General features: G+C 47.7%; 61 protein-coding genes (1 of these 61 cut by a window edge). 16 read left to right on the top strand and 45 right to left on the bottom strand.

The window, feature by feature from the left end; genetic code table 11:
* Positions 1 to 150 precede the first annotated feature (150 nt).
* From HNQ47_RS03175 to HNQ47_RS03160, 4 genes are all read right to left on the bottom strand, one after another.
* Positions 151 to 711, bottom strand: coding sequence for a PadR family transcriptional regulator (locus tag HNQ47_RS03175; protein ID WP_183327469.1), 561 nt, complete (start codon positions 709 to 711; stop codon positions 151 to 153).
* A complete protein-coding gene (locus HNQ47_RS03170; protein ID WP_183327467.1) occupies positions 698 to 1,183 on the bottom strand; it encodes a flavodoxin in 486 nt (161 codons plus the stop codon). The genes HNQ47_RS03175 and HNQ47_RS03170 overlap by 14 nt, the downstream gene beginning before the upstream one ends.
* Positions 1,180 to 1,821 (bottom strand): 4Fe-4S binding protein, encoded by a 642-nt coding sequence (locus tag HNQ47_RS03165; protein ID WP_221247963.1) that lies wholly within the window; start codon positions 1,819 to 1,821, stop codon positions 1,180 to 1,182. Before HNQ47_RS03165 ends, HNQ47_RS03170 begins: the two co-directional genes overlap by 4 nt.
* Positions 1,822 to 2,202: 381 nt before the next feature.
* Positions 2,203 to 2,583, bottom strand: coding sequence for a hypothetical protein (locus HNQ47_RS03160; protein ID WP_183327463.1), 381 nt, complete (start codon positions 2,581 to 2,583; stop codon positions 2,203 to 2,205).
* Between the two features lie 266 nt (positions 2,584 to 2,849).
* Between HNQ47_RS03160 and HNQ47_RS03155 the strand changes: the two genes are divergently transcribed.
* A complete protein-coding gene (locus HNQ47_RS03155; protein ID WP_183327461.1) occupies positions 2,850 to 3,005 on the top strand; it encodes a hypothetical protein in 156 nt (51 codons plus the stop codon).
* 258 nt (positions 3,006 to 3,263) lie between these two features.
* Here HNQ47_RS03155 and HNQ47_RS03150 read toward each other — a convergent pair whose 3' ends face one another.
* From HNQ47_RS03150 to HNQ47_RS10050, 9 genes are all read right to left on the bottom strand, one after another.
* A complete protein-coding gene (locus HNQ47_RS03150) occupies positions 3,264 to 3,701 on the bottom strand; it encodes a hypothetical protein (protein WP_183327459.1) in 438 nt (145 codons plus the stop codon).
* A gap of 9 nt (positions 3,702 to 3,710) precedes the next feature.
* The gene (locus HNQ47_RS03145; protein ID WP_183327457.1) at positions 3,711 to 3,911 is read right to left on the bottom strand and encodes a hypothetical protein; all 201 of its coding nucleotides are present in this window, start codon (positions 3,909 to 3,911) and stop codon (positions 3,711 to 3,713) included.
* A 673-nt stretch (positions 3,912 to 4,584) separates the two neighbouring features.
* Positions 4,585 to 5,151 (bottom strand): TetR/AcrR family transcriptional regulator, encoded by a 567-nt coding sequence (locus HNQ47_RS03140; protein ID WP_183327455.1) that lies wholly within the window; start codon positions 5,149 to 5,151, stop codon positions 4,585 to 4,587.
* Positions 5,148 to 5,708, bottom strand: coding sequence for a DapH/DapD/GlmU-related protein (locus tag HNQ47_RS03135; RefSeq protein ID WP_183327453.1), 561 nt, complete (start codon positions 5,706 to 5,708; stop codon positions 5,148 to 5,150). The genes HNQ47_RS03140 and HNQ47_RS03135 overlap by 4 nt, the downstream gene beginning before the upstream one ends.
* Positions 5,709 to 5,711: 3 nt before the next feature.
* Positions 5,712 to 6,152, bottom strand: a complete 441-nt coding sequence (locus HNQ47_RS03130) for a nuclear transport factor 2 family protein (protein WP_183327451.1) — start codon at positions 6,150 to 6,152, stop codon at positions 5,712 to 5,714.
* Positions 6,153 to 6,962: 810 nt separating this feature from the next.
* Entirely contained in the window at positions 6,963 to 7,271 is a 309-nt protein-coding gene (locus HNQ47_RS10065; protein WP_246346031.1) for a hypothetical protein, read from the bottom strand.
* The gene (locus HNQ47_RS10060; RefSeq protein ID WP_246346029.1) at positions 7,272 to 7,520 is read right to left on the bottom strand and encodes a LysR family transcriptional regulator substrate-binding protein; all 249 of its coding nucleotides are present in this window, start codon (positions 7,518 to 7,520) and stop codon (positions 7,272 to 7,274) included.
* On the bottom strand, positions 7,517 to 7,714 hold the full coding sequence (locus tag HNQ47_RS10055; protein WP_246346027.1) for a hypothetical protein: 198 nt from the start codon (positions 7,712 to 7,714) through the stop codon (positions 7,517 to 7,519). Before HNQ47_RS10055 ends, HNQ47_RS10060 begins: the two co-directional genes overlap by 4 nt.
* A 42-nt stretch (positions 7,715 to 7,756) precedes the next feature.
* Positions 7,757 to 7,900 carry a LysR family transcriptional regulator gene (locus HNQ47_RS10050; protein WP_246346026.1) on the bottom strand — a complete coding sequence of 48 codons (144 nt, stop codon included), beginning with the start codon at positions 7,898 to 7,900 and terminating at the stop codon, positions 7,757 to 7,759.
* Positions 7,901 to 8,025: 125 nt separating this feature from the next.
* Between HNQ47_RS10050 and HNQ47_RS03120 the strand changes: the two genes are divergently transcribed.
* From HNQ47_RS03120 to HNQ47_RS03095, 6 genes are read left to right on the top strand one after another with little or no spacing between them, the layout of a single operon-like run.
* Positions 8,026 to 9,009: an alpha/beta hydrolase gene (locus HNQ47_RS03120; RefSeq protein ID WP_183327449.1), complete on the top strand. Its 984-nt coding sequence runs from the start codon at positions 8,026 to 8,028 to the stop codon at positions 9,007 to 9,009.
* Positions 9,006 to 9,941 carry an alpha/beta fold hydrolase gene (locus tag HNQ47_RS03115; protein WP_183327447.1) on the top strand — a complete coding sequence of 312 codons (936 nt, stop codon included), beginning with the start codon at positions 9,006 to 9,008 and terminating at the stop codon, positions 9,939 to 9,941. Before HNQ47_RS03120 ends, HNQ47_RS03115 begins: the two co-directional genes overlap by 4 nt.
* 17 nt (positions 9,942 to 9,958) lie before the next feature.
* Positions 9,959 to 10,549, top strand: coding sequence for a cyclophilin-like fold protein (locus HNQ47_RS03110; RefSeq protein ID WP_221247961.1), 591 nt, complete (start codon positions 9,959 to 9,961; stop codon positions 10,547 to 10,549).
* Between the two features lie 17 nt (positions 10,550 to 10,566).
* On the top strand, positions 10,567 to 11,706 hold the full coding sequence (locus tag HNQ47_RS03105) for a cyclophilin-like fold protein (RefSeq protein ID WP_183327445.1): 1,140 nt from the start codon (positions 10,567 to 10,569) through the stop codon (positions 11,704 to 11,706).
* A 33-nt stretch (positions 11,707 to 11,739) separates the two neighbouring features.
* Positions 11,740 to 12,510: an SDR family NAD(P)-dependent oxidoreductase gene (locus tag HNQ47_RS03100; RefSeq protein ID WP_183327443.1), complete on the top strand. Its 771-nt coding sequence runs from the start codon at positions 11,740 to 11,742 to the stop codon at positions 12,508 to 12,510.
* A 28-nt stretch (positions 12,511 to 12,538) separates the two neighbouring features.
* On the top strand, positions 12,539 to 12,763 hold the full coding sequence (locus HNQ47_RS03095; RefSeq protein WP_183327802.1) for a hypothetical protein: 225 nt from the start codon (positions 12,539 to 12,541) through the stop codon (positions 12,761 to 12,763).
* A gap of 312 nt (positions 12,764 to 13,075) precedes the next feature.
* Here the strand turns inward: HNQ47_RS03095 and HNQ47_RS10020 are convergent, their stop codons facing one another.
* Genes HNQ47_RS10020 through HNQ47_RS10010 form a run of 3 tightly spaced genes read right to left on the bottom strand, consistent with a single transcriptional unit; the run spans position 13,076 to position 14,920 of the window.
* Positions 13,076 to 13,480 carry a primase-like DNA-binding domain-containing protein gene (locus tag HNQ47_RS10020; protein WP_221247959.1) on the bottom strand — a complete coding sequence of 135 codons (405 nt, stop codon included), beginning with the start codon at positions 13,478 to 13,480 and terminating at the stop codon, positions 13,076 to 13,078.
* Positions 13,449 to 14,036, bottom strand: coding sequence for a DUF5906 domain-containing protein (locus HNQ47_RS10015; protein ID WP_221247957.1), 588 nt, complete (start codon positions 14,034 to 14,036; stop codon positions 13,449 to 13,451). The genes HNQ47_RS10020 and HNQ47_RS10015 overlap by 32 nt, the downstream gene beginning before the upstream one ends.
* Entirely contained in the window at positions 13,988 to 14,920 is a 933-nt protein-coding gene (locus tag HNQ47_RS10010; RefSeq protein WP_221247954.1) for a hypothetical protein, read from the bottom strand. The genes HNQ47_RS10015 and HNQ47_RS10010 overlap by 49 nt, the downstream gene beginning before the upstream one ends.
* Positions 14,921 to 15,524: 604 nt before the next feature.
* Here HNQ47_RS10010 and HNQ47_RS03085 point away from each other — a divergent pair.
* The gene (locus tag HNQ47_RS03085) at positions 15,525 to 15,989 is read left to right on the top strand and encodes a helix-turn-helix domain-containing protein (protein ID WP_183327441.1); all 465 of its coding nucleotides are present in this window, start codon (positions 15,525 to 15,527) and stop codon (positions 15,987 to 15,989) included.
* A gap of 100 nt (positions 15,990 to 16,089) precedes the next feature.
* Here the strand turns inward: HNQ47_RS03085 and guaA are convergent, their stop codons facing one another.
* Complete coding sequence (guaA, locus tag HNQ47_RS03080) at positions 16,090 to 17,631, bottom strand: glutamine-hydrolyzing GMP synthase (RefSeq protein ID WP_183327439.1); 1,542 nt, start codon at positions 17,629 to 17,631, stop codon at positions 16,090 to 16,092.
* Positions 17,632 to 17,711: 80 nt separating this feature from the next.
* On the opposite strand from guaA, the gene HNQ47_RS03075 reads away from it, so the two are divergent.
* Positions 17,712 to 18,119 (top strand): phosphate-starvation-inducible PsiE family protein, encoded by a 408-nt coding sequence (locus tag HNQ47_RS03075; protein ID WP_183327437.1) that lies wholly within the window; start codon positions 17,712 to 17,714, stop codon positions 18,117 to 18,119.
* Here the strand turns inward: HNQ47_RS03075 and HNQ47_RS03070 are convergent.
* The 17 genes from HNQ47_RS03070 to HNQ47_RS02990 all read right to left on the bottom strand — a co-directional run bounded on the left by HNQ47_RS03070 (position 18,028) and on the right by HNQ47_RS02990 (position 33,748).
* Positions 18,028 to 18,795 (bottom strand): HAD family hydrolase, encoded by a 768-nt coding sequence (locus tag HNQ47_RS03070; protein WP_183327435.1) that lies wholly within the window; start codon positions 18,793 to 18,795, stop codon positions 18,028 to 18,030. The genes HNQ47_RS03075 and HNQ47_RS03070 overlap by 92 nt on opposite strands.
* Complete coding sequence (locus tag HNQ47_RS03065; RefSeq protein ID WP_183327433.1) at positions 18,792 to 19,250, bottom strand: gamma carbonic anhydrase family protein; 459 nt, start codon at positions 19,248 to 19,250, stop codon at positions 18,792 to 18,794. The genes HNQ47_RS03070 and HNQ47_RS03065 overlap by 4 nt, the downstream gene beginning before the upstream one ends.
* Positions 19,250 to 20,251: a tRNA (adenosine(37)-N6)-threonylcarbamoyltransferase complex transferase subunit TsaD gene (gene tsaD, locus HNQ47_RS03060; protein WP_183327432.1), complete on the bottom strand. Its 1,002-nt coding sequence runs from the start codon at positions 20,249 to 20,251 to the stop codon at positions 19,250 to 19,252. Before tsaD ends, HNQ47_RS03065 begins: the two co-directional genes overlap by 1 nt.
* Complete coding sequence (gene rimI, locus HNQ47_RS03055; RefSeq protein WP_183327430.1) at positions 20,248 to 20,694, bottom strand: ribosomal protein S18-alanine N-acetyltransferase; 447 nt, start codon at positions 20,692 to 20,694, stop codon at positions 20,248 to 20,250. Before rimI ends, tsaD begins: the two co-directional genes overlap by 4 nt.
* Positions 20,691 to 21,284: a tRNA (adenosine(37)-N6)-threonylcarbamoyltransferase complex dimerization subunit type 1 TsaB gene (gene tsaB, locus HNQ47_RS03050; protein ID WP_183327428.1), complete on the bottom strand. Its 594-nt coding sequence runs from the start codon at positions 21,282 to 21,284 to the stop codon at positions 20,691 to 20,693. Before tsaB ends, rimI begins: the two co-directional genes overlap by 4 nt.
* The gene (gene tsaE / locus HNQ47_RS03045) at positions 21,278 to 21,730 is read right to left on the bottom strand and encodes a tRNA (adenosine(37)-N6)-threonylcarbamoyltransferase complex ATPase subunit type 1 TsaE (protein WP_183327426.1); all 453 of its coding nucleotides are present in this window, start codon (positions 21,728 to 21,730) and stop codon (positions 21,278 to 21,280) included. Before tsaE ends, tsaB begins: the two co-directional genes overlap by 7 nt.
* Complete coding sequence (locus HNQ47_RS03040; RefSeq protein ID WP_183327424.1) at positions 21,727 to 23,070, bottom strand: replication-associated recombination protein A; 1,344 nt, start codon at positions 23,068 to 23,070, stop codon at positions 21,727 to 21,729. The genes tsaE and HNQ47_RS03040 overlap by 4 nt, the downstream gene beginning before the upstream one ends.
* Before the next feature lie 64 nt (positions 23,071 to 23,134).
* Positions 23,135 to 23,695, bottom strand: a complete 561-nt coding sequence (locus HNQ47_RS03035; protein ID WP_183327422.1) for an RNA polymerase sigma factor — start codon at positions 23,693 to 23,695, stop codon at positions 23,135 to 23,137.
* A gap of 62 nt (positions 23,696 to 23,757) precedes the next feature.
* The gene (locus tag HNQ47_RS03030; protein WP_183327420.1) at positions 23,758 to 24,288 is read right to left on the bottom strand and encodes a GntR family transcriptional regulator; all 531 of its coding nucleotides are present in this window, start codon (positions 24,286 to 24,288) and stop codon (positions 23,758 to 23,760) included.
* A gap of 15 nt (positions 24,289 to 24,303) precedes the next feature.
* Positions 24,304 to 24,969, bottom strand: a complete 666-nt coding sequence (pyrE, locus tag HNQ47_RS03025) for an orotate phosphoribosyltransferase (protein ID WP_183327418.1) — start codon at positions 24,967 to 24,969, stop codon at positions 24,304 to 24,306.
* Between the two features lie 2 nt (positions 24,970 to 24,971).
* Complete coding sequence (pyrF, locus tag HNQ47_RS03020; RefSeq protein ID WP_183327416.1) at positions 24,972 to 25,667, bottom strand: orotidine-5'-phosphate decarboxylase; 696 nt, start codon at positions 25,665 to 25,667, stop codon at positions 24,972 to 24,974.
* The gene (locus HNQ47_RS03015) at positions 25,660 to 26,574 is read right to left on the bottom strand and encodes a dihydroorotate dehydrogenase (protein ID WP_183327414.1); all 915 of its coding nucleotides are present in this window, start codon (positions 26,572 to 26,574) and stop codon (positions 25,660 to 25,662) included. The genes pyrF and HNQ47_RS03015 overlap by 8 nt, the downstream gene beginning before the upstream one ends.
* Positions 26,571 to 27,299 (bottom strand): dihydroorotate dehydrogenase electron transfer subunit, encoded by a 729-nt coding sequence (locus HNQ47_RS03010; RefSeq protein WP_246346025.1) that lies wholly within the window; start codon positions 27,297 to 27,299, stop codon positions 26,571 to 26,573. Before HNQ47_RS03010 ends, HNQ47_RS03015 begins: the two co-directional genes overlap by 4 nt.
* Positions 27,296 to 30,505, bottom strand: coding sequence for a carbamoyl-phosphate synthase large subunit (gene carB / locus HNQ47_RS03005; RefSeq protein WP_183327412.1), 3,210 nt, complete (start codon positions 30,503 to 30,505; stop codon positions 27,296 to 27,298). The genes HNQ47_RS03010 and carB overlap by 4 nt, the downstream gene beginning before the upstream one ends.
* A complete protein-coding gene (carA, locus tag HNQ47_RS03000; RefSeq protein ID WP_425486187.1) occupies positions 30,498 to 31,589 on the bottom strand; it encodes a glutamine-hydrolyzing carbamoyl-phosphate synthase small subunit in 1,092 nt (363 codons plus the stop codon). Before carA ends, carB begins: the two co-directional genes overlap by 8 nt.
* A complete protein-coding gene (locus HNQ47_RS02995) occupies positions 31,590 to 32,849 on the bottom strand; it encodes a dihydroorotase (RefSeq protein ID WP_183327408.1) in 1,260 nt (419 codons plus the stop codon).
* Positions 32,846 to 33,748 (bottom strand): aspartate carbamoyltransferase catalytic subunit, encoded by a 903-nt coding sequence (locus HNQ47_RS02990; RefSeq protein WP_183327406.1) that lies wholly within the window; start codon positions 33,746 to 33,748, stop codon positions 32,846 to 32,848. Before HNQ47_RS02990 ends, HNQ47_RS02995 begins: the two co-directional genes overlap by 4 nt.
* Before the next feature lie 156 nt (positions 33,749 to 33,904).
* Here HNQ47_RS02990 and HNQ47_RS02985 point away from each other — a divergent pair, with 156 nt between their 5' ends.
* From HNQ47_RS02985 to HNQ47_RS02970, 4 genes are all read left to right on the top strand, one after another.
* Positions 33,905 to 34,363 carry a CBS domain-containing protein gene (locus HNQ47_RS02985; RefSeq protein ID WP_183327404.1) on the top strand — a complete coding sequence of 153 codons (459 nt, stop codon included), beginning with the start codon at positions 33,905 to 33,907 and terminating at the stop codon, positions 34,361 to 34,363.
* Positions 34,364 to 34,430: 67 nt separating this feature from the next.
* Positions 34,431 to 35,576 (top strand): hemolysin family protein, encoded by a 1,146-nt coding sequence (locus tag HNQ47_RS02980; RefSeq protein ID WP_183327402.1) that lies wholly within the window; start codon positions 34,431 to 34,433, stop codon positions 35,574 to 35,576.
* Positions 35,551 to 36,120, top strand: a complete 570-nt coding sequence (locus HNQ47_RS02975; RefSeq protein WP_183327400.1) for a xanthine phosphoribosyltransferase — start codon at positions 35,551 to 35,553, stop codon at positions 36,118 to 36,120. Before HNQ47_RS02980 ends, HNQ47_RS02975 begins: the two co-directional genes overlap by 26 nt.
* Positions 36,121 to 36,145: 25 nt before the next feature.
* A complete protein-coding gene (locus HNQ47_RS02970; RefSeq protein ID WP_183327398.1) occupies positions 36,146 to 37,891 on the top strand; it encodes a DUF885 family protein in 1,746 nt (581 codons plus the stop codon).
* Positions 37,892 to 37,923: 32 nt separating this feature from the next.
* Here the strand turns inward: HNQ47_RS02970 and HNQ47_RS02965 are convergent, their stop codons facing one another.
* From HNQ47_RS02965 to HNQ47_RS02920, 10 genes are all read right to left on the bottom strand, one after another.
* A complete protein-coding gene (locus HNQ47_RS02965; protein ID WP_183327396.1) occupies positions 37,924 to 40,305 on the bottom strand; it encodes a LuxR C-terminal-related transcriptional regulator in 2,382 nt (793 codons plus the stop codon).
* A gap of 21 nt (positions 40,306 to 40,326) precedes the next feature.
* Positions 40,327 to 41,106, bottom strand: a complete 780-nt coding sequence (locus HNQ47_RS02960) for a mannose/fructose/sorbose family PTS transporter subunit IIC (RefSeq protein ID WP_183327394.1) — start codon at positions 41,104 to 41,106, stop codon at positions 40,327 to 40,329.
* A gap of 16 nt (positions 41,107 to 41,122) precedes the next feature.
* Positions 41,123 to 41,665 carry an SOS response-associated peptidase gene (locus tag HNQ47_RS02955; protein WP_183327392.1) on the bottom strand — a complete coding sequence of 181 codons (543 nt, stop codon included), beginning with the start codon at positions 41,663 to 41,665 and terminating at the stop codon, positions 41,123 to 41,125.
* Between the two features lies 1 nt (position 41,666).
* Positions 41,667 to 42,191 carry a tRNA (mnm(5)s(2)U34)-methyltransferase gene (locus HNQ47_RS02950; protein WP_183327390.1) on the bottom strand — a complete coding sequence of 175 codons (525 nt, stop codon included), beginning with the start codon at positions 42,189 to 42,191 and terminating at the stop codon, positions 41,667 to 41,669.
* Positions 42,188 to 42,718 (bottom strand): macro domain-containing protein, encoded by a 531-nt coding sequence (locus HNQ47_RS02945; protein ID WP_183327388.1) that lies wholly within the window; start codon positions 42,716 to 42,718, stop codon positions 42,188 to 42,190. The genes HNQ47_RS02950 and HNQ47_RS02945 overlap by 4 nt, the downstream gene beginning before the upstream one ends.
* Positions 42,715 to 43,614, bottom strand: a complete 900-nt coding sequence (gene rmuC, locus HNQ47_RS02940) for a DNA recombination protein RmuC (RefSeq protein ID WP_183327386.1) — start codon at positions 43,612 to 43,614, stop codon at positions 42,715 to 42,717. Before rmuC ends, HNQ47_RS02945 begins: the two co-directional genes overlap by 4 nt.
* A 54-nt stretch (positions 43,615 to 43,668) precedes the next feature.
* A complete protein-coding gene (locus HNQ47_RS02935) occupies positions 43,669 to 46,401 on the bottom strand; it encodes a DUF7601 domain-containing protein (protein WP_183327384.1) in 2,733 nt (910 codons plus the stop codon).
* A 175-nt stretch (positions 46,402 to 46,576) separates the two neighbouring features.
* On the bottom strand, positions 46,577 to 47,899 hold the full coding sequence (locus HNQ47_RS02930) for a CCA tRNA nucleotidyltransferase (RefSeq protein WP_183327382.1): 1,323 nt from the start codon (positions 47,897 to 47,899) through the stop codon (positions 46,577 to 46,579).
* A gap of 54 nt (positions 47,900 to 47,953) precedes the next feature.
* Complete coding sequence (locus tag HNQ47_RS02925; RefSeq protein WP_183327380.1) at positions 47,954 to 50,665, bottom strand: DUF7601 domain-containing protein; 2,712 nt, start codon at positions 50,663 to 50,665, stop codon at positions 47,954 to 47,956.
* 162 nt (positions 50,666 to 50,827) lie between these two features.
* Positions 50,828 to 53,596 carry a DUF7601 domain-containing protein gene (locus tag HNQ47_RS02920; RefSeq protein WP_183327378.1) on the bottom strand — a complete coding sequence of 923 codons (2,769 nt, stop codon included), beginning with the start codon at positions 53,594 to 53,596 and terminating at the stop codon, positions 50,828 to 50,830.
* Positions 53,597 to 53,842: 246 nt separating this feature from the next.
* On the opposite strand from HNQ47_RS02920, the gene HNQ47_RS02915 reads away from it, so the two are divergent.
* From HNQ47_RS02915 to HNQ47_RS02905, 3 genes are read left to right on the top strand one after another with little or no spacing between them, the layout of a single operon-like run.
* Positions 53,843 to 54,238 (top strand): Hsp20/alpha crystallin family protein, encoded by a 396-nt coding sequence (locus tag HNQ47_RS02915; RefSeq protein WP_183327376.1) that lies wholly within the window; start codon positions 53,843 to 53,845, stop codon positions 54,236 to 54,238.
* A gap of 13 nt (positions 54,239 to 54,251) precedes the next feature.
* Entirely contained in the window at positions 54,252 to 54,644 is a 393-nt protein-coding gene (locus tag HNQ47_RS02910) for an Hsp20/alpha crystallin family protein (protein ID WP_183327374.1), read from the top strand.
* A gap of 13 nt (positions 54,645 to 54,657) precedes the next feature.
* A complete protein-coding gene (locus HNQ47_RS02905; RefSeq protein ID WP_183327372.1) occupies positions 54,658 to 55,059 on the top strand; it encodes an Hsp20/alpha crystallin family protein in 402 nt (133 codons plus the stop codon).
* A gap of 128 nt (positions 55,060 to 55,187) precedes the next feature.
* On the opposite strand, the gene HNQ47_RS02900 is transcribed toward HNQ47_RS02905, so the two are convergent.
* Positions 55,188 to 56,099, bottom strand: partial view of a DUF7601 domain-containing protein gene (locus HNQ47_RS02900; RefSeq protein ID WP_183327369.1) — the end only. Its footprint extends 1,812 nt past the window's final position; only the last 912 of its 2,724 coding nucleotides appear in the window; the start codon falls outside the window, past its right edge — the gene reads right to left on this strand; it ends in the stop codon at positions 55,188 to 55,190.

The raw sequence follows: 56,099 nt of genomic DNA, 5'->3' as shown, positions 1-56,099 counted from the left end.
ATACGATACATCATGCTTCAATGTATATATATCACAGCTCGATATATATGTCAATCTTCGATAAAATTATCGATAGGATCTTACTGTTTTTTGGGCATGGACATAAAAAGCCTCATAACACAATGGTCATGAGACTTTTGAGAATCCGCATCAATGCGGTGCCGTTTCTTTTCTGAACATTTGTTTTGCCTTTTTGCACCAGCGCAGATAGCCCTCATAGGTTTCTACGCCAAATGTTACCGTGAGATAGAAATAAAGATGATCGTCCGACTGCTTTAAACTCTTGGATAAGTTCTTTTGATAATGCTTCAATATCTGTAATTCAGACGAGATATCCTGCTCAAACTGCTCTATGGTCTTAATGGTGGTTTCCGGACCGACTGCTCCGCCAAAAAACAATTTTAACAGCGTCTCATATTTCAGGTCATTCGTTGCTTTCGAATCCTCCAGCCATGCGATCAGGTGTTTCTTCCCGCGTTCCGTGATCGAATACAGGTATTTCGCCCGTTTATTCACATTTTCCTGATCACCTGCTTTGATGATCAGCCCTGCTTTTTCCATCGCATTCAATGAAGGATAAATGCTTCCAAAACTTCCTTTCCAGAAAAAGCTGATGCCGTTATCGATCCGCTTTTTGATGTCATACCCAGAAAGATCTTCATGCTCCAACAGCCCCAGGATGACCATATCTATTTTTCTACTTTTCCCCATTTTGAATCTCCTTCACCAGTTCTCTCAATTTCTCAGGGTTTTCTTTCGCCGTTTCATTGTTCATATCTACGAAAGAGCTGACCGTTTTTAGGTTTGGTAATTCCTTCCGAAGTCTTGCCGCGCACTTGGTATTATTGCCGCTGCCGCTCAATGTAAATACGGCTGTTGCTTTTTCGGCAATTTCTTTCCGTTCCAAAACGGTATTGATCGGAGATGCTGCCTGACCTGCCCATATCGGTGTCCCAATAATGATCTCGTCATACTGATCCATATTTTGGGAGAGGTGTTCGATTTCCGGTTTCTCATGAAAAATTGCTTGTCTTCCGCCGATCAGGAATTGCTTCCATTTGACATTGGGCAAAGGATTTTTCATCTTGATCTTGATGAGATCCGCACCAATTTCGTGTGCAAGATCTTTCGCATATTTTTCGGTATTACCGGATAAGGAATAATATATCACTGCTCTTTTCATTTTTTGTTCCTCCACATCATTTTATAGTGCAGTACGTGTTTTGGACATGCATGAATGCATTCTCCGCATTGGATACATTCCGTACAGGAACTGTTTTTGTTCTGTCTGACCAGCTGCTCGACATCCAGTCCCATCGGGCAGGACTTATTGCACCTCTTGCATGAAATGCAGTCCTCCTGTCTTGCTTCTATGTGAAGCTGCGGGATGTGCAAAAGTCTTCCGATCGTGCTCCCGATCACCATAAAAGGTGCCATCCAGCAGAAATAGTGGCAGGCAGCCCGCTTTCCATGAACAAGGGCCGGAACGACAAAAAGAAACAAAACTCCATAGTAGATAATGTAGTTATAAATTTCTGTAACAGAAATACCGTGATCGGTCATATAAAAGAAATCAATGGTCACATCGTTTTTTCCTAAAATATACGTAACAATGATCCCGATCATCCAAATGCACCATAGGACATATTTAATGATGTTTCTCTTACCTTGCTTTGCCGGTTTATCATTGATTCTCATACAGCATTCCTGCAGACCGCCGGCCGGACAGAAATATCCGCACCAGGCACGTCCCGCGAATATCGAAATCACCAACATTGCCATAAAGACAAAGAAACTTCCATTCAAGATATGCTGAAACATGGCCTGAATGATCAAATAGGGCGAGAAATACCAAATCGTTATTGGGAAAAGCAGGAATGAAATAAAAATTACCGTTCTACGAAATCTCATCATCGATCCACCTCGTTTAATATATCAATTTGATATATTTATTTTAATTTATTCCTGCTTCCCTGTCAACTAACTACAAGATCGTTAAAAAAAGAAACAGCTCAAGAACACTATTACATTTTTGTCGCTCTGACAATTTTTCTTTGTACTCGACGAACACGAAAAAATCCCCACTAGTCTAATAAACAAGACTTGCAAGGATTCGGATTTTTATATTTCAAAACGGGTGTATCTAAAACATACCCACTGACTGGATCTATTTACTGCACTTCTTTCTTTCCGCACTCAGCATCAAGCATCGGCAAGGGCATGCTTCACAAGCACATCCGCTATCTTTTCAAGTGCCTCCCTATATGATGTGTCATCCTCGTATCTGAAACAGTATCCGTTCAAAGATTCGGGGTGATCCCGCTTTGCTGCTTCTATAACAGAACTTCTCAGTGCCAGAGTCTTTAAGGCGTCCTCTGTTGGCGGCACATTCGAAATCATCCTTATCCCCAGAAGACCGTCACCAGGAGTTTCGACAATTCTCATCGTTTGCTTTGCCGTGCATGTCGGAGCGTTATCAGAACAGATCTCAACCGTACGGCTGGACCACCAGTCCGAAAAATCGTCCCATTCATCGAACTTGAAACCGTGGGCAATGAGTGTCTGTCCAGCTGTTGCGAGCATGAGCGCGGTCCGTTCATCCCGGCTGAAACCGATACATGACTTTTTGCGGGAATGGGCCGCCGTTTAGGCTTAGCCTCCACATTTGAATTATTTCCCGGAACTGCTGCCGATTTATCCTCATTTAATTCAGCGGTCTTTACAGGTACGGTCATCATCTCATCAAGTATTCCGAGTCCGATTCCTTTGATCACAAAGACAAGTTTGTCCAGGGACTCAGGAAAGCCTTCATCCCCGTCAAAGGAAATCCACTCCATATCCTCGGAGCGATGCCAAGAACATTCACGTGCCATGAACTCCCTGACTCGTTTCTTCTGCATGGTGAGATCAATTCTCCTGGAAGTTCCGTATCGGGCACATACTTTATCCGCATAGCGGTGGATCACAACCTGGATATCCTGACGCACGCCGTCAACAGTACGTGAAAAATAGATATCAAGGCTGTTCTTCCTGCTTATCGAAAAACCGAGCTCCGCAAGCGGGCCGCCACATATTCCTCGATCATACGTATTTTCTCAGATGAACTCATGTTCATAATGTGCTCCAATCCGAATTACTGAACTCTCAGCAATTCCCTATCTCATTTTCTCATCACTGGCATACAGTCCATTTCTGAACGTCCTGTTTCTCAAACTTTTTACCATTTGATCCAGCCTTGATGCAGACTGCCGCCTATACTTTCATCAAGGGTGACCATAGGAAATCAGCTGCCAGTTTCCGCTGTCATCTTTGGCAAAAACCCATTGCCAGTCGGTATATTCCGTATCCTTGTCCCAGCCTCCATTGGTGGAAAACTTCGGCGAATGAAAAGATGTTCTGAAAATCATGCACTGTGTGTATGAATTCCCTTGTTCATTTAGCTCTTTCCGTTCATTTTCACTGCGTTCATCTGATGTATAGTAAATTTTATGCAGCTCACAGCCGTTGAATTCTTTGAATTTCTCTTTCAATATATCCGCTGCTGCATTCATGTCTTTCTTGGAATACAGCTGAGACTGGCCGTATTCAACGACTGCTTCATCCACCTGTCCAGCTCTATTGTCCAGCCAGAAAGCAACACATACAAATACAACAACAACTATAAAGGCTATACATGCTCCTCTTATCAGTAACTTTTTCATAGCACGATATCATAAACTGTCTTCATGTTCCAGATATGCCTTATGAACACATCTTTTAAACTGCATCTTCAGCATTGCTGATACAACAAATAGCAGGAAAGCAAAAATACCGACCAAAACGAAGGCGCCTTTCAGGGTGATGAAAAACTCCTCTGAGTGGCTGGCATTTATCATGCACAGTATAAAAACTGCTGCAGCTGCAAGCAGCATAGATTTCCTGCTCTTCCGGCAGTCTTTCTCAAGTGCATCGCAAAGCTGTAGCTTCAATGTCTTGTAATATAACATAGCCCATTCCTTTCAGAGACTGCGGATCATCTCCGTTCCATGTCTCTTTCCCTTTTTATTATATAAAACTGTTGGAACTGTTTGGTTAAAATTCATATAAATTTTTCAATATCTGCAATCAGCGAGAAAAAGGCTGCAGCAGCAGGAACTGATCAAGGATCAGGTTCGGATGATCACAGCTACATGTATCTGCTGCCGATGCACTGTCTTTATAAATCTGTGCTCAAAATGCCCCCAATTCGCATAAAAAATTCCTGCAAGTCTGATACATTCAAGACTTGCAGGAAGTCGGGTTTTTATTCGAGTTCAACTTCGAATCCACAGCAGGTCATGAATCTGCTTGATTGCAGTTTTTAAACCGTATCTTTTTGATACGATTATCTTTCTTGTTCACTTTATCTCAAAGCTGGTGTACCCAAATTGTACCCAATATTCTCACTGACCTGTTTCCCGATCAAGCATCCATTTAATCACTAATTACATGATATAAACCATTATCTCTGGGTTTTATATCCCATCAATTTAAAAATGCCGCCTATATTTCATTTTGCAAAGAAATCTCTTTCTTTTTCTAGTTACTGTGCGAGCAGTGTCTTTATTAACTATGCATATAGTTTCTGATCCCACCAGTAATCAGTTCCGCTGTTAATGAAATGATTCGTTCAACGGATAACTTCTTACCTGATGCAATCCATTGCCGGTAACTCCCAAGCAGAGAGTCTGCAGTGAAAGTTTTGATAATCTCCTTTTCATATTCTGGAACATTTCTCAATTCCGCATATGTATCAGATCCACTCATGACTTTTTCAATCATCTTCTGACGAATTCCTGCATAGCTTCCACCGCAAGTGATCTTTTCGTAAAACGGTCCTTGCTCCTCAGAAAATAGAAAGAATTCACGAACAAGCTGATTCATATCCTTCAGTGAAAGACCCTTTATCCGATTCTGATATTCCGCTGCTATCGAGCTCTGCGTCTCCAGAAGGAGATCATCAAGTGTTTCGTAATATGTGTAAAAAGTCTTTTTATTAATTCTTGCCCTCTCGCAGAGTTCCTTCACCGTGATCTTCTCATAATCTTTTTCCAATATCAGATCATGAAATGCTTCTTTAATTGATTCGATCGTTTTCTGCACACGGGGATCTTCTTTTCCTGTCAGTATCATTCATTTGCCTTCCTAATGATTTTTGCCGGTACGCCAGCTGCGATCGCATTGTCCGGAATATCCTTTGTGACCACAGCGCCTCCGCCGATCACAGCATTTTCACCGATAGTAACACCTGGCATAATCGTCACACAGGCACCAATCCAAGCGTTCTTCTTAATAACAACGGGCTTGCATCGAAGCACCGCTCTGTTCTTAAAATCATGATTATCTGTTACAACCGTAACATTTGGGCCGATTTGGACACCATCTCCAATCGTGATTCCACCAATTGACATTGCTGTGAAGTGATGGTTGATAAAACAGCCACCTTCAAATGTCATCTGCATTGGAAAATCAATCTGAATCGGGGTCATAAAATGTACGGAATCTGAAATGGTTCCCTGAAACAGTTCATTCCGGCAGTTATTCCATTCTTTCGTACGCGGTTCTGCATGATTCAGACGAAACAAGGCAGTGTCTGCCCGATGCAGTTCAGCAATTGCCGGCTTGTATTCTTCGGACAGCATATCAACTGGCTGCCCACTTTTCAGTTTTTTAAAAACTTCTTCCTGCATAGCTTATTCCCCATATTTCTCTGACTTTGTCCACAAAAAATTCGATTCACGTTTGCTGATGAACCATTGTCCATTAATCTTCTGATACTGGTCATGATAAACAATACCGTTTGTCGTCATGATGTTCTCATGATTTTCGTTTTCTCCAATCAGAACCGTGATGTTATAGGCAGTCCCCGTAGCATGATTTTCATCTTGAATTTCAAATACTGCTTGTCCGTTATTGTGAAAGTGGATCTCAAAGAGATTCATAAAATCTGTGCAACTCTTTTCAATCTTCTCTCTCCCCTGAAATGTGAAAACCTGACCGTCCGCAGAATGTGACTCCAAAATTCCATGCTCTGTAAACAACTGTGCCTGTTCATGCAATTTCATTTCATCTGCCAGAATAGCAAAAGTATCGACCAGTTCATGCAGCTTTGTTTTTTCCTCTAAAAAATTCATCTGCAGCCTCCTTTTTCGCCTTGTGGTTGTTTAAGTAACCACAGTTTCTTTTTATATCTTTATTTTATTCTTGGACTGATAGCTAAACAATGGCCGATATTTTTATTTTCGTTACTTAAGTAACCTTTTCCCGATTATGGTTTCGTAAGTGTGTCAAATTCCGATTGCTTCTTCAGATCCTTTTCATTCCCCAACTTTTCATTTTTCAGTTGATAATATGCTAAGATCATCTCTGCAATCTTTCTGGCGTTGACAGGATCCCGCATCTGATTTCTCTCTTTTCAATATCCTCGCTCTTCAAATGGCTTCTTGTAATCATGATTTCGTCATAAAACATATTCCGGGAAGCCTTCTTCACTACGGTGTGTTTCATCGGCTTCCATCCTGAAAAAATGACACAAAAAAATCCTGCAAGTCTTGAATTCATAGGACTTGCAGGGATTTAGTTTATTCGAGTTCAACTTCGGATCCGATGCAGGTCATGAATCTGCTTGATTTTCGTTCTTAAAACGTATCTTTTTGATGCGCTTTTTTGTTCTCATCCACCTCATTTCAAAGCTGGTGTACCCAGATTGTACCCAATATTTTCACTGACCTGTTTCCTTATTAAGTACCAATATTACCATTAATTACATGATATAACATAAAAGTTGAGATCGCTTTATATTTTTTTGCTGATTAAGCATTCTCATCCCCTTGAACATTTCCTTCGGAAATGGCTGCGCGTTCATGCTGAACGCAAAAATCCGAATCATTTTCGGATGTGGATTTATCATTGTACTCATACCATAATATTGATGCACGCAAATTTCATTCACGTTTTTCTTTTGATTTTGTCTCACCTTCTTGGTCAATATAAAGTGCTTTCTGCAGCTGCTGGAGAAACAAATCTGCAGCTTTGGAAAAAATCTGGTATTTTTTCCAGATAATGACAGCTTCTGCTTCCATGACTGGATCAAGTGGCCGAAAGCAGAGAGAAGAATTTCCTTGATCAAGGACCGTATCCAGAAGCTTGTCATAACCAATCGTATACCCGAATTTTTCATCCGTCAGAATGGCTGCATTGAGAATCAGGTTATATGTCGCTGCGACATGAAGCCCCGATGGCCGGACATGCATCTATTCCGCCAGCTGTTTCCGGGCATCTTCCTGGGCTGATACGATCAGAGGCTGATCGCGGAGATCCTCCGGCGTGATCTTTTCTTTCTGAGCCAGCGGATCATCTCTTCTGAGCAGTACACCCCATCTTTCCCGTTTCGGAATGTGGAGAACATTATATTTCTTTTCATCTGCTTCTCCGAACACCAGGCCGAAATCAACCAAGCCGTTATCCAGTTGTTCCAGTACATAATTCGCATTGCCACTCATGAAATGATAATGAATTGCCGGAAAGCGGGTCTGCAGGACCCGGGCTGTCCGGGAAAAACACGGATCGTATCTGTCTCACCGGTGCCGATATACACATCGCCTGCCACGGTATCATTTGTGCTGGAAATTTCATTTTCAGTCTTTTCAACCAGATTCAGGATATCTTTCAGCACGGGCACGCAGCAGTTTTCCATCTTTCGTCAGGGTTACTTTCCGGGATCCTTTTGTGCCGCGGATCAGCAGCTTTTTCCCCAGTTCTTCTCCAGCTCTTTCAGCTGAATAGAAAGAATCGGCTGGGTCAGATGCAGTGATTCTGCGGCTGCGGTGATATTCTGTTCTCTTGCTGCGGCAAGGAAATATTCCAGTACGCGCAGTTCCATTTTCAAACCTCCTTCTTTCTTCTGTTATATCATAGATTTTATCAATGCAAATTCATTAAAACAAAGTATTTTCAATTTTTTTTCAAGGCTAATATACTGAAATCAGAACAAAGGAGGAACAGCAAATGACAGACGTAACAAGATTTGAATTCAATGAAGGCAAAACCTATGAAGTTTATCCGGAGATCGAAAACCGGACCGTATATTTCCATAACCGCTATGGCATTCAGCTGGCCGCGGACATTTTCTTCCCGGAAGGATTTGATGATACCAGGAAGTATCCGGCGATTATCGTCAGCCATCCGCACGGCGGCGTAAAGGAACAGTCCGGCGGACTGTATGCGCAGGAAATGGCAAAGCACGGCTTCATCGGCTTCGCCATCGATCTTTCCTACAACGGTGCCAGCGGCGGCACGGCAAGACATATCTCCACACCGGAAGGTCATGTAGAAGACATCCAGGCAGCCGTTGACTATCTCGGCACGAGAACATTTGTCAACCGTGATGCGATCGGCCTCATCGGTATCTGTGCTTCCGGCAGCTTCGCCATTGCGGCAGCCCTGACGGATACCCGCATCAAGGCCGTTGCCACCTCGACGATGTACAACATCGGCGAAAACTACCGCACGATGTTCGGCATGCGGGATACGGATCAGCGGATTGACATGCTGAAGGAAACCGGCGAACAGAGATGGAACGCCTATGCCGGCGGTGAAGAGAAATTCATGATGGAATTCCCCCGCAAGGTCACACCGGAAATATATGACAATCTTGATCCTGTCTCCAAAGAATTCTTTGACTACTATCTCGACAAGAACAGAGGACGTCACCAGTATTCAACCGGTGCTATGAATATGAACAGCCTGGCTGCTCTGTTCAACTTTGATCCTTATATCAACGCGGATCTTCTCAAGGGCAGAAAAGCTCTGATCGTCTGCGGTACTGAAGCACACTCCCGTGCCTACAGTGAAGAAGCGTATGCAAAACTGCCGCGGGAATGCACGGAGATTTACTGGGTTGAAGGTGCCGGCCACTGTGATCTCTATGATGATAAGACAAAGATTCCGTTCGAAAAGTTTGCGTCTTTCTTCGGTGAAATGACAAAGTGAAGAAAGGAATTGCCCTCTTAATCTGTACAATATTGACGACCGCCCGCATGTGGGGCTGCGGCAGTCCGGAAACGGAAGAAACCACGGCAGCTTCAACGGCAGCTGAATCTGCCTCACCCTCACCAGCAGACAGAACCTTAAATGAATCTTATTCCTACAGCACCCGGGAAACCTGGGTGAGTCATGACGGCAGACAGATCTACGGCATCGCTTATATTCCCGATGACGGCCGGACACAGCATCCGCTTGTCATCTTCGCGCATGAACTTGGAGAAAATCACACAACCGGCATTCCCTACGCGGAACATCTGGCCGCCTGCGGCTACGCCGTCTATGTATTCGATTTCTGCGGCGGCAGTGCCAACGGGACCGAGAATCAGAGTGATGGAAGTTCAACGGAAATGTCCGTTAGGACAGAGGTCAGAGATCTGGAAAGTGTTCTGGATGCCGCCCGTAACTGGGATTTTGCCGATCCTGATCACATTGCTCTGCTGGGCGGCAGCCAGGGCGGCTTCGTCAGTGCCGTGGCAGCTGCTGAAAACACCGATGCCGTCAGCGCCCTGATCCTCATGTATCCGGCCTTCGTCATCTACGATGATGTACATGAACGGTTTTCTTCACTGGATGAAGTGCCTGATACCTTCGGACAGTGGGGCGGATGGATCACTCTGGGAAAGATCTATGCCGAAGATGTCTGGGGCTATGATCCCTATGAACACATTTCGACTTACCAGGGGCCGGTACTGATCCTGCACGGGGATCGCGATACCCTTGTGGATATTTCCTATGGAGAACGGGCAGCCGAAGTCTACAGCAATGCTGAATTTCATACGATCAGCGACGGCGGACACGGATTCTATGGTCAGCCGTTTGAAGATGCTCTGCAGTACATCAAAGACTTTCTGGCTCAGCACATGCCTGCTGAAACCTGAGAAAGGAGAAAAAAATTATGAGGGTAAAAAAAGCAGTTGCAGCAGCCATTCTGATTTCTCTGATACTGACCGCCTGCGGAAGTACTACAGCCACAAGTACAACCGAAACGGCTGCTTCTGAACAGACCGCTATTGCAAATGAGGAGGATGAAAACATGACAGAAACAACAAAACGTGTCGCATCTGATGGAGCGCAGATGCAGACGGAAGATAAAACAATTGCAACAAGAATTCCGCCGGAGAACGGCACGAAGATCAATATCCGTTTCGGTGATGATGCCGTGATTACCGGTGTACTGAATGACAGTGACACCGCAAAAGCATTGATCGCCAAACTTCCCTACACGGTTCATATGAGCCGGTATTCCCATGACTTCTGCGGTGTGACGGAGGAACTCCCCTACAACGAAGACGAAGTACATTACGGATGGCTTAATGGTGATATCGATTATGCCATCGATGCCCCATACTTTACGATTCTTTTCAAAGATGAAGATGAATCGGAACAGTTTGGCTATCAGGTCAACATCGGCGTCATCACGTCTCCTCTTGCTGAGATCGATGCGCTGAATGGAAGCTATGATGTCACCGTAGAGTTAGCAGAATAAAAAGAAGGAATGATGAGATGAAGCTAAAAAAGGTATTCGTTACAGGAATCCTGACAGCCGTTCTTCTTTCCGGATGCGGCAGTCAATCAAATAATACCATCAGCAGAAACGCTTCCACATCTGACGATTCCAGCAGTCCGGCTTCTACTGATGAAATAGAAAACTATACCCGTTACGCTGACTATACGCCAGTCAAAGCAGAAGATGCCGGCATTACTTCCGGCAGCGCCGGAAATATTCTGGTTGCCTATTTCTCACGGTCATCCAATACCTCCCTCGACGGTGTTGATGCAGTATCTTCGGCCAGCCTTCAGGTACAGGAAGACGGCACAGCGGAGGGAAATGCCCAGCAGATGGCGGAATGGATCGCCGATGAGACCGGCGGTGATCTCTATCCGATTCAGACGATGTATACCTATCCGGTGGACTATGATCAGACCGTTGATGTTGGCGAAGGTCAGGATTCGGACGGCGTGCATCCGCTTCTGATCAATCCGATTGATCTTTCATCCTACGATATGATCTATCTCGTTTATCCGATCTGGCATTACACCCTGCCGGCCCCGATGGTGTCATTTCTTGAAGATTATGACTTGTCCGGCAAAACGGTCTGCTGCTTTACAACCAGCGGTGGAAGCGGTTTCGGGGATACGATTGAAAAAATACAGAAAGCAGAGCCGGATGCGGATATCGTTGAGGGCATCACGGTATCCCAGAGCAGTGTCGCTGATGCGGAAGCGGAAGTGCGTTCCGCCGCAGCTGATCTGCAGACTTCATATGCCCCGGCACAGGAGGAAAACATGACAGAAAAACAGACAATACAGATTCAGATCGGCGATCAGACTTTTACTGCCGAACTGGAAGATAATGAAACAGCCGCAGCATTCAGAGAGAAACTACCTCTGACACTTCAGATGCAGGAACTAAACGGCAACGAAAAGTACGCTTATGATGTTTCTCTCCCCTCTGACGCGGAGTCTGTCGGAACGATTCAGGCGGGCGATCTTATGCTCTACGATGATGACTGCCTTGTCCTCTTCTACGACAGTTTTTCCACCAGCTACAGCTATACAAAAATCGGCCATATCACTGATCCAGACGGCTTAGCGGATGCTGTGGGAAATGGCAGCGTACAGATCACCTTCTCCGCTGAATGATGACGTAGTTAATTAGAAAGGAGCAACAAAGTTATGGAACAGCAAATGCTGAAAGATAAAATAGCGATTATTACAGGGGCAAGCTATGGAATGGGACAGACCATGGCAGAACTCTTCGCCGACGAAGGCGCATCCGTAGTTTTAACGGCGAGACATGAAGATAAACTGAACGAAGTCGTCAAAGGGATTCGCAGCAAAGGACAGCAGGCCATCGGTGTTGTGGCTGACGTATGTTCAACAGAAGATACCAAGAAGGTTTTTGAAACCACAATAAAAGAATTTGGTGATGTCGACATTCTTATCAATAATGCCGGCATCGGGGAACAGAAAATGATTGATGAGACAGATGACGACTGGATGATGATGGTCATGAATACGAACCTAGGCGGCCCGATGCGCTACATCCGTGAAGCTCTGAAGATTTTTCTTCCAAAAAATGACGGCTGTATCATCAATATTTCTTCCGTCAACGCAACAAGACCCTTCTGCGGTGCAACTTATACTTCGACAAAAGGCGCACTCAACACACTGACCAAAAATGTTGCCATGCGTCTGATCGATACAAACATCCGATGCAACGCCGTTGCTCCGGGTTCCACAATCACGCCCGCGCATCTGGCAAACAAGGCGGGTAAGCAGCCGGGAGGCGCCAAAATGCTGCAGTACAGCGGACATTACGTGTATTTTCCAGGCCCTGAATGTGACCCCATCGATCAGGCCTATGCCTGCCTCTATCTCGCGAGCAAGATGGGCCGTCATGTAAAAGGTCAAGTCATTCAGGTCTGCAACGGTGCATTTTTATAATTTTCAATACGAAACGGAGGATTTCAATATGCTTGGAGATTTTTCTTACTGCGCCCCGACAAAACTTTATTTCGGAGAACATGCCTTAGAGCATCTGCCTGAAGAACTGAAAAAATATGGCGACAATGTCATTCTGGCTTTACTTTTCAATTTTCCTATCGTGACTGTGTCCAATTTTTTCTTAAGAAAACTTACGTCTGATACGCCTCTCCAATTTTTTCTGATGGGGTATGAGGGGCATTGCTTTTTATAATTTGATTCAGTACGATCGGATCCGATTGCACTCCTGCTTAAAACTATTGTGTTTTTAATCCTCTGGCCTTTTAACAATTCAGCAACTTCATTTTTCATGCCCCAGATGCCCCTATCGCAAATAAAATTTCTTTAATGATTGTTGGGGGCATAAGGGGCATCATTTTTTAACTCACGAGAGCTTTGCAATATTTCCAAACTAACCCTCTTCAAACGCGCTGTTTTGTCCTATTAACTACGAATTTCCTTTCATGATTTTTCGGATTCATGCCCCTAGTGCCCCTTCTCATTTCTGCTATGTGCGTTTGTCAAATTACTGGAACGGAACATCAGCATCTTCCGCAATCGGATGAAATTCTTCCTCACAGAGAGCCGTGTCTTTATATTTGAAAATTCCCTGATTCTTGACCGCTTTATATCCTTTTCGTTTCATCTCCGGAATAAATTTAGCTTTACCGAGCGGCTGCCTTCCGTTGTCTTTGCAATACTCTTCATAAGCCTCGTAGGCTCTGCTCCGATTCAGCCAGCACCCTCTCTTTTCCATCAGCCTTTCACTGATAAAGGCCATCACGCTGTCTGCAGATTTTCTCGCTTCTTCCACGCATCTTCGACTGTTCTCACTCTCGATCAAAGCTCCTCTTTCGTAGAGTTCATGAAGCGCGTCCATCGCCATCACGATTGTAAAATCAATCTCCCGATCCAGTTTCTTTTTCTTCAACGTTGTCAGGCATTCCATTCGATGAAAACAGGAGCTTGGCATGACTGGTAAACTGCAGTGCATCCTGACATTTCTTTTCAAAGATCAGACTGTCTTCGCCTACTGCTTTCTTCAGCACATCGATGCTGTCTAGTGCTTTACACGGAATGTCACCGCAGGCATTGAGAAGTTTTCCGAAAAGTCCAGTTGCATAGAATCGTCTGTTCAGATCCTGCAGAGAGATGCAGGAGCAGTTCTTCATTCCGATCACTTTCTGAAACAGGTGAATGACAACTGACTTACCCGTCCCGCCTTCGCCGATCAGCATGAGAAACTTCTGCATCTTTGTATCAGCTGTCATGCAGTAACCGAGGTACTCCCACAGCATCTGCTGCTCCACCGGATTCGGAAGCGAATCTGCAAGATAATGTTTTGTCACCGCACCGCCCAGCATGGTCTCTTCTTTCTTTTCAGGATGAAACTCATGTGGGATCTGATTGATGGATAGATATTTCGGATCATGAGGAATTAATTTCTGTTCGATTGGATCGTAAAGCCGTTCTGGAAATTCACCCATTCCAGCGGGTAATTGTAAAGATCTGAAAAATGTTTCTGCACGCTGCTCTGACTGATCAGAAGGTCGCAGATCCGCTTCAGGGGCGGGCTCTTAATAAACCTGCGATAAAGATACTTCTGAATGATTGATTTCAGACGCACACAGCCGATATCTTCCCGATAGACGCCATTCTCATAAAGAAATGGAGTTGCGCCGATGACAAAAGACGGAACCGTATGCAGGATGTCATCTACGATCTCAATGTCCAGAACGCCGACAGGCTCGCCGTCTTTTGAAAGCACATGGTATGCATCCAGATTGGTCTGCGGCTTCGGCTTTCTTTCATGCCGCTCAATGAATTGGCTGAGCAGGCCTTTTATCTCTTCCTCTGCTCCTGTATTTGCCAGGTATTCCTTATCTTTGAAAAGCTTCCAGCCCTCACACCACTGCAAATAATTTCCACGGAAGTAATCTTCAAGAAGATCATTAATCCTCTTGGAAGAACAGGCAGGAACATACCGGTAGGATGTGAGAGACAGACCGTGGAATTGAATGCTGTCCATATAGGAAGTCAGCTCCTCCGGTGAGAAATATGCCTCAATCCCTTCTTGAAGTACGACCGCCTGATATCCTGCAGCGATGATATTCATAGCAAGATCAGTGCTGTCGACAAAGAAAATATATTTCTGCTCGCCTTCAGCTGGTTCCCGATGCATTAAGGCTTGAAAATACCTTTTATTCATGGCAGCTCCTTCCTCCGTTTTTCCTGACAGTACGGATGGATATCCGTTGAAGCTGCGGGATCGGTCTGCTATGATGCTTTTGTAAATGTTATTTACAGGTGACCGCTTCCCGGCTGCGCCAACAGCCGATCCGGAAGCGGCCATTTCTTTTCCAATGTTCATTCGTTGTCCTCCCCTGCCTTCCAAACCGCAAGAAGTTCTGAAAGAACCTGTATCAGCTCAGCCATTGCCGCTGCATCTTTGTGCTCCGATGCGCGCTGGTACAGACTCTCCAATTCTGCGGCAAGCTTTGCTGATTGATTACGACCTCCATTAATCTGAATCTGCTGACCGAGAATACTCTGTCGGTAATATTCCCCCTTTCGGAAGACCGGATAAAATAATCCTCGCCTCTACAGCTTTATTCTCCTCATCGCTCAGCCAGAACGCAATCGTGTTATGACGGAATCTCGCCTTTCTCTCACATGCCATGTCTTTTACTCCTCTCCAGAATCTTTCTCATCAGTATCCTTCGAACCGCTTTTCGTATCCCTGCTCTCTCCATCTTTTTCAAGGGCACTGAGACGGTACGCAATCCGCTCCTGTGCATCCATGGAAGGATGACAATAGGTTTCGATCGTTGTCGTAACCCTTCCATGTCTCAGACGATTGGCAATTTCCAGCGGACTGAATCCCAGCTGTACCAGCGTGGTATGCTCTTTTTAGAAATCATTTCATGCTGTTCATGTCATTACTGCCAATGAAAGGCAGGCGAAGGAGGTACATCATGACTGTTGGCGAAAATATCAGGCGTCTTCGCAAAGCGCGGGGAATGACTTTAAAGCAGCTCGGTGACGAAATCGGTGTCAGCGAGTCTTACATACGTGCCTATGAATCCGGCAGGCGGAATCCGAAACCCTCATCGCTGCAGGCACTTGCTGACGCTCTGGGTGTTAATGTTGAAGTGCTGAAAAATTCAGAAGTCAACGGAATCTCCGCAATGCATTCGCTTTTTCAGATGTACCGGAATTTCGGCGGCGCACTCTTCGAGACGAAGGATGATGATGGCAATGACTGTGTTGCCATCCGTTTCAATTCGCTGATGCTGATGCACTCATGGTTCCAGCGATATCAGAAATATGAGGAAGATATCCGGAAAGCGGATAAGATCAAGAACGTGAAAGAACGAAAGGAAGCTTTGGAAAAAGCTTTCGTGGATCAGATAAGCCTTCATCCGAAGAATCCAGATTGAACAACTGCTTCGGCATAATAAATCTGTACCCAAAATGTACCCAACGAACACAAAAAAATCCCTGCAAGTCTTGAATTCATAGGACTTGCAGGAATTTAGTTTATTCAAATTCGATCGTTCCCGGCGGCTTGGAAGTGATGTCATACAGTACGCGGTTGACATGCGGGACCTCGTTAACGATCCGGTTGGATACCTTATCCAGGACCTCAAACGGAATGCGTGCCCAGTCTGCCGTCATACCGTCGATGCTGGTGACAGCACGGATCGCGATCGCATAATCATACGTCCGCTGATCGCCCATGACACCGACACTGCGCATATTCGTCAGCGCGGTGAAATACTGCCAGATATCCCGCTGCAGGCCGGCCTTGGCGATCTCTTCGCGCAGAATATAATCGCTGTCCTGCACCATCTTCAGCTTCTCATCCGTGATCTCGCCTAAGATGCGAATCCCTAAGCCCGGTCCTGGGAACGGCTGGCGCCATACCATTTCTTCCGGCAGGCCCAGTTCTTCACCCAAAGCACGGACCTCATCCTTAAACAAGGTATTCAGCGGTTCGATCAGCTGAAACTGCATATCCTTCGGCAGACCGCCGACATTGTGATGCGACTTGATCGTCTGCGCCGTCTTCGTGCCGCTTTCGATCACATCCGTATACAACGTGCCCTGCGCCAGCCATTTGATTTCTTCGCCGGCCGTCAGTTTCTTCACTTCTTCATCAAATGTATAAACAAACTCGTTGCCGATGATCTTGCGCTTTTTCTCCGGATCGGATACACCTTTCAGCTTCTTCATGAACCGATCCTTGGCATCGATCTTCACCAGGTTCACATTCATGTTTTTGCCGAATGTCTCCATGACGCTTTCGCCTTCGCCCTTGCGCAGCAGACCATGGTCGATAAACATACAGATCAACTGATCACCGATCGCCTGATGAAGCAAGGCGGCAACGACGCTGGAATCCACGCCGCCCGATAAACCGAGCAGCACCTTGTCCTTGCCGACCTTTTCCTGAATTTCCTTGGTCTTGGTCGTGATGAAGTCTTTCATCGTCCAGTTGTTCTGAGCCTTGCAGATCTTGAACACAAAGTTACGAAGGATATCATTGCCGTATTCGCTGTGACGCACTTCCGGATGAAACTGCAGCGTATACATGTTCTTTTCTTTATTTTCGGCGGCCGCAAACGGACAAGTTTCTGAGGAAGCGACCTTGACAAAACCAGGAGCCAGCTCTGACACCTTGTCACCATGCGACATCCAGACCGTCTGTTTTTTCGGCAGACCGTCAAACAACAGACTGTCCTGGGTGATCTCAATTTCCGTCCGGCCGTACTGCCGTTCGGTGCTGGACTGCACCTTGCCGCCCAGTTCATAGTGGATCATCTGCATGCCGTAGCAAATGCCTAAGATCGGCAGCCCGCACGTAAAAATGCGCGGATCGCACTTCGGCGCATCGTCTTCATAGACGCTGTTCGGTCCGCCGCTGAACACAATTCCCTTCACATCGCCGGAAGCGAGGATCTCATCGGCTGACATCTCATTGGAATGCAGCTCCGAATACACACCGAACTCACGGATCCGGCGTGCGATCAACTGATTATATTGACTTCCAAAATCTAAAACAATAATTTTATCTGGCATATTGTTTCTCCTTTATGTACACCTATTCTACCAAAATATTCATACTTATCAAAGTACTGATCCCATGATACAATACAAACATGAAATCCAGCACACCTTTCACCAATCGGTTATCCAAATATACACATGTCATCGAAAAAGGCATCGCCGTCCTGCTGCTGGCGGCCGCATTGATCATCGGCGTCCGCATCCTGGCCGAGATCTTCCCGACCCTGTTCAACGGCGATCCGATCGAATCCCTGCACGAATTGCTTGCGGCGGTATTCAGCCTGATCATCGTCATCGAATTTGTGCGCATGCTCATCAGCCATTCGATGGAAAGCGTCATCGAAGTGCTGATCTTCGCCTTATCCCGCGGCATGATCGTCAACCACTACGAAGGCCTGGACCTGCTGATCATGGTCGCCTGTGTCGGCATCCTCTTTGTGGTCCGCAAATACTGCCTGTTTCATGAAGATATCGAAAAAGCGGAAGAATGTGAAAAATAAACATTCCTCCGCTATTTTTTTGTTTCTGCTGAATATATGGAATGACTTGTGCCAGATCGGTACGCGTTTCCTGAATGTATTCTTTCATTTCTTCATCCGGCACGATGACATCCGGAATGAAGATCGAACGCATATGCGCCCGGCCGGCCGCCATGATGCCGAATTTACTGTCTTCCAGCACCAGCGCATTGACCGGTTTGATGCCTAGCTTCCTGGCCGTTACCAGAAAGATATCCGGACTGGGCTTGGAAGCGATGCCCTCCTTGCTTGAAACGATCACCTGCGGATGGATCGGAAAATCCGCAAAGTCCAACATCGCCTGGATATCATGATGCGAAGAACTGGACGCGACCGCATACGGCATCTCCATCTGTTCCAATGCTTCGACCAATTCCTGCAGTCCCGGCTTGTTTGCCGCACCGGGCCTCTTGAAATACCGGTAAAATATTTCCATCCGATGTTCCTGATACCATGCCATCGCCTGAATGATCCCTGGATATTCTTTTTCAAATAAATTCACCTTCCGCGAATCGCAGCCGATCAATTCATTCACCAGTTCCCGCGGCAGATGCAGACCGCACTGGGCCGCCACCTTCGGCAGCTCATCCAGGATCATATGTTCCGTATCAAACATCAGGCCATCCATATCAAAGATGACCGCGCGGATCGGTGTCATTGCTCCGCACCAGCCGCCTGAACATATTCGGCAGCCGCATCTAAAATGCTCTGTACCTGGGCATCGGAAACCGGTTTGATCACTTTTGCCGGACAGCCGGCCACGATGCTTCCTGCCGGTACATGCATGCCCTCGGTCACGACCGCACCAGCTGCCACGATACTATGCGATTCCACCACCGCACCGTTCATGACGATCGCACCCATACCGATCAGCACTTCATCTTCGATCGTACAGCCATGCAGAATGGCACCATGCCCGACCGTGACCCGCCGGCCGATCGTTGCCGGAAACCCTGCATCCACGTGGATCACGCAGTTTTCCTGAATATTGGACTGCGCGCCGACGGTGATCTTTTCCGAATCACCGCGCAGCACCGCATTGTACCAGATGCTCACATCGTCCGCCAGTTCTACATCACCGACCAGAACGGCCCCGGATTTCACGACCGCCATTATTGGATCTCCCACGAAGAATCTGCCGTCAAGGAAGCATCCCCGCGCACACCGTGTTCATAGGCGATCGTGCCGGCTACCGCGATCATCGTCGCGTTGTCGGTGCAGCACGCCATCGGCGGTACGGTAAACGTCACATCCGGATACTCATCCTTCAGTTCTTCGACCTTTTCGCGCAGACGGGAATTTGCCGAAACCCCGCCGCCGACCACAAAATGCCGGATATCCGGATAGTCATCCAGGATCAAGCGGATCTTATCGAAGATCTCATTCAATGCCGTTTCCTGGAACGAGCAGGCAAGATCGGCATCGTTATACGTTTCATGATTGCGGGCGCAGCGCTTGGTAAACTGCAGCACACCGCTTTTCAAACCCGAAAAACTCATATCGTATTTGCCCTTTGCCTTTGGTTTTGGCAGCGGGTAGATATTCTTGCCCTGCTTGGCCAGTTTATCGATCTTCGGACCGCCCGGATATCCCAGATCCATGACCCGGGCCACTTTATCGAATGCCTCGCCGATCGCATCATCCTGCGTCTGGCCGAGGATCTCAAATGAACTTTCCTCTTTCATATAGATCAGCTGCGTATGACCGCCCGATACCACCAAAGCCAGCACCGGATAGTGCAGATCGGTCACCAGCTCGTTGGCATAGATATGCGCGGCAATATGATGCACCGGCACCAGCGGCTTATGAAACGCAAAAGCCAGTGTCTTGGCCGCCTGCACTCCAACATGCAGACAGCCGATCAATCCCGGTCCTTTGGTGACTGCCACCGCATCAATATCGTTCATCGTCAGATGGGCCTGCTTGAGCGCATCCTCGATCAAATATGAAATATTCTCTACATGAATCCGGCTGGCCACCTCCGGCACGACCCCGCCGAATTCTTTATGTACATCGATTTGTGAAGCCACGACGCTCGACAGCACCTCCTTGCGGTCCTTGACCACCGCAACGGCTGTCTCATCGCAGCTGCTTTCGATTCCTAATACGATCATAGACTCTCCTTCAATTGTTTTGTCATCACGACAGCATCTTCCCCGTCGGAATAATACCCTTTCGATCGATGCGTCCGCGCAAAGCCGCATTTCGCATACAGCCGCAGCCCGGCCGTATTGCTTGCGCGGCACTCCAAAGACATGACCTCACAGCCATGTTCCCTGGCATCGGCCAATAAAAACTGCATCAGCGCATAGCCCAATCCTTTTTTCCGTAAGGCCGGATCGACCGCAATACGGGCCACCTCCGACAATTCATATGCTTCCCATAAAAAAGCATATCCCAGGATGCGGCCTTCCTCGATCATCAGCCAGCCATGCGAAAAGGGATTGTCATTGACCTCGCGGATACAGTCTTCTTCGGTCCACGGTACGTTGTAGCACAACCGCTCCAGCCGTACGACCTCCCCAATATCATCGGGCGTGATCCTGCGAAAGATCATGCTTTCTTATAGGCGTCGCTTGCCTTCAGATACTGCGGCACCAGCGCATGCACATTGTCGATCTTCCGGTGCGGCACCTGGATCAAATTCTCCAGCAGATCACTATGATCCGCCGGACGATCCACCAGATAGCCGTCACCGAACAGCTTGCCCGGATGCGCATCCAGCCAGGCCGGAATTTCCTCCACCGGCAGGATCCGCGTCTGTCCCTGCACACTGCCATTTTCTACATGGGCCGCATACGCCCGATGGCCGCGGGCATCCAACAGCACATTGCCCGTTTCCATGCCGGCATACAGCTGCATCGTAGAAATGCAGTCCAGCTCGATCGGCATCTGGGTGCACAGCACCTTGGCAATGGTCATCGCGATCCGGATCCCAGTGTACGATCCCGGCCCGTCGGTGATGATCACGCGGTCCAGATCCGCATAATCCGTGTGATTCCGTTCGAGCAGATCATTCAGCTCCGGAAAAATGCATTCACTTTGTTTCTTAAAAGCCTCTTTGGCGATGCCGTCGATCAAATGCTCATCATCATAAAGGCCGAGCACCAGATTCTTATAGGCACTGTCCATTCCCAACGTCAACATATCGTTCCCTCCAAAATTGCCCGGGATGTCGGTCCCGTCGCCGTGACGGTCACCGTCCGGTCTTCATCGATGCCTTCCTGCCAGGACATGGCAATATGGTCATCGGGAATCTGATCACGAATGTACGACGCCCATTCGACCACACAGATTCCTTCATCAAAGCAGTCCTCAAAGCCCAGGTCCTGCTGGATGCCTTCCAGACGGTAGGCATCGATATGATGGAAAGGCTCGCCGTTGCCTTGTGTATAATCTTTTAAAATCGTAAACGTCGGTGAATTGATCACCGCGGTAATGCCCAGCGCTTTGCCGAACCACTGGGTCCAGGTCGTCTTGCCGGCCCCCAGATCGCCGTCCATCGTGATCACGATCTGGTGACCGCGGCAGGCATCGGCCATTTTTTCGGCAAACCGCTGCGTATCTTGTAACGAATGTAATTCCACTTTCATTTTTTCTTTCTCCTATCCCGCGCGACCTGCGCCTTGATCGCCTGGATCTGCGCCAGCCGGCGGGCCACTTTCACTTCACTGCCCTGATTGCCCGGCCGATAGTAGACATGGCCCTGCAGCCGGTCAGGCAGACATTGCATATCCGTCATATGATACGGATAATCATGCGAATATTCGTATCCTTCATTGTATCCCAATTCTTTCATCAGCTTGGTCGGCGCATTCCGGATCTGCATCGGCACCGGTTCCTCCGATGTCTTGCGGGCCTCTTCCTGCGCCTTCAGGATCGCTGTCTCCAGCGCATTGGACTTCGGGGCAATTGAACAGTACACCACCGCATGGGCCAGATGCACGTTGCATTCCGGCATGCCCAGATAGTAGCAGGCCTGATAAGCGGCAATACTGATCTCCAGCGCCCGGGAATCTGCCATGCCGATGTCTTCGGACGCAAACCGCACGATCCGCCGGGCAATATAGAGCGGGTCTTCCCCGCCTTCCAACATCCGCGCCAGCCAATAGAGCGCCGCCTGCGTATCGCTGTTGCGCATGCTTTTGTGCAAAGCGGAGATCACGTTGTAATGTTCTTCGCCGTTTTTGTCATACATCAACGAACGCCGCTGCAGGCATTGTTTCAGCACTTCATCATTGACATGAATGCCATAGATATCCGAAGGACTGTTGTACACGACCATTTCCAGCGTATTCAGACAGACGCGGGCATCGCCGCCCGCAAAGCCCGCAATGGCCTCGATCTGCGCATCGCTGATCTCGATCGTATAGGAGCCAAAGCCTTTTTCGGATTTCAGCGCCCGGCGCACCAGTTCCTCCAGGTCGCTGGTTTCCAAGGCCTTGAGCACAAATACCCGGCAGCGCGAAAGCAGGGCGCTGTTGATCTCAAAGCTCGGATTTTCCGTGGTCGCCCCGATCAAAAGAATGCTGCCTTTTTCCACATACGGCAGAAAAGCATCCTGCTGGGCCTTGTTGAAGCGATGGATCTCGTCCACGAACACAATGGTATTCTGTCCCATACGCCGGCGTGCTTCCGCCTGTTTCATGACCTCTTTGATTTCTTTGATGCCGCTGGTCACGGCCGAAAAGTTCATAAAATAGCTTTCGGTCCGATTCGCGATGATCCGCGCCAGCGTCGTTTTGCCGACCCCGGGCGGGCCCCAGAAGATCATGGACGTCAGCTGATCATTCTCGATCATATGCCACAATATTTTATCTTTGCCGATCAGATGCTTCTGTCCGACATACTCTTCCAATGATTCCGGACGCATACGGTCTGCCAATGGCCGCATATCTGTTTGTTCCTGCTGAAATAAAGAATCTTGTTCCATCGTTCCTCCGTTTTCCTATTATACACACAAAAAGACTCCTTGTACAAATACAAGGAGCCTCGATTCAGCGGCGCTTTTTCCAAAGATACGTTCCGACCGCGGCTGCCGTAACCGCGCCGGCGACCCACGGCCACAAAGGCCGGTCAGATGCATCACTGATATAAGCATCCAGCTTCGACTGGATATCGTTGATGTTGCCCTGGATGACTTCCCGCTCCACGCCGAAAGCCGATGCGATATCCTCAATGCTCATATTGTCGCGGTAATACATGTTGGCAACACGCTGTTCCATCGACGGCATGTCCGCGACCGCTTTTTCAAAGGTATCATCGTTCCAGTCCGGCGACATTTCCGTATTAAAGCTCTTGCGGCGCGTCATGACATCCGCTGCTTTTTCTTTCAACAAATCAAAGAACCAATCCGGAAAATCCGCACTGTCCTTGAGCTCATCCAGCCGGTTCCACGCATTCCGATAGGTATCGTATAAGATTTCTTTCGCCGTATTCACATTGTCGGTATATTTCATCAAGATCCGCTGCGCCGGTTCAGCCACTGCTTCCTGCAGCTGTTCGATGGCCTCGGCATCCTGTCTTTTCGCTTTTTCGATCAGTTCGTTCCAATCCATTTCTATCACCTCATTCAAATTATAATACGAATGAAGCTGAAAAAAAGTTGAAAAATCATTTTTTATTCCGGCTCCGCTTTTTCAAAAAGCGTCAGCCGAAAGAAATCCAATTTGGTCTTTTTCAAGCCATACTGAAAGCAGACCGCATTCTGATCATAGACCCAGGACCGTTCGATCACGGCATCATCCGCACAGGTAATTTCCCGCCGGGTAAATGCCGGCACGGCCTTGGTCGATTGGTAGATGGTTTCGATCTGCACCGTTTCACCATCAGCTGTATACGTGCGTTGTGTTCTCGTGGCGTGCTGGGTATGCAGCTCATCACAGCGTACATCAGCCTGTGTCTCTTCGGTCCTGTCCATCGGCGGTGTATCATCCGCAAACGGCAGCGGCAGGACCATCGATCCTTTGCCCCGGCGTTTCTGGATATAGCCTTTTTCTGCCAGCAGACCTAGTGCCTTGCGCACCGTATCGCGCGACACGTCAAACTGTTTCATCAGTTCATTTTCAGCCGGTAAATAGGTGTACGGCACATACAAGTTCTGCCGGATATCGTTCGCCAGGCGATGGTAAATTTCGATATACTTCGTCATATGCAGAAAGAGCAGCTACTCGGCTGCTCCATATTGTTCATAATATGCATCCAGACGCGCTTTGGTCCCGGCATCCAGTTTGGCGGCCGCTTCCAGATATTCAATCACTTCCGGCATCGAAACGATGGCAGCCGTCGGGAAGCCATACAAATCTGAAATTTCCTTTAAGGCCGTCTTGGTGCCCTTGCCTCTTTCATTGCGGTCCAGCGAGACCATCAGGCCGACGATCTGCACATCGGCAGCACCGCGCACCTTCGGCACGGTTTCGGCCATCGATTTGCCCGAAGTCGTCACATCTTCGATCATCACGACCCGGTCGCCGTCTTTTAACTTCGTGCCCAGAAAACCGCCCTTGTCGGCGCCGTGGTCTTTGGCTTCTTTTCGATCGGAACAATACCGGACTTCCAGACCGTACAGCTCGTCCAGTGCCACTGCGGTCACGACCGCCAGCGGAATGCCTTTATACGCCGGGCCGAACAGCACGTCAAAATCCTTGCCGTAGGTTTCCACGATCGCACGGGCATAATATTGTCCCAGCTGTTTCAGCTGGCTGCCGGTCACATAGCCGCCGGCATTCATGAAGAACGGAGATTTACGGCCGGATTTCAGCGTGAAATCGCCGAACTTCAGCACATCCGCCCCCAACATGAATTCGATAAATTCTTTTTTATATGTTTCCATGATCAACCTTCCATGATTTCTTCGATCTGATGATATGTCTTGACCGGATCATCGCTCTTGGTGATGGAACGGCCCACCACGATATAGTCACAGCCCTGTTCCTTGGCGTATTCCGGGGTAGCGACCCGCTTCTGATCGCCGCGGTCGTCGGTCAATAAACGAATGCCCGGCGTCACCGTCAGGAACTCCTTGCCGCAGACATCGTGAATGGCCTTGGCCTCATGCACCGAACAGACAACACCGTCCAGCCCTGCTGCCTTGGCATTTTGGGCATAATGTTTCACACAGTCGATGACGGTTCCGCTGATGCCCAGCTGGTTGTTCATCATTTCCTGCGAGACCGAGGTCAGCTGCGTGACCGCAATGCACAGCGGCCGCTTGCCTTGTGCCCCTTCTGCCAGGCCGTCCAGCGCGGCTTCCATCATCGGAATACCGCCGGCCGCATGGACATTGACAATGTCCGCCCCCAGCTTGGCCAGATTTTTCATGCCGCCTTTGACCGTGTTCGGAATATCGTGCAGTTTCAAATCGAGGAACACATGATGTCCCATGTCTTTGACCAGCGGCACGATGTCCAGTCCGCAGGCATAGGTCAGTTCCATGCCGATCTTTACGAAGATCGGCTCATCAAACGGCCGCAGGAAATTCTCGACTTCCTGCCGGCTGGAAAAATCCAAGGCCACGATTGTTTTACTCATCTCGAAAACTCCTTCCTACGGCTTCGTCGATCGACGCATAGCCGTATTTTTCCAGTACACCTGGTAATTGTTCAATGATCTTCGGGCAGACATATGGATCGATAAAATTCTGCGCGCCGACCTCGACCGCCGAAGCGCCCGCATTCAAAAACTCCAATACGTCTTCCGCATCCGTGATGCCGCCCACACCGATGATCGGCAGATCGACGGCTTGTGCCACCTGCCAGACCATCCGGATCGCCACCGGCTTGATGGCCGGGCCGGATAACCCGCCGGTTTTGTTTGCCAATAAAGGTTTACCTGTGCGCAGATCGATGCGCATGCCCATGAGCGTGTTGATCAGCACCAGACCGTCTGCCCCGGCATCAGCGACTGCTTTGGCGATTTCAGTGATATCTGTAACATTCGGCGAAAGCTTGACATAGACCGGTTTTTTGGCCGCATCTTTGGCCAGCTTTGTGACATGGGCCGCCAGTTTCGGATCCACACCCAGGCCGATGCCGCCATGTTTGACATTCGGACAGGAAATATTCAGTTCATACGCTTTGACGATCTCGCTGTCGTTCAACGTTTCGATGACTTTCACATAGTCTTCTTCAGCTGCGCCGGCGACATTGGCGATGATCTCGGTATCAAACTGCGCCAGCCACGGCAGTTCATGTTCTTTGATATAGGTGACGCCATGATTCTGCAGGCCGATCGCATTGAGCATGCCGCTCGGTGTTTCGGCGATCCTCGGTGTCGGATTGCCGAAGCGTTCTTCCGGTGTGGCGCTCTTGATGGCGATACCGCCCAGGCAGCTCAGATCATACAATTCCGCAAATTCCCGTCCGTAACCGAAGCATCCGGAGGCCGGAATGATCGGATTCTTCAAATGAAGACCCGGCAGTTCGACATTCAGTTTCATTCCAGCACCACCTTTCCGATCGGAAATACCGGACCGTCCTTGCAGACGCGCAGGGCCTGACCGTTTTGATCCTTGACCACACAACCCATGCAGGCACCCATGCCGCATGCCATGCGTGCTTCCAACGAAATATAGCCGGCAGGATACGCCTCTTGAATCGCCTTTAACATCGGCAGCGGTCCGCATGCCTCGATCATCGGCACCGACATCGTCTTGAGCACCTCCATGACCGTGCCCTTGGTGCCGACGCTGCCGTCCATCGTGGCGATCTTCACGGTGCAGCCGAGTTTCTCAAAGGCATCCGCATAGAAGATCTGATCGGCCTGATTGAAGCCCAGGACGACCGTCACATTCGTTTGTTTGGTGCGATAACGTTTAGCTGTTTCATAGAGCGGCGGGATCCCGACTCCGCCGCCGCCCAGTACGACCGCATCGACCGCTTCGATCGGAAACCCGGTGCCCAACGGTCCAAATATATTCAAGGAACGGCCGGGTCCGAGTTCTGCCATGATGGCCGTTCCCTTGCCGACCACTTTATAAATCAGCACCAGGCTGGATCCGGTCACTTCGCAGATCGAGATCGGGCGGCGCAGGTAGGTGCCCGGCACCTGCACCTGCACAAACTGCCCTGGTTCTGCTTTCATGGTGCATTTCAGTTCCATGCGATAGATGTCCGGCGCGATCCGGACATTGGTCAAAATAACCGCATCTTCAATCATGATCATTTCCCCATCTCATTCATGCTGATCATGGTAAACGAACGGGATTCCAGTACATTGAGCAGCGCGTTGGCGGTATCAAGGCTGGTCATGCAGGAGATATTATTTTCCGCGGATACCCGGCGGATGATGAAGCCGTCGTTGCGCGTATTTTTACTTTTATTTTCCATCGTATTGATCACGAAATTGACCTCGCCTTTGCGGATGATATCGATGCAGTCCGGCAGATCGGAATCTTCACTGATCTTTGCGACCTCATGGACATAGAGTCCTTCATCCCGCAGATATTTTGCGGTACCGGAGGTCGCATAGATGCCGTAGCCGATATTGTAGAACCGTTTAGCCATCTGTGCCGCTTCGGCTTTCTCACTGTCGCCGATCGTAAACAGCACGCTGCCGTGGCTCGGGATCTTGACCCCGCTGGCGATCAGTGCTTTGTATAACGCTTTTTCCAGCGTCACATCGCAGCCCAGCGCTTCACCGGTCGACTTCATTTCCGGTCCTAACACCGTATCCACGCTGCGCAGTTTGGCAAATGAGAAGACCGGCGCTTTGACAAAGACGCGATGTTTTTCTTCTTTATGATAACCCGGTGTATAGCCCTGCTCCTCGATGCTTTGGCCGAGCACGCACTTGGTCGCGATATTGGCCATCGGCACACCGGTGATCTTGCTTAAGAACGGCACCGTCCGGCTGCTGCGCGGGTTGACTTCCAGCACATAGACTTTCTGGTTGTGATCGACGATGAACTGAATGTTATAGAGGCCGACAAAATGGAAGCCTTTGCCGATGCGGACCGCATAGTCGATGATCGTATTCTTGACTTCCTGGCTGACGATCTGCGTCGGATACACGCTGATCGAGTCGCCCGAGTGGATACCGGCCCGTTCGATATGTTCCATGACGCCCGGAATGTAGACCTCTTTGCCGTCGGCGATGGCATCGATTTCCAGTTCCTTGCCCAGCACGTAGCGGTCGACCAGGATCGGTGCGTCGTGACTGATCTCCTTGACCGCGGTGGCCATATAGACCCGCAGTTCTTCATCGTTGTGCACGATTTCCATGGCCCGGCCGCCCAATACATAGCTTGGACGCACCAGGGCCGGATAGCCGATGCGGTTGGCAATGACCAATGCCTCTTCGACCGTGGTCGCGGTGGCGCCTTCCGGCTGCGGAATTTCGAGCTTATTCAGCATATCTTCAAACTCGTGACGGTCTTCGGCGCGGTCGATGTCTTCCAGCGTCGTGCCTAAGATCTTGATGCCGTGTTCCACCAGTGATTCCGCCAGGTTGATGGCTGTCTGACCGCCGAACTGAACGATGACCCCAAGCGGTTTTTCCAGATCGATGATATGCATGACATCTTCCGTGGTCAGCGGTTCGAAATACAGCTTATCGCTGATGGAGAAATCGGTGGAAACCGTCTCCGGGTTGTTATTGATGACGATGGCCTCATAGCCTTCCTGCCGCAGTGTTTCGACACAGTGGACCGTCGCATAATCGAATTCCACGCCCTGGCCGATGCGGATCGGTCCGGAACCCAGAACGACGATCTTCCGGCGGTCGGTGCGCACAGATTCGTTTTCTTCTTCATAGGTCGAATAATAATACGGCGTTTCACTGCGGAACTCTCCGGCGCACGTATCGACCATTTTAAAGACCGGTACGATGCCGTTGGCCTGCCGCAGGGCATAGACCTCGGTTTCTTTCATGCCCCAGCTGCGGGCAATGTATGAATCGGAGAAGCCGTTTTTCTTCAGACGGCAAAGCGTATCGACATCCTTGACGTGCGCCGCCATCTCTTTTTCCAGATCGAGGATCTTCTGGAAATGGGCCAGATAGAACCAGTCGATCTTCGTAATTTCCTGCACCTTGGCCACATCATTGCCGCGGCGCATATATTCCATGATCGCAAAAATGCGTTCATCATCTTGATTTTTGATCTTTTCAAGCAGCGCTTCATCATCCAGCTCGGTGCAGTTTGGATCTTCGATATGATCCACTTTCATTTCGAGCGAACGCACCGCTTTTAAGAAGCTCTCTTCAAAGGTCCGGCCGATGGCCATGACCTCACCGGTCGCTTTCATCTGCGTGCCCAGGTGACGGTCAGCGTTCGGGAATTTATCGAACGGAAAGCGCGGGAACTTCGTGACGATATAATCCAGCGCCGGTTCGAAGCACGCATAACTGGTCTTCGTGATCGGGTTGATGATCTCATCCAGACCAAGGCCGACAGCTAATTTCGCGCTGATCTTAGCGATCGGATAGCCGGTTGCCTTACTGGCCAGCGCGGAACTGCGTGAAACACGCGGGTTGACCTCGATGACATAATATTTAAAGCTCTTCGGATCCAGAGCCAGCTGGACGTTGCAGCCGCCGCAGATCTTCAAGGCCCGGATGATCCGCAGTGAAGCATTCCGCAGCATCTGGTTTTCACGGTCGGTCAGCGTCTGCACCGGTGCGACGACGATACTGTCGCCTGTATGGATGCCCACCGGGTCCACATTTTCCATGTTGCAGACGACGATCGCATTGTCTTTCGCATCGCGCATGACCTCGTATTCGATTTCTTTGAAACCCGCGATGCTTTGTTCGATCAGACACTGATGGACCGGACTGATCTTCAGGCCGGCATCGGCAATTTCACGTAATTCTTCTTCATTGTCCGCAAAACCGCCGCCGGTGCCGCCCAAGGTATAGGCCGGACGGACGACCACCGGATAGCCAAGCTCACCGGCAAATTCCACGGCTTCTTCTACCGTATGGACGATGTCGCTCTTCGGCACCGGTTCACCGAGCTTGTTCATCAATGAGCGGAACAATTCCCGGTCTTCGGCGCGGTTGATCGCGTGCAGATCGGTTCCCAGGATCTCGACACCGAACTCATCGAGCACACCGTCTTCATGCAGCTCTACGACTAGATTCAATCCGGTCTGGCCGCCCAGGCTGCCTAAGATCGCATCCGGACGTTCTTTATAGATGACCCGTTTCGCAAAGTCCACGGTCAGCGGTTCAATATATACTCGATCGGCAATGGTCGTATCGGTCATGATGGTTGCCGGGTTGGAGTTGATCAGGATAACTTCGTAACCTTCTTCCCGCAAAGACTGGCACGCCTGACTGCCGGAGTAATCGAATTCTGCGGCCTGGCCGATGATAATCGGTCCGGATCCGATGACCAGGATCTTATGTATATCGGTACGTTTAGGCATGGTCTTCCTCCTTTTCCTTTTCCATCATGGTGATGAATTCATCAAATAAATATTGACTGTCCTGCGGGCCGGCGCTGGCTTCCGGGTGATACTGCACCGAGAAGATCGGATATTTTTTATGGCGCACGCCTTCGCAGGAATGATCGTTCAAGGCTTGGTGCGTCATTTCCAGATCCGTATCTTTCAGGCTGTCGATATCGATCGCAAAGCTGTGGTTCTGCGAGGTGATCTCGACCCTTCCGGTGGCCAGATTGACGACCGGGTGGTTGCCGCCGCGGTGACCGAATTTCAATTTATACGTTTTCGCGCCGCATGCCAGACCGATCAGCTGATGACCTAAGCAGATGCCGAACATCGGCACTTTGCCGACCAGCTGCCGGATGGTCTGAATGGCGATCGATACATCTTCCGGGTCGCCCGGACCGTTGGAAAGCATGACGCCGTCCGGATGGAAGTTCATGATCTCATAAGCCGGGGTGTCATACGGAACGACGATCAAATCACAGTTGCGTTTGGTCAGTTCACGGACGATGCCGAGCTTTGCGCCGAAGTCCATCAATACGACCTTATGGCCGCGGTTCGGGATCGGATAGATCCGCGTCGTCGATACGCGTTTGACCTGGTTGTGCAGATAATCGTTTTCGTTCAGTTCCCGGATGACTGCTTCCACATCGACATCCGGATCCGCCAGGGTCGCTTTCATCGTTCCCTGCGTACGGATCTTTTTCGTGATAGCACGGGTATCAATGCCGTAGATGCCCGGTACGTTCACGCGTTTCAGGTAGTCATCCAAAGTCTGCTGCGAGCGCCAGTTGCTTGGGTACTCGCAGTAATCCCGGACGACGAAACCGAACGCCGCCGGAATGATGCTTTCCATGTCATCTCCGTTGATGCCGTAGTTGCCCATCAGCGGATAGGTCATCATGATGATCTGTCCGCAGTAGGAATTGTCGGTCAGAATTTCCTGATAGCCGGTCATCGACGTATTGAATACGATCTCGCCCATCCGGAAGTTCGCATTGCTTCCCAGAGCGGTTCCCTTGTAGACGCTTCCGTCTTCCAATATTAAGAGTCTATCCATAATTTATCCTTTCCACACCGTTCTGCCGCCGACGATGGTCTGACGGACCGCGGCTTGTACGCTCCAGCCGTCAAACGGTGTATTTTTCCCCATGGATGCAAATGCATCCGCATCAATGATTGTTTCATGTCCTAAGTCAACGATGATCAAGTCCGGTTTCCAGCCAACACGGATCGCGCCGGTTTTTTCCAGGCCGAACCGGGCAGCCGGTGCCGTGCTCATCCAGTTCACCAGCTGGGCCAGCGTCCAGCGTTTTTTCCGGACCACAAATTCGGTATACAGCAGCGCAAAGGCAGTTTCCAGCGACACGATCCCGAAGGCTGCCTGAGCCATGGGCTTGGCTTTATCCGCCTTGGTATGCGGAGCATGGTCGTTGGCGATAAAATCCAAGGTGCCGTTTTCCAGCCCTTCGATCAATGCCATGCGATCGGCATGTGTGCGCAGCGGCGGGTTCATTTTCCAGTTTGGTCCTTGAACGTCTTTGTCTTCCAGCAGCAGATGATGCGCCGTGACTTCAGCGCTCACATCGGCACCGTCGGCTTTAGCCGCCGCCAATGCGGCCACGCTCTCTTTGGCAGAAATATGGCAGGCATGGTATGTACAGCCGGTTTTTTTGGCCAGCTGCAGATCGCGCTGCAGCGGGACGCTTTCGCATTCGTGCGGGATACCGATCCAGCCTTTGGATGTCACCGTCTCACTGTCGTGCACTGAGGCTCCTAATTTCCGATAACGCATATCCTCGGTATGCATGGCTAACAGGACATCTTCTTGGGCCGCCTGCCGCATGGCTTGTTCCATGACGGCATCATCGGCAATGCCGACGCCGTCATCGCTGAACCAGTGGGTATATGGTTTTAATGCGTGCATATCGACAACCTGCTGTCCGGCTTCCTTTACTGTGATGGTCGCATACGGATGGGCATGCACCATGGCTTTCTTGTCCATTTCTGCTTTGTATGCCTGCATCGTTTGGGCATCACTAGGAAACGGCAGCACATTGGGCATCGCAAACACGGTGGTAAAACCGCCGTGCGCGGCGGCCTGGGTGCCGGTCTGGATGGTTTCCTTCTGGGCATGGCCCGGTTCGCGCAGATGCACATGCACATCGACCAGCCCGGGCAGAACATAGGCACCGGCGGCATCGATGATTTCCTCACCGGTCAGATCATTGCCGACGGCACAGATTTTCTGTTCATCGAAGGCAACATCCGCACGGATCAGTTTTCCTTCATATAATATGGTTCCATTTTTGATGACTTTCATTTTCGCTCCTCAAATGGTTTGAATCCGAACGCCCGTTTGATCACGGCCCGGCGCACCAGGACGCCGTTGCTCATCTGGGTGAAGATGCGGCTTTTTTCCGCTTCCACCAAATCGGTGTCGATTTCCACGCCGCGGTTGACCGGCGCCGGATGGCAGATGATCGCATGATCCTGCATCCGTTGATAACGGGCTTTGGTCAGACCGTATTTTTCCAAATATTCTGCATCGCTCATGCCTTGAATCGCGGCACCGCGTTCTTTCTGGATCCGCAGCATCATGACGACATCCGCCCATTCGACCGCTTTGTCAAAATCCATGGTCGGATAGCCGGGGCGTTCCCATTCCTGCGGTCCGGCAAAGACAACTGTCGATCCCAGACGTTCCAGCGCTTGTTTATCGCTGTGGGCGACCCGGGAGTGCAGGATGTCACCGGCGATCACGACCCGCAGATGATCTAGTCTTCCAAATTCATTATACATCGTCAGCAGGTCTAATAGGCACTGTGTCGGATGATTTCCGGCGCCGTCGCCGGCATTGATGATCGGGATCTGTATGTTTTCGAGTTCTTTGAAGTATTCGTCGCGCTTGTGGCGGATCACCAGGCAGTTGTAGCCGACGGCTTCAAAAGTACGAGCTGTATCATAAAGCGTTTCCCCTTTGGCAACGCTGCTGACCTCGGCAACGAAATCCACGACTTTGCATCCCATCTGGAGCTGGGCGCTTTCAAAAGAAAAGTGGGTGCGGGTGCTTGGCTCAAAAAAAAGGTTCGCAACCAATGCCTGCGGCATCGGCAATTGCCAACCTTTATATGAACTATTAAAAAGTCTCGCATCATTGAGAATACTGAAAATATCTTCGTTCGATAGATCGTTCATGGTCAATAACGAATTCTTATTCATCAACAAGACCTCCTGAATTTTTTTCGTTCTCTATTCTATCAAGAGAACGCCTGAATTTCAACTGAAAGTTCATTGTCCTGACACATACTTTTCACATAATTCGAAGACTTTCTTTCTATAATTTTTTTATATCATGATTCCGGGGTGATGAATACCATGTTGCCGAATGTATTTTTCTTCCTGCAGACCAAAGAAACGGTGAAGTTTCTGAACGCAAACGATAATATTTATGCCGGTCTGCAGAAAATGCGCATGTATCATTACAGTGCGATGCCGGTGATCAATGATCAGGGTCATTATCTTGGCAGCGTACGGGAAGGGGATTTCCTTTGGTACTTGGTCGACCATCCGGATAAGCGGGAGGCAGAACTGCGGAAACTGCCGCTGCGGACCTTGGTCCATAAGAATTTTATCAAAGCCTGCCGGACGGATGTCGATATTGATCAATTGTTCCAGATGTCGCTGGATCAGAACTTCGTGCCGATCGTCGATGACCGCAATATTTTTATTGGGATCGTCACACGGCGAAGCATTATTGCCTACTTATTGAACCAGGCAAGAAAAATTGAACCATATGTCTCCGAGCGTCTTGCGCAGGAAGAGATGCAATCCTGAAGAGCCTGCGGGCTCTTTTCTTTTTGCTTATTTTTATGTATGATAAAGACAAAAAAGGAGACTGAAATTGTATATACTTTTTCTGTACCTGGTGACTTTTCTGATCGGCGCCTTGTGTTCGGCCATGCAGCAGTACATCGACGATGAAGAGATCGATGTGCGCAATGCGATCCTGGCAGAAACCCGCTGGGCGGTCATCTTCGGGGCGTTTGTCACCATGGCAGCCACGGCGACGCTGCCTTGGAACATGTGGGCAGAAATGTGCATTGCCGCTTACTTATATATCTTGTTTGCGGTACAGCTGCCGAAGCGCTGGGCCAACAGCGGCGATCATCAAGCCGGTGTCCATCGGCTGTATCGGATCGTTCGTCCGGTGCTGCGCATCCTGGCCCTGCCAGTACGGGTCCCGACCATCGTCAAGGAAGAAGTCCGTGAAGAGGACATCCGGGAAATGCTCAGTGAGGGCAGCGATATTGATACGCCGAAGAAAAAATGGATCCAGAATGTATTTGAGATGGGCGATACCGCCATTGAGGAAATCTGTACCCATCGTTCGGAAGTGGTCATTTTATCGCTGGATCAAACGACCGCAGAATGGCGGCAGATCATTCACGACAACCGCCATACGATGTATCCGGTCTGCCGTGAGGACGAAGACGATATCATCGGGATCCTCGATACCCGGGATTATTTCCGGATGGATGAAGATGTCGATCAGGATACGATCATCAACAATGCGTTTGATGAACCGTTTTTTGCGGCGGAAAACACCAAAATTGATGCTTTATTTCATCAGATGACCAACCGCAAGAATTATTTCTGCATCGTGGTGGATGAATACGGCGGCATGACCGGCATCGTCACGCTGCACGACATCATGGAAAGTCTGGTCGGTGAGATCTACGAAGAAGACGATGTCATCGAGCCCAAGGAGATCCAGCAGATCGATGCCAACCAGTGGCGTATCTACGGTACGGCAGAATTGGGAGAGGTCGAAGAAGCGCTCGGTTTGGAACTGGGCGATGAAGACGATGAAACGTTCAATGGTTATATCCTGACGGAATATGGTCACATTCCGGAGGACGGTTCCCAATTTGAGCTGGATCTGCCGCTGATGACCGTTCATGTCAAGGAAGTCAAGAACCACCGCATCGGACAGACGATCGTTCAGATCAAGGAGGAAGCCCATGGAAAAACTGAAACAAGCCATTGAAACGCACGGCAAATGCGTTTCCGATGAAGTTGTCAAGGTCGATCAGATCATCAACCATCAGGTGGACTGTGCCTTGATGGATGAGATCGGTCAGGCGTTTTACGACTATTTCAAGGCAAAACCGATCGATAAGGTCGTGACCATTGAATCCAGCGGCATCGCACCGGCCTATGCGTGTGCGCTGCGGCTGGGCGTGCCTTTATTGATCATCAAGAAGGCCCAGCCTAACACCATGTCCGATCCGCTGTTTGCGAAGGTGTTCTCTTTTACCAAGCGCAAGGCGTATTCGATCTGCGTGGAAAGAGAATACTTAAAACCGGGCGAACATCTGTTGTTCATCGATGACTTTCTGGCCAACGGCGAAGCGTTCAAAGGCGCTGAAGAACTGGCCCGGCAGGCCGGTGCCGTCATCGACGGCGTGGGCATCGTGATCGGCAAGCAGTTTCAGAACGGCCAGGCATATTTAGACAAACATGGCTACGACGTGTATACGTTGGCGCCGATCAAAGAAATCAAAGATCAACATATTATCTGGGCAGAGTGATCTGCCTGTTTTTGGGAGGAGAACAATGAAAAAACCAGTATTCAGCATCATCTGCTCAGCACTCTTGGTGCTGACCAATGTCTGCGCGCCGATCGTCGCCAAATCAAACACGACCGCCGCAGAACCAAATGAAGAATTTACGGCTTTCTTAAAAGAAGATTTTATTGACACCGTCGATGAAGATTATCTGACGCTGCACAATTACGTACGGGATCCATCGGCTTACGGCATCGATGAATCCACGATCGAAGTCAGTCTCGGCGAAGTCAATGAAGTTTATACAAAAGAATATAAGCAGGAGCTGCGCGATCTGGAGAAAAAACTGGCCAAATTCGACCGCTCGACCTTGGATGCGGAACAGCAGGCCATTTATGATGAATACATGTTTGAAAATGAAATTGCCGATGAAGCCGTTAAAACGAAATATAAATACATCAGCAATGCTTGGTCGCAGTCATCCGGACTGCCGCAGTCACTGGTTTCGGTTTTCTCGGAATTCCGGCTGTACGATGAAAGCGACATCGCTGATTTGATCACGCTGATCAATGATGTACCGCGCTATACCGAAGATACGATCGCCTACTCCAAGCAGCAGGCCAAACGCGGCTGTCTGCGCTTCCGGTATAAGGATACGATTTCCTACATCAATTCGGTCCTGAAAAACCAGGACGACAGCGCGGTCTACCAGGGCATCTGCGAAAGCATCGATGAGCTGAATCTTGGCGAAGAGAAAAGCACGGCTTACAAGGCACAGGTCAAAGAAGCGCTTGACAACAGTTTCTTCCCTTCCTACACGTATATGAAAACGGAACTGAAAAAGCTCAAAAGCGATGTCAAATCAGAGACCAATATGTCCAAGCAGAAAAACGGTAAATCGTACTATGCCAAGGTCATGATCCCAGGCAACGCATCAACGGAAAAAAGCGTGGATACGATCTATAACAGTTTAAGCGATGAATTCAACAGTTCAATAAGCAAGCTGCGCAGTCTTTACAAGAAAGGTGCAGACAGCGATGTAGATACCGGTTTTAACTATCCGGAGGATATTCTTTCGTTTATCAAAGAACGTTATACTTCTGATTTCCCGGAGATCAGCGAATTTGACTACCACATCCAGGCGCTGAGCGATGAGCAGTCGATCAAAGGCGTCGTCGCTTATTATTCCGTGCCGGCGATCGATGATACCGGCTACAATCAGATCCACTATAATAAGCGTGATTATGGCTCGGAGACAAATACGCTCGATTTCTATACGACCATGGCGCATGAAGGCCTGCCGGGCCATATGTATGCGACACAGTATGTAGCACAGAACCACAACTATGATATCGAGTATCTCTTCTCGAATCTGGGTGCTGGTGAAGGATATGCGATATATGCGGAAAAAGTCGCGCTGGATTATCTGCCGGCCTCCAGCAAGGATCTGAACTATTATTTTTTAAACAACTATTTGAACTATTTATTGATCTGTATGGTGGATATCGACTACAACTACAATGGTTTATCTGTCAGTGAACTGGCCAATCAATATTCGCTGGATGAAAGCGACATCAAATCCGTGATCGAAGATGTTGCCGACCGGCCGACCGCATTCTTATCATACTATTACGGTTACTACCGCATCAACCAGATGCGTACACGTGCTGAAAACGAGCTGGGAGACGAATTTGATGAAAAATCGTTCCACAAAGCACTGTTGGAATGGGGCGAGATCAACCTGGATCTGCGCGATAAGCACATCGATCAATATATTCAAAGCGCGAAAGCATAAAAAAGATGCAGATACATTCGTATCTGCATTTTTTATTGATTTTCATTGAGATCCAATAAATGATATTGTTCCGCGGCTTCTCTGGCAGCGGTTCGGTTTTTCACCTGCAGCTTCTGCATGATGTGATAGACATGGGTCTTGACCGTTGATAACTGGACGTTCAGAAGATCGGCAATTTCTTGATTGCGCATGCCTTGGCAGACCAGGCGCAGGACGTTTTGTTCCATCGGTGTCAGGTGGATCTTTGGCTGTGCTTTCGGTGATTCCATAAAGTGCGGATAATGGACCGCATACTTGCGGGCATTTTCTTTTACCGCATCATAGAATGACTTTCTGCCTTTCCACTTCAGTTCCTCCAGCAGCGGTACGACGGCAGTGCCGTACCGGCCGATCACCGCAACCAGCTGATAGGGTTCCGCTGCTTCCAGCGCATCGCTGAGATTCTGTCTCCATAGGGTGTTGTTCCAGCGATACCGGGCAATGGCCATCAAAGTAAGGATCTGGATCCGATCGATGGTCCGGTCACCGTTTTCCGCAAATTGGTAAACCTGCGCTAAAAGGATCAGCGCCTCGTCGATCTTTCCTAAGGTGATCTGAATCATGGCTTTGGTTAGATATTGGAAACGATAGAGTGTTTTAAAACTTGTCAGGCTGTCCGGTGAAGTTTTCAGCCAGCTTTTGGCTGCTTCGATCTCATTGTGATATAAGTACAGCTGACAGCGCAGAGCTTTCAGATTGCCCATATAGACCTTCAGACCGCGTTCATGGAAATCATCATATACGTTCTGCATCAGATTCAGGGCACCGACAATATCGCCTTTGGCGATCTGAGAACGGATCAAGATCCCGATGGTCGCAAATTCGATGTCCGGCCGGTCCTGCCGCTGCATTTCATGCATGGTCGATATGCCCATAAGCAGACGGTCCGAAATATCTTCGCCGCATTCCAGACGATATTCACACTGCAGGACCCGGATCAATTCAAAGCCATGCTTTCCGAAGACCCGGTCAAAATACGCTTTTTTATCTTCCCCGATAGACATCAGTTCCTCCAGCAGCGGGCATAAATCTTTGGAGCCGCTTAAAAAACCTGGCTGCAGGCCGGTCAGACTGAAGACCGGCATCTCCTGTCCGGTTCCCTTGGCATAGGCAGCCGCACGCAGGGCGCCGTTGACCAAATCTTTATGATTGTGCTGCGGCAAAGCAAAGTCTAAATAATAAAGGCAGCGGCCGGCTTCGATCCGTTCCTGATCGTCGGGATCGAGGCGGTGCTCATATTTAACCAGTGCCTGATACCAGTAGCTGCCGCGTTCGTAATCGCCGTCCAGCGACTCCAACATGCTCATACTGCAGATGAGTTTTGCGTTATTTTTGATCGTTTCTTCCGGCAGCTGCCGATAATATTTTAATAGATCATAGTAATAACCAAAATCCGGGCGCTGTCCGGAATATTTGATCAACAATTCAGAAATCATCTGGGTATTATGAATCTTTTCATAGCACTTCAGCGCATTCAGATAATCGCCCTGCAGTTCAAAGCACAAAGCAGCCCGATAGTAAATTTCCTTGATTTCTTCCTGTGTACATTCTTGGTACATGATCCAATGCAGAAAGTCACGGAACGGCTCCAACAGCCGGTACTCGTCCACGTCCTTGAACACGAACATGCTCGTTTCCCGGAAGATGCGGTTGATGTATGCCCGTACATCGGTATCCGGGCAGACGATGTGCGCCATTTCGGCGCTGAATGATTCAAACGGGACCAGGCGCAGTAAGAAGGTCCGCATGTTCCGGTCAAAACGTCGGAAAACTTCTTTATTGATATAGGCATAGGCATCCTGATAGATCTGCATGCGTGCTTCTCCGGAAAAATGGCCCGTTTCGCGCAGGCGGCCCATATCCAATGTGACGGCGGCCGGCCAGCCGTTGGCTTCCTTGTACATCCGGTCAATATCTGTCTGCGAGATATGCAGACCATAGTCGGTGATACACTTACCGAAGTCATCACGGTCGAGAATAAAAATCTGTGGTTCAAACTGGGCCAGTGTATTACTCATTTGATACGGGATCAAAAAGTCGGGCAGTGCCCCGCGGCTGAGGAACAAGAAATGCACCTCCGGATTGGTTTTGATCATCGCATCGATGGCAGGAACCGCATTCTGATTTTCCAGATCTTGCAGATCATCGATGATCACGGCTTCAATTCCCGGTGCCAGCGGCGTCAGCAGGCTGCGCGGCTGACGGCAGCTGCGATAGCTGACGTTTTTCTTTTTCAGAAGCATTTTGGCGGAAACCGTTTTTCCGTATCCGCACGGAGCCTGAAAAAAGAGGATCTGATAGTCATCCCAGACGGTATCGAACCGTTTTTGTACTTGTTTCGCAATAACGATATGATTTGTTTTTTCTTTGGCCATGGAAGCTCCTCGCTTTCTGGTTTATTTCAAGATCGAATCCAGTGATTCGCCATGTTCATCTGTTTTCTTCAGGCTCACAAATAAGAGTGCCAGTGCCAGGCCGATGATGCTCAAGCCGATCAGCGTAAAATCAAGGCCGGCCAGCACAAAGCCCAGCACGAAAAACGGCCAGGTTTCTTTGGAGGCCATCGTATTGATGAGCAGCGCAAAGCCAACGGCTGCTAAGAAACCGACACTGACCGCAATGCCTTCGGTCAGCCACTGCGGCAGTGCATGGATCAGTGCGGCAAAGCCGGAGGCCGGGATCAGGCACAAGATCAATGCCGGGATGGCAACACGCATGCCCTGCATCAAGATCGCACGGCGCTGCAGCTGTTCAATGCGTTTGAAATCCGCCCGCTCTGCGGCCGCGTCCATATTTTTCACGATCCCGATGGCTTTGTTCCGGCAGTAGGAAGTTTCGTAAACGCCGATCACACTGAGCGGAATAGCCAGCGCAATGGCCGTATAAAAGGAAGCTTCTGCCGGTGCACCGCCGGCCAGTCCTTTCGAAAGGATCACCGCGCCTAACACACCGGCCAGCGCGGCATCCGGGCCTACGGCAGCACCGATGTTGGCCCAGCCCAATGCGATCATCTGCAGGCTGCCGCCTAACAGAATGCCTTCGCGCAGGTATCCGGTCGCCAGACCGATCAATGTACAGGCGACCAGCGGCTGATGGAACTGGAATTCATCCAGCACACCTTCGATGCCTGCCAGCAGCGCAAACAACACAATCAAAACGATCGTTAAAACAGACATATCTCTCGTTCCTTTCTTAAAACAAAGCTTGTTGGTGGTAAGGCCGGTCGATTTCAAAGCCCGGCTTTTCAGATTGTATGATTTCCTGATAATTGTCTTCGAACCAGTCCTGAATCTGCGCTTCGCGCAGGACCACAGGCATCCGATCATGCACCGGTGCGACCGAGTCATTCGGCGCCTGCGTGAGGATCACAAAACGATCTCCGCTGACCGCTCCGCCTAAATACATTCGTTCCTCCGGGCGGTAGAAAGTGACTTTCTGATGGGCGGCATCCCATTCATAGAACGCATCTGCGACGACCAGACAGCGCCGCCGGGCCAGACTGTCTTTGAACAGTTTCTTTTCACTTGCGGTTTCACTGCGCGCATTGATGATGCGTTTGCCGTACAGATCGAATCCCCATTCTTTTTCACAAGAAAAAATCTCTTTGTCTTTCATCAAGAGCAGGGCCCGATTGCCTGGGTACACGTTGCCCGTCGTGTAGTTCCGGCCGCGGAAGGGGAACCGATGACGGATCCAGACTGCGTTTTCTTTGGTTAAATGAAATTGTCCGCACATATTATCGCCTCTTTTCGATGCCGATCCAATACGGCGCATCCGGATGAAAGGATCGGACCTTCACGATCTGAAACTGATCGAGCGGCCAGGTATGAAGCATGGTTTCGATGGTTTCAGCCTCTGCTCTTCCCTGCGGATGCGGATAGAAGACCAGGGCCATGCGTCCTTTTAGGCGCAGCCGATCGGCCGCTTTTCTGACCGCGATCCGGCTGGTTTCCGGTTGGGTCATGATCGCCGGATCATGTCCGGGACAATAGCCGAAGTTAAAGATCACGGCATCAACAGGTTCTTCGATCTCATCGATGTATTCATGCGAATGACACCGGCCGATGACCCTCTGATCAAATTGCCGCATGGTCGTCTGAAAGACATCTTCCTGAATTTCATAGGCATAGACTTTACGGGCGCCGCAGGCCAGAAAGAAAGCCGTATCCCGACCGGTTCCCAGCGTAGCATCGATGCAGACTGCCTGCGCATGGAGCACCGGTCTGAGAAAGGCGTGCGACTGCTCCACGGCGGATCTCATCGACTCCTCAGCTCCTTCTTATAGACCAGGTAGCTCTGTTCATCGTCACAGATGAATGAAACCTGGACGGCCTGGGTGTCCGGATATTCCCGCTGGATGCGGTTGACGGCATCTACCGCGATCCGGCAGGCTTCCTCCCGCGGAAAGTGGTATGGATAAGTCGGCAGGTCCGGAAAGGCGATGTGCACTTTTTCCATGTGATTGTGTTCCATAAATTCATAGGCCATGCACATGGTATTCCAGTAGCACGCTTCCAGATAGATGTCTTCGTTGTGTTCGCCGTCAATATAGTGCGGCACGGCCATATGGATGACGGCCAGCGAAGGCAGACGAAAACCCAGCGTCATTTTGGCATGCCCAACAGCACAGCCATCCAAATTGCGGCAGTGCATGCTCATTTCATAGCCTGCTTCCCGAAATATTTTTCGGCTGACTGAATTGACATCAGCAGTCAGTGTCTCATCATTGGGATCGACGATGATGTCAAAATCCAGCCCGGTGAGATTGCCTTTCATGGTTGTGATCATTCGTCTGTTTCTCCTTCCGCAAGTGCATGCATGCGGCCGGCGATCTTACCGGCAGAGACGGATACTTTATGAAAGTGCTCCGTCAGCGCACGCAATGATTTTTCTGCCTTTTCGCTGCGTTCACACAAGCGATCTGCATCTTCCAGCAGGGCAAGAATGTTTTTCTCGATTTCTTTCATATGTTCGGCACGGTAGAAATCCCGCGTTGATTCCATCAGTGTATAAAGGACGCCGACCAGGGTCGTCGGTGAGGTCAGCAGCACGTGGCTGGTCAGCGCCTCATTGAGCAGATCGGTCGCCTCAGAACAGATATATTGGTAAACAGCCTCGCTGGGAATAAACAACAAGGCTTGGTCCGCGGTCTGCGGGGTGATGTATTTTTCCGCAACGTCGTGGATATGTTTTTTTACATTTCGCGCAAATTCTTTTTCATTGCCTTTCTCAAAGTTCTCCATCGGAAACTTCGCATCGATGCACAACACCTTTGAACTGTCGGGCAGATGCAGAGCAACATCCGCGATCTTCCCGTTGGCCAGATGATACTGGGTTTCATAGATTTGCTTCTGATGCCCGACATATACATCCAGCAGCATGTTCAGCTGATACTCGCCCCAGCTGCCGCGGGATTTCGTATTGGTCATCACGCGATTCATGCGCTGAATATCTTCGTACACGCGGTCGGTCGTCTGGGAAGCAGCCGCCTGTTCCCGGCGCATTGAAACGACCTGATTGGATAAGTTCATGAGCATTTTCTCTTCGCTTTCCTGGCGGTCACGGGTTTCCTGATGGGTCATGCCCATTTGGATCTGGCGTTCGTTCTGCGTCCGGAGCATTCCGATCAGCAGGATCAGGCAGACCATAATGATAACTAAGATGATCAAAATGACAATTTCCATGAAAACATTATACCATAGAAAAAACGGCATCGAGTTATCGATGCCGTGTACTTCTTACGCACGTTGTTTGTGCAGGATCACGATACTTGCCAGGGCAAGCACCATCCACATGCCGGTCTGTGTCATCATGCCGGTCTGTACGCCTGTGCTTCTTGTTTCCTCTACGTTCTCTTCTTTTGATTCTTCCGGTCGTTCCGGTTCTTCATACTCATTTGTAAACGTATAGGCATTCTTGTTTTCTTCGATATCTTCCAGGCTCGTGTAGGATTCAATGACGCCTCTCAGCATATCACTGAGGATCCTGTTTCCGTTCTTGTCGATCGTAACGAAGTAGCCGTTATGATCGGTTTCTCTTAACGTGAAGTGCGTATCGAACGGAACAATAATGCGGATGGTCTGACCATTCTTCAATTTGAATGTTGCCACACCGTTCTTGAAGTTGACCGCAACGTTCTGGACTGTACCGTTTTCATGCAGTTCGGCATTGTAGGTCGTGCCGTTGAATGGTCCTGCCAAAGATGCATCATCCAGTTTCAGTTCAAAATTGAACTCTTGATCTGTGTTGATTCCTTTGACTTCTTTTGTGATATCCAGTGACGGAATGATCACGGTGTACCAGAATTCTTCGGAATTGTCTTCTGTCTGGATAACGTCTTTTGTGGACGGATCCTGTAAATGGGTCCAGGCAAAATGACCGAACAGTAATTGATGGAAATCATAATCTGTTGAATCCAATACTGAATACAGATCATTCATTGTATAGGCATCATCTGCAGAAGCAGCGGCCATTGCGCGGAACATTCTGACCGCGCGTCGGGCTGATTTAAAAGAACCTTCGTCGTCCCAGTCTGCGTCCGCATCTTCGAAGCCGCCGCCCGGATTCGGTTTCGCACCAACAGGATGTGTCGGCCCAACTAATAATTCATAACTTTTCGTATAATCCAAAGACCCAGAGACCTTAGCTCTCACGGTAAATGGTTTTCCGACCTCTGCCAAATCAGACACACGCACGCCTGAAATGACCGCAGTCAGTTTACTGCCGATCATCGAGTTTAAAAGTTTCAGAACGGATGCATACCATTCCTCTAAATCATCTTTACTTTCATCGAAATCCTGAATGATTTGATCCGGCGATAAATAAGCTGTAAACTTTAACTCCCTAAGATTCGCATTGTAAGTTGTTTCAGATGGATCGATTTGCCATAAAGGCGATCCATTCGGATTTTCCTGGATCAACTGAACATTCTTCAGTGTATCTTCATTAACAATCAAATCATAGTTTCCGTTTGCGTCTTTGTCTTTTGGCAACGTGAACGTAAATGTAATCGTTGGGTGGAATAGTTTGTTTTCCTCATCATTACTAAAAGCCCAATAAATTAACTGAGACAGAGTTATATGAAGTTTTTCCGCCTGTTCCAGAGCTTTATCCGAATATTTGGCATCCGGATTGTTGTGTAATGCAATACCTTGATACAGTTTGAGCAGCATTTCTCTTTCGGTAGAAAGATCAATATTGATATTGTAAGTGATTTGATCTCCGCGAATTACGCCAGTAATTGTTTCGTTTTCTGAATTAGAACGAACTGTGGTTTTACCGTTTTGGTCTGTTGTTTTGATCTCGGCGTTCATATCTGCATTTGATGCATCGGTACGGTCATTTTTTGTGGTATTGTCTTCTACGACAAACTCCGCAACATCTCGCGGGTTGTGGAATAAAATTTCGTACTTCTGCCCATCAATCTCAAATTTGCATAAAGCTTCCTGTCTAAATTCAATATTCAGTTTACCTCTGTAATTTGGATTGAAATGAAACCACGGGAAAAAGACAGACTCTAGAAATCTTGAGCCAAATTTATTAACCTGTGTCATTTCTCCAATCCTGCAAGTTTTCGAACCGGCACTATCCTGATAATAGTTATTTACAGCAGTAAATATCAAATGATCCGCCGCAATATCTAAATCTGTTTCGTTTTTGCTTGGTACATGGATATATTCATTATATATCTCATAATGAAAACTACTTTTGTCCACTTGATTCCAATCGTCTGAATCCATCCCATGTTCTTGCGGACGATCAATGAAGTCGACTGGATTTCCATTTTCATCATAAAAATATATTTTGATTCTATAATCAAGAATAAAATTTTTTATCAATGTATCTTTTGTCCAGTTTTTTCCATGCTGCTGTCCCCACAAAAGAATTTCATCTGGCACCTCTAAAGCAAAACCAGAATTTGGAATGAATAAATTGTTGTAAAGTTTCGGATCATCACCCGCTGGAACAATATAGGCAATAATATTTTTCGATTTTGCCAGGACACCAAAATCCCCATAACGATAATATGAGGAATACAGTAAATCATTGCGGATATTTTGCTGACTGACTGAATCTTTACTCTTGTAACCTATATAAACAAATCCACGACTTTTTTCGGTGCTGTAAACTTGATCACCTTTTTCAACAGTTTGGCTCTCTGCAGCTGCTTGTTCAGTAACCGGTTGTTCTGTAGCATCATTCGCTGCCGCAGTCTTACTCGTCTCTGCATCATTGATAGCTGTCGATGTACTGGTTTTTGCTGCAGGAGCTTTCTGCTCCGTTTCTGAAACAGCTTTCGTCTGTGCATCCTGCTGTGCTGTACTGTCGGTTTCCTGATTCAGAACAACGGCCGGATCATCAACGGACTGGGTCTCCTCGGCAAATGCTGCAACACGGAAACAGAAGAAACAAACCACAAGACAGAAGAACAACACCATCCACCTTAAAACAGAATTACGCTTTACTAACATCGTTACACCTCCCTTCTCTCTTTGACCCTCTCTATAGGTCAAATCTATTATACCATCTATTTTTTATATAACATCAATACTACTTCTTTTTTACATATTATTAATAATCATAAAAAAATCAGCACATTGGTGCTGATTTTACAAAGTCTTACGGTCTCTTCAAGAAAAAACATAATTAAGAGGATAGTTTCCATGGATCCTGCTCGATATACGGCAATAAAAATTCCCGATTGTTTTGATCTGGATGATAGAAACAATATTCCAGGCAGTTCTGCAGGACATTGCGGATCTCTTTGCCTTGAAATCCGGCACGGCTGACGTCACTGCCGTCGATGGCCAGTTCCTGTAATGTCATCGGCCTTTGTTCCAAGCATTCTTGGTATACTTCTTTCAGCCGGTCAAGCAGGCGGAGACTGCGCCGTCCGAATTCAGAATGCGCCATCAAATCGCAGCGCTTCACTTCCAGCAGCTGCTGCATTCTTTCATCGTCCCATTGGTACTGGACCCGAAAACGGAAGACCACGCCTAATGGGTCTTTCATTTTAACATCGTGGTAACGCACAAGCAACGGGATCACTTCCTGCTGTCTGCGGGTACATTTGAGATCCCGGCAGATTCGTTTAGCAATCTGTGCACTGACAAGCGGATGACCTTTAAAATGGTCGATGCCGTCTACTGTCGTCTTACATGCGGGCTTGCCTAGATCGTGACATAACAAAGTCAATGCCAATGTCTCATCAAAAGGGTTGAGGTATGTAACGGATGCAAGAATATGATGAAGCACATTGGCATTGTGCCAAGGCGTATTCTGTTCACACGCTTTGCACGTCTCCAATTCTGGCATCCAATTTGACAATAACTTTGTCATATTTTCAATTTCATAGGCATTATATCGCAGAATCTTAAACAGTTCTTCACGAATGCGTTCCACAGACACATAACAGATCGTATTTGCGCATTCTTCGATGGCCTTTGCGGTTTCTTCTTCAATGGTAAAATCCAGCTGAGCGGCAAAACGATGCGCGCGCATCAAGCGCAGGGCATCTTCCTCAAAACGCTGCCGCGGATCTCCCACACAGCGGATCTGCTTCTTTTTCAAGTCTTCCTGACCGCCGAACGGATCGATCAGACCGCTTTGCGGATGATACGCCATAGCGTTCACCGTAAAATCCCTGCGGGCAAGATCTTCTTTCAGATTTGAAACAAACGCAACATGGTCCGGATGGCGATGATCATGGTATTGTGATTCTGTGCGGAACGTTGTCACTTCTACAGGCTGTTCACTTAATACAGTTACAGTGCCATGCTTGATGCCGGTCGGTGCTGTATGGTCAAACAGATTGATGATCTGTTCCGGACGGGCATCGGTCGTAACGTCATAATCATGAGGTTTTTTCCCCAATAAAGCATCCCGTACACTGCCGCCGACCACATATGCCTGATACCCAGCTGTGTTCAATTGTTTAATAATGGATCGTATGTACTGCGGTAATTCCATGGAAACATTATACCATAGAAAAAACGGCATCGAGTTATCGATGCCGTGTACTTCTTACGCACGTTGTTTGTGCAGGATCACGATACTTGCCAGGGCAAGCAGCATCCACATGCCGGTCTGTGTCATCATACCGGTTTGTACGCCTGTGCTTTTTGTTTCCTCTACGTTCTCTTCTTTTGATTCTTCCGGTCGTTCCGGTTCTTCATACTCATTTGTAAACGTATAGGCATTCTTGTTTGCTTCGATATCTTCCAGGCTTGTGTAGGATTCAATGACGCCTCTCAGCGTATCACTGAGGATCCTGTTTCCGTTCTTGTCGATCGTAACAAAGTAGCCGTTATGATCGGTTTCTCTTAATGTGAAGTGCGTATCGAACGGAACAATAATGCGGATGGTCTGACCATTCTTCAATTTGAATGTTGCCACACCGTTCTTGAAGTTGACCGCAACGTTTTTGACTGTGCCGTTTTCGTGCAGTTCGGCATTGTAGGTCGTACCGTTGAACGGTCCTGCCAAAGATGCATCATCCAGTTTCAGTTCGAAATTGAATTCCTGATCTGTGTTGATTCCTTTGACTTCTTTCGTGATATCCAGTGACGGAATGATCACGGTGTACCAGAATTCTTCGGAATTGTCTTCTGTCTGGATAACGTCTTTTGTGGACGGATCCTGTAAATGGGTCCAGGCAAAATGACCAAACAGCAGCTGATGCAGATCATAATCAGAAACATTCAATGGCTGATATAAACTTTCCTGTTCTGAAGCAGAAGCCATCGCACGGAATACCTTTGCTGCGCGGCGGGCTGATTGATAGGAAACTTCATCGTCCCAGCCTGCATCTTCATCTTCGAAGCCGCCGCTCGGATTCGGTTTCGCACCTGATACGGGTTGACCAATAAGCGATAGTTCAAAGCCATTCTTATAATCCAATGATCCGGAAACTTTCGCTTTCACGGTAAATGGTTTTCCGACTTCTGCCAAGTCAGACACACGTACGCCGGAAATGACTGCAGTCAATTGGTCACCGATCATCGAATCCAATAAAGCCTGCGCTTTTTCCTGATCGAAATGTGGTACTTTTTTCTTGACTCCGTTCTCTTCGATTTCAATAAAATCCTGAACGATTTGATCCGGTGATATATAAGCGACAAAAGTCAGTTCCCGTTTCTCTGCATCATATTTTGTCTGGGACGGATCCAGACACCATAACGGTGTTCCATCTTCTTGGATCAGCTGTACATTCTTCAGTGCCTCTTCATCAACGATCAGATCATAGTTACCGTTTGCATCCTTGTCATCCGGCAATGTGAATGTAAACGTGATAGATGGATAAAAGGCAGTATACTCAGTATTTGGCGTATCAAGACGGTAAGAAAAAATATACGGCATAGGCAGAGCGATATTGTTTTCTTTGGCAATTTGCCGAATTTCATCCGAATAATTTCCATCAAAATTGCAATATAGAGCAATGCCTTGATACAATTTCTGCAACATCTCTCTTTCCAAAGAAAGATCGATATTGATCTTATAAGTGATCTGATCTCCGCGAACTACGCCGGTAATCGTTTCGTTCTCTGAATTAGAGCGAATCGTGGTTTTCCCATTTTGATCCTTTGTCTTGATCTCGGCATTCATATCCGCATCGGATTTTGTGTTTTCTTTTCCGGTTGGGATTCCGTCTTCAACGACAAATTGTGTGACATCTTTCGGATTATGGATCAGAATTTCATATTTCTGTCCGTCGATTTCAAAGGTACATAACACTTCCTGTCTGTATTCCACATTCAATAAGCCTCTGAAAGGTTTGCCATTGTAAGATGGATTGAAATGAACAAGTGACGGTTCCTGTATAAAACCAAAACTGGATAAATATTGTATTGGACAGCTCATAAAGCCGTTTTCATCCGCCAACGACCAGTAATTATTCTCAGCTGTGAATATCACGCTATTCTTTGTTGTGTCAAATTTTCTGTCCGATGTCAGAGTAAAATAACCATATGTCCAATAATTAATATACGGCTTTGCGTAAGGAATTGAAAAGTCGAAAAAATCGATCGGATTTCCATTTTCATCATAAAAATACAGTCCAGTCTTCAAATCAAATGTAAAATCCTTTACCAATGTTTCATTTGTCCAATTTTTTCCATGCTCCTGTCCCCATTTAAGAATTTCAGATGTTAAATCCAATTCTAATTCGGAATATGGGGTAGTGAAAGCATTGTAATCTTCCGGGCTCTCACCCTCTGGAACAGCATAGACAAGAATGTTATTCGATTTAGTAAAAACATAAACATTTCCTTGTTTATAGTATGAATAATACAAAAACATATCGAATAATTGTTGTTTACTAACTGCGTCTTTACTTGCATAACCTAAATAGACATATCCGAAACTGTTTTTCGTGTCGTAAACACGGTCACCTTTTTCAACATTCTCAGTTTCTGTCGCTTCTGCCGTATCTGATTCCTCTGTGGTATCATTCGCAGTTTCAGTATCAGCCGCCGCAGTATCAATCGTATCTGCATCACTGGCTTCTGTAGATGTACTGGTTTTTGCTGTCGAAACATTCTGCTCCGTTTCTGAAACAGCCTCCGTCTGTGCATCCTGCTGTGCTGTATTGTCTGTTTCTTGATTTAAAACAACAGCCGGATCATCGGCAGACTGTGTCTCTTCGGCAAACGTTGTCACCCGGAAACAGAAGAAACAAGCCGCAAGACAGAAAAACAACGCGATCCACCTCAAAACAGAATTACGCTTTACTTGCATAATTTCACCTCCCTCTATTTTTTGACCCTCTCTATGGATCATTTTTATTATAACACCATAATTTTTATAATATTTTAAAAATAATATGATGTTCCTTTACAAATCTTCTCAATATTTCTTCCATAGAAAAAACGGCATCGAATCATCGATGCCGTGTACTTCTTACGCACGTTGTTTGTGCAGGATCACGATACTTGCCAGGGCAAGCACCATCCACATGCCGGTCTGTGTCATCACACCGGTCTGTACGCCTGTGCTTCTTGTTTCCTCTACGTTCTCTTCTTTTGATTCTTCCGGTCGTTCCGGTTCTTCATACTCATTTGTAAACGTATAGGCATTCTTGTTTGCTTCGATATCTTCCAGGCTTGTGTAGGATTCAATGACGCCGCTTAACGTATCACTGAGGATCCTGTTTCCGTTCTTGTCGATCGTAACAAAGTAGCCGTTATGATCGGTTTCTCTTAATGTGAAGTGCGTATCGAACGGAACAATAATGCGGATGGTCTGACCATTTTTCAATTTGAATGTTGCCACACCATTCTTGAAGTTGACCGCAACGTTTTTGACTGTGCCGTTTTCATGCAGTTCAGCATTGTAGGTCGTGCCGTTGAACGGTCCTGCCATAGCTGCATCATCCAGTTTCAGTTCAAAATTGAACTCTTGATCTGTGTTGATCCCTTCGACTTCTTTCGTGATATCCAGCGACGGAATGATCACGGTGTACCAGAATTCTTCAGAGTTGTCTTCTGATTGGATAACGTCTTTTGTGGACGGATCCTGTAAATGGGTCCAGGCAAAATGACCAAACAACAGCTGACTCAGGTCATAATCAGAAATATTCAATGGCTGATATAAACTTTCCTGTTCTGAAGCAGCAGCCATCGCACGGAATACCTTGGCAGCACGGCGGGCAGATTGATAGGAAACATCCTCATCCCAGCCTGCGTCTTCATCTTCAAAGTCTCCGCCCGGATTCGGTTTTGCACCTAAAGGTGCTGACTGACCAATAATCGATTCCCTAAAACCATTCATATAATTCAATGATCCGGAAACTTTCGCTTCCACGGTCAATGGTTTTCCTACTTCTGCTAAGTCAGATACACGCACGCCGGAAATGACTGCGGTCAATTGATCACCGATCATCGAATCCAATAAAGCCATTGCTTTTTCTTGATCGAAATATGGTACCTTCTCTGTTTTCTGGGTATCTTCATTTTCTTTTTTGATAAAATCCTGAACGATTTGATCCGGTGATATAAAAGCGACAAAAGTCAGTTCCCGTTTCTCTGCATTGTATTCCGTCTGGGACGGATCCAGCCGCCATAAAGGATTCGAATCCTTCGGATATGGATATTTCTTGTTAGAGTTATTTGTCTGAATCAACTGAACATTCTTCAATGCATCTTCATCAACGATCAGATCATAGTTGCCGTTGGCATCCTTGTCATCCGGTAATGTGAATGTAAACTTAATGGACGGATAAAATTCAGTAAAATCCTCAGTCTTTGACAAATCACGGAAAGTATTCATATACAGATTAGGCAGAGCGATGTTGTGTTCTTTGGCAATTTGCTTAACTTCATCCAAATAATCTCCACCAAGATTGTAGCAATATAGAGTAATGCCTTGATACAATTTCTGCAGCATCTCTCTTTCCAAAGAAAGATCGATATCGATCTTGTAAGTGATTTGATCTCCGCGAACTACGCCGGTAATCGTTTTGTTCTCTGAATTAGAGCGAATCGTGATTTTGCCATTTTTATCCGTTGTTTTGATCTCGGCATTCATATCCGCATCTGAGGTTTTGTCTTCTTTTCCGGTTGGGATTCCGTCTTCAACGACAAATTGTGAGACATCTTTCGGATTATGAATCAAAATTTCATATTTCTGTCCATCGATCTCAAATTTGCATAATATTTCCTGTCTGGCTTCCACATTCAGTAAACCTCTGAAAGGTTTGCCATTATAAGTCGGATTAAAATTAACAAACGATGTGCCTTGTATAAACTCAAGTCCGTTTAGATATTGTAATGGGCAGTTCATTAAGCCGTTTTCATCAGCCAGCGACCAGTAATTATTTTCGGCCGTAAATACCAAATGATCTCCTGTTTTGTCAAATTTGCGGTCTTCATGTGGTGTCAGATTATAAGAACTATTTGTCCAATAACCAACATATGGCTCCTGCTGTGCATCAGGCAGTGATAAGTCGAAAAAATCGATCGGATTTCCATTTTCATCATAAAAATACAGTCCAGTCTTCAAATCAAATGTAAAATCCTTTACCAATGTTTCCATTGTCCAGTTTTTTCCATGCTCCTGTCCCCATTTAAGAATTTCAGATGTTAAATCCAGTCTTAATCCAGAATATGGGGGAGCGAAAAGATTGTAAACTTCCGGGCTCTCACCCTCTGGGACAGCATAGACAAGAATGTTATTCGATTTAGTAAAAACATAAACATTTCCTTGTTTGTAACATGAAGAATACAATAAATAATCAGCTAATCTTTGCTTACTAACTGTGTCTGTATTCATATAACCTATAAAGACAAATCCGAAACTGTTTTCCGTATCGTAAACACGGTCACCTTTTTCAACATTCTCAGTTTCTGCTGCTTTCGCCGTATCTGATTCCTCTGTGGTATCATTCGCAGTTTCAGTATCAGCCGCCGCAGTATCAATCGTTTCTGCATCACTGACTTCTGTAGATGTACTGGTTTCGGCTGTCGGAACATTCTGCTCCTTTTCTGAAACAGCCTCCGTCTGTTCATCCCGCTGTGTTGTATTGTCTGTTTCCTGATTCAGGACAACAGCCGGATCATCTACAGACTGTGTTTCCTCGGCAAATGCAGCCATCCGGAAACAGAAGAAACAAGCCGCAAGACAGAAAAACAATGCGATCCACCTTAAAACAGAATTACGCTTTACTAACATAGTTACACCTCCCTTCTTCTCTTTGACCCCTCTCTATGGATCATAAATATTATATCATATAAATGTATTGTTTATATATATCTTTTTAAGATTCGGCATTATATTTAAATTTAATTTTCCATCATAACATACCAATAAAAAAATCTTTTAAAAAAAATTAGCACTTAAGTGTTGACACTGCTAAAAAGTGTGCTATAGTATTAGCAGATGAAAGGTAAGAGTGCTAATCATCTAGGAGGTGTTAATATGTTATATCCAGAATTAAATCACTTTGATTTGTTTGATGACTTATTTACGCAGCCAAGAGGTTTCATGAAAACCGATATCACGGAAAAAGACGGAAATTATCTTTTGAACATGGAAATGCCGGGCTATCAGAAAGAAGATGTAAAGATTTCTCTGGACGATGGCTATCTGACCATATCTGCTACGCATAAACAGAACAACGATGAAAAAGACGAAAACGGCAAGCTCCTTCGCAAGGAACGTTATGAAGGCAGCTGCTCAAGAAGCTTCTACATCGGCGATGGTTACAAGCAGGAAGATATCAAGGCAGTCTTTGACAACGGCGAACTGAAGATCACTTTGCCAAGTAAAGTTGAAAAGGTTGAAGAACCGAAACAGTATATCGAAATTGAATAAAGGAGGAATTCATATGATGTATTATCCAGATCATTTTCATTTATTTGATGACTTTTTCTCGACAGACTCGAATCTGTTAAGAACTGATATCCATGAGAAAGACGGTAACTATGTATTGAACATGGAAGTACCAGGCTACCGCAAAGAAGACATTCAGATCGAACTGAAAGACGGTTATTTGAACATCACCGCCAACAAGTCTTCTGATTCTTCAGAAAAGGATGATCAAGGACGCGTTGTTCGTAAGGAACGCTACTCCGGCACTTGCTCGAGAAGCTTCTATATCGGCGACGGCTACAAACAAAGCGATATCAAGGCTTCGTTTGACAACGGTGAATTGAAGATTACGTTACCGACACAGGCAGCAAAAGTAGAAGATCAGAAGCAATACATTGCGATTGAATAAAGGAGGCAATATTATGAGATACTATCCGGGATTTGGATTTTTCAACGATTTATTTAATGACTATGTCAGCCCATCCAACGGCATGTTAAAGACAGATATTCGTGAGAAAGACGGCAACTATGAACTGAACATGGAAATGCCGGGCTTTAAAAAAGAAGATGTCAAAATCGAACTGAATGACGGTACATTGACCGTCACGGCAACACGCAACAGTCATAACGATGAATCGGATGACAAAGGACGTGTGATCCGCAAAGAGCGTTATGAAGGAACGTTCTCGAGAAGCTTCTACATTGGTGATCGCTATAAACAAAGCGACATCAAAGCTTCGTTCGACAACGGTGAATTGAAGATCACGCTGCCGACAGAAGCACAGAAGATCGAACAGACGAAACAGTATATTTCCATCGAGTAATTTTCTAATCTCTTCCTTTCCTAATATGCAGAGAAAGCGCCGACCCAACGGCGCTTTTTCTGTTTATGAAATGTTTTGAAAGATCGATCATTTAAAAACGGCATCGAATCATCGATGCCGTGTACTTCTTACGCACGTTGTTTGTGCAGGATCACGATACTTGCCAGGGCAAGCACCATCCACATGCCGGTCTGTGTCATCACACCGGTCTGTACGCCTGTGCTTCTTGTTTCCTCTACGTTTGCTTCTTTTGGTTCTTCCGGTTGTTCCGGTTCTTCATACTCATTTGTAAACGTATAGGCATTCTTGTTTGCTTCGATATCTTCCAGGCTTGTGTAGGATTCAATGATACCACTTAACGTATCACTGAAGATCCTGTTTCCGTTCTTGTCGATCGTAACAAAGTAGCCGTTATGATCGGTCTCTCTTAACGTGAAGTGCGTATCGAACGGAACAATAATGCGGATGGTCTGACCATTCTTCAATTTGAATGTTGCCACACCGTTCTTGAAGTTGACCGCAATGTTTTGAACTGTACCATTTTCATGCAGTTCGGCATTGTAGGTCGTGCCGTTGAACGGTCCTGCCATAGCTGCATCATCCAGTTTCAGTTCAAAATTGAATTCCTGATCTGTGTTGATCCCTTCGACTTCTTTCGTGATATCCAGCGACGGAATGATCACGGTGTACCAGAATTCTTCAGAGTTGTCTTCTGATTGAATAACGTCTTTTGTGGACGGATCCTGTAAATGGGTCCAGGCAAAATGACCAAACAGCAATTGATGCAGATCATAATCAGAAACATTCAGTGGTGAATAAAGATCATCTTCTGTATAAGTGCCTTCTGCGGAAGCTGCAGCCACTGCACAAAGCATTCTGACTGCGCGGCGGGCTGATTGATAGGAAACATCCTCGTCCCAGCCTGCATCTGCATCTTCAAAGTCTCCGCCCGGGTTCGGTTTTGCAGCAGGAGCAGGAGGATCAGCAAGAATTATAAGATAATCATTTATATAGTCCAAAGACCCAGAGACCTTCGCTTT

Source organism: Catenisphaera adipataccumulans, assembly GCF_014202755.1.
In the GTDB taxonomy this organism is placed as follows: Bacteria; Bacillota_I; Bacilli_A; order Erysipelotrichales; family Erysipelotrichaceae; genus Catenisphaera; species Catenisphaera adipataccumulans.
The sequence above is the reverse complement of the archived record's forward strand: the minus strand, read 5'-3'. Positions and strand labels throughout refer to the sequence as shown.

Coding starts and splice junctions, on each gene's coding strand:
- HNQ47_RS02945 (WP_183327388.1), bottom strand. CDS start 42,718: ATGATCACAACCATGAAAGGCAATCTCACCGGGCTGGATTTTGACATC.
- HNQ47_RS02995 (WP_183327408.1), bottom strand. CDS start 32,849: ATGAAAGTCATCAAAAATGGAACCATATTATATGAAGGAAAACTGATC.
- HNQ47_RS03135 (WP_183327453.1), bottom strand. CDS start 5,708: ATGCAGGAAGAAGTTTTTAAAAAACTGAAAAGTGGGCAGCCAGTTGAT.
- HNQ47_RS03075 (WP_183327437.1), top strand. CDS start 17,712: ATGAAATCCAGCACACCTTTCACCAATCGGTTATCCAAATATACACAT.
- HNQ47_RS02935 (WP_183327384.1), bottom strand. CDS start 46,401: ATGTTAGTAAAGCGTAATTCTGTTTTAAGGTGGATGGTGTTGTTCTTC.
- tsaD (WP_183327432.1), bottom strand. CDS start 20,251: ATGATCGTATTAGGAATCGAAAGCAGCTGCGATGAGACAGCCGTTGCG.
- HNQ47_RS02905 (WP_183327372.1), top strand. CDS start 54,658: ATGAGATACTATCCGGGATTTGGATTTTTCAACGATTTATTTAATGAC.
- carB (WP_183327412.1), bottom strand. CDS start 30,505: ATGCCTAAACGTACCGATATACATAAGATCCTGGTCATCGGATCCGGA.
- HNQ47_RS02960 (WP_183327394.1), bottom strand. CDS start 41,106: ATGTCTGTTTTAACGATCGTTTTGATTGTGTTGTTTGCGCTGCTGGCA.
- HNQ47_RS02920 (WP_183327378.1), bottom strand. CDS start 53,596: ATGTTAGTAAAGCGTAATTCTGTTTTAAGGTGGATCGCATTGTTTTTC.
- HNQ47_RS02985 (WP_183327404.1), top strand. CDS start 33,905: ATGTTGCCGAATGTATTTTTCTTCCTGCAGACCAAAGAAACGGTGAAG.
- HNQ47_RS02915 (WP_183327376.1), top strand. CDS start 53,843: ATGTTATATCCAGAATTAAATCACTTTGATTTGTTTGATGACTTATTT.
- HNQ47_RS10060 (WP_246346029.1), bottom strand. CDS start 7,520: ATGAGTGGCAATGCGAATTATGTACTGGAACAACTGGATAACGGCTTG.
- pyrE (WP_183327418.1), bottom strand. CDS start 24,969: ATGGAAACATATAAAAAAGAATTTATCGAATTCATGTTGGGGGCGGAT.
- HNQ47_RS02910 (WP_183327374.1), top strand. CDS start 54,252: ATGATGTATTATCCAGATCATTTTCATTTATTTGATGACTTTTTCTCG.
- HNQ47_RS10050 (WP_246346026.1), bottom strand. CDS start 7,900: ATGGAACTGCGCGTACTGGAATATTTCCTTGCCGCAGCAAGAGAACAG.
- HNQ47_RS10015 (WP_221247957.1), bottom strand. CDS start 14,036: ATGGGTGAATTTCCAGAACGGCTTTACGATCCAATCGAACAGAAATTA.
- HNQ47_RS03150 (WP_183327459.1), bottom strand. CDS start 3,701: ATGAAAAAGTTACTGATAAGAGGAGCATGTATAGCCTTTATAGTTGTT.
- pyrF (WP_183327416.1), bottom strand. CDS start 25,667: ATGAGTAAAACAATCGTGGCCTTGGATTTTTCCAGCCGGCAGGAAGTC.
- HNQ47_RS02925 (WP_183327380.1), bottom strand. CDS start 50,665: ATGCAAGTAAAGCGTAATTCTGTTTTGAGGTGGATCGCGTTGTTTTTC.
- HNQ47_RS02930 (WP_183327382.1), bottom strand. CDS start 47,899: ATGGAATTACCGCAGTACATACGATCCATTATTAAACAATTGAACACA.
- HNQ47_RS03120 (WP_183327449.1), top strand. CDS start 8,026: ATGACAGACGTAACAAGATTTGAATTCAATGAAGGCAAAACCTATGAA.
- HNQ47_RS10010 (WP_221247954.1), bottom strand. CDS start 14,920: ATGAACATTGGAAAAGAAATGGCCGCTTCCGGATCGGCTGTTGGCGCA.
- HNQ47_RS03030 (WP_183327420.1), bottom strand. CDS start 24,288: ATGACGAAGTATATCGAAATTTACCATCGCCTGGCGAACGATATCCGG.
- HNQ47_RS03070 (WP_183327435.1), bottom strand. CDS start 18,795: ATGACACCGATCCGCGCGGTCATCTTTGATATGGATGGCCTGATGTTT.
- HNQ47_RS03040 (WP_183327424.1), bottom strand. CDS start 23,070: ATGGAACAAGATTCTTTATTTCAGCAGGAACAAACAGATATGCGGCCA.
- HNQ47_RS02950 (WP_183327390.1), bottom strand. CDS start 42,191: ATGAGATCCGCCGTGGAGCAGTCGCACGCCTTTCTCAGACCGGTGCTC.
- HNQ47_RS02955 (WP_183327392.1), bottom strand. CDS start 41,665: ATGTGCGGACAATTTCATTTAACCAAAGAAAACGCAGTCTGGATCCGT.
- tsaE (WP_183327426.1), bottom strand. CDS start 21,730: ATGAAAGTGGAATTACATTCGTTACAAGATACGCAGCGGTTTGCCGAA.
- HNQ47_RS03170 (WP_183327467.1), bottom strand. CDS start 1,183: ATGAAAAGAGCAGTGATATATTATTCCTTATCCGGTAATACCGAAAAA.
- rmuC (WP_183327386.1), bottom strand. CDS start 43,614: ATGGAAATTGTCATTTTGATCATCTTAGTTATCATTATGGTCTGCCTG.
- HNQ47_RS03010 (WP_246346025.1), bottom strand. CDS start 27,299: ATGATCATGATTGAAGATGCGGTTATTTTGACCAATGTCCGGATCGCG.
- HNQ47_RS03095 (WP_183327802.1), top strand. CDS start 12,539: ATGCTTGGAGATTTTTCTTACTGCGCCCCGACAAAACTTTATTTCGGA.
- HNQ47_RS03110 (WP_221247961.1), top strand. CDS start 9,959: ATGAGGGTAAAAAAAGCAGTTGCAGCAGCCATTCTGATTTCTCTGATA.
- HNQ47_RS03155 (WP_183327461.1), top strand. CDS start 2,850: ATGCCAAGAACATTCACGTGCCATGAACTCCCTGACTCGTTTCTTCTG.
- HNQ47_RS02990 (WP_183327406.1), bottom strand. CDS start 33,748: ATGAATAAGAATTCGTTATTGACCATGAACGATCTATCGAACGAAGAT.
- HNQ47_RS03105 (WP_183327445.1), top strand. CDS start 10,567: ATGAAGCTAAAAAAGGTATTCGTTACAGGAATCCTGACAGCCGTTCTT.
- HNQ47_RS03175 (WP_183327469.1), bottom strand. CDS start 711: ATGGGGAAAAGTAGAAAAATAGATATGGTCATCCTGGGGCTGTTGGAG.
- HNQ47_RS02970 (WP_183327398.1), top strand. CDS start 36,146: ATGAAAAAACCAGTATTCAGCATCATCTGCTCAGCACTCTTGGTGCTG.
- HNQ47_RS03065 (WP_183327433.1), bottom strand. CDS start 19,250: ATGGCGGTCGTGAAATCCGGGGCCGTTCTGGTCGGTGATGTAGAACTG.
- HNQ47_RS03130 (WP_183327451.1), bottom strand. CDS start 6,152: ATGAATTTTTTAGAGGAAAAAACAAAGCTGCATGAACTGGTCGATACT.
- HNQ47_RS03015 (WP_183327414.1), bottom strand. CDS start 26,574: ATGAAACTGAATGTCGAACTGCCGGGTCTTCATTTGAAGAATCCGATC.
- HNQ47_RS03145 (WP_183327457.1), bottom strand. CDS start 3,911: ATGCTGCTTGCAGCTGCAGCAGTTTTTATACTGTGCATGATAAATGCC.
- HNQ47_RS03035 (WP_183327422.1), bottom strand. CDS start 23,695: ATGGATTGGAACGAACTGATCGAAAAAGCGAAAAGACAGGATGCCGAG.
- HNQ47_RS03100 (WP_183327443.1), top strand. CDS start 11,740: ATGGAACAGCAAATGCTGAAAGATAAAATAGCGATTATTACAGGGGCA.
- HNQ47_RS03085 (WP_183327441.1), top strand. CDS start 15,525: ATGACTGTTGGCGAAAATATCAGGCGTCTTCGCAAAGCGCGGGGAATG.
- HNQ47_RS02975 (WP_183327400.1), top strand. CDS start 35,551: ATGGAAAAACTGAAACAAGCCATTGAAACGCACGGCAAATGCGTTTCC.
- HNQ47_RS10055 (WP_246346027.1), bottom strand. CDS start 7,714: ATGGAAAACTGCTGCGTGCCCGTGCTGAAAGATATCCTGAATCTGGTT.
- HNQ47_RS03165 (WP_221247963.1), bottom strand. CDS start 1,821: ATGTTTCAGCATATCTTGAATGGAAGTTTCTTTGTCTTTATGGCAATG.
- HNQ47_RS03140 (WP_183327455.1), bottom strand. CDS start 5,151: ATGATACTGACAGGAAAAGAAGATCCCCGTGTGCAGAAAACGATCGAA.
- tsaB (WP_183327428.1), bottom strand. CDS start 21,284: ATGTTGACGTTGGGAATGGACAGTGCCTATAAGAATCTGGTGCTCGGC.
- rimI (WP_183327430.1), bottom strand. CDS start 20,694: ATGATCTTTCGCAGGATCACGCCCGATGATATTGGGGAGGTCGTACGG.
- guaA (WP_183327439.1), bottom strand. CDS start 17,631: ATGCCAGATAAAATTATTGTTTTAGATTTTGGAAGTCAATATAATCAG.
- HNQ47_RS10065 (WP_246346031.1), bottom strand. CDS start 7,271: ATGCATGTCCGGCCATCGGGGCTTCATGTCGCAGCGACATATAACCTG.
- HNQ47_RS02965 (WP_183327396.1), bottom strand. CDS start 40,305: ATGGCCAAAGAAAAAACAAATCATATCGTTATTGCGAAACAAGTACAA.
- HNQ47_RS03160 (WP_183327463.1), bottom strand. CDS start 2,583: ATGCTCGCAACAGCTGGACAGACACTCATTGCCCACGGTTTCAAGTTC.